The following is a 40,848-nucleotide window of genomic DNA, read 5'->3' as shown; positions in this document are numbered from 1 at the left end:
GTGTTACTGTTTTTTCAACTTGAGACTCCAAAAAGTTTTCTGCACCACTAAGATCTATATCAATTATTTCCTCGATTTCAATGTTAGTGGCATCAATTGGACGTTGACCATCTATATTGATTGTTTTATTTGTTTGTATCAGTTCGTTAGATGATAACTCTGAAGACATATCAGTTTCGGTGACTATTATTTGCTGATCTAAGTTATTAGTGTTATTATCAGATTTTCTGATGTTATCCATATTTTGTATTGTTATCCTATAAATATTTATTTGCTAGCAACAGTATATGAAAAGTGATTAATTTATTGAATTTAATAAATTATCTTACTGATATAAAATCAAAAAGTCTTCTACCACAATCAATATTTAATCTCTAACTTGAGAGTGATTTCTTAGCTCACAAGTAAGTCGGCGAGAAAAAATCAAACTATGTTAAGCAATGTAAGATAATTAAAATTCATTTCGTAGTCAGGGGTACCCTACTGGTTCTGCGAAGCAGTACAGCCCTTATTTGAGGACTAAAGTCCTCACTACAAACCTTTAATTATTTACTGCTTTCCAGTCTTCACCATCTAGCACGGAAAACTCTGTTAATTCTGGGTCATTTAAAAAATCTTCGGCTGTAGCATCAATAAAAGGTTCTAGTATTTTGTGCCTTTCTGCCACAGGTAGTTTAGCAATTTCTTGCAGAGATAGCCGTTTTTGCTGTGGAGGGCTGGATTTAGTATGTAATTCAGAATTTTTTCTGTATAACTCCTGATTATTTTCCGTTTTTTGGACGAGAAATTCCACAAAATCTAGAACTTCTTGTTGTTTTTCAAAAGAAAGTATTCGTAAATTATGTAAGACTTCTTGTTCAAGGTTTCTAGTTTTTGACATTTGATTTATATTCCTGATTGTCAAATAATTTTGTTTGAGTTTTTATCAGAACGCTTGTAATTTAAAATGCCTCAAATTCACCTGCTTGCATCAATGTCTGAAAACGTTCATCTTCTCGAATACCATCAAAATCCGAGTCAGTTCTTGCCATTTCAATATATCTATCATGACTCAGATCAATTGCTTTTTGCAAGTTTTCTAATGCCTGTTCAATATTACCTAATTTGGCATAAGAACAAGCTTTGTTGTACCAAGCTTGGTAGAAATCAGGTTGAATCGCCAAAGCTTTGTCGTAGGCAGCAATCGCTTCTTCGTTGCGTTTTAATTGTCTGAGCGCATTTCCCCGAATGTACCAAGCGTAGTGGTCATCAGGTTGAATCGCCAAAACTCTGTCGTAGGCAGCAATCGCTTCTTCATTGCGTCCTAATTGTCTGAACGCATTTCCCCGGAAGAACCAAGCGTAGTGGTCATTAGGTTGAATCACCAAAGCTCTTTCGTAGGCGGCGATCGCTTCTTCATTGCGTCCTAAAATAGAAAGCGCATACCCCTGTAAGTTCCAAGCATAGTGGTCATCAGGTTGAATCGCCAAAGCTCTTTCGTAAGCGGCAATTGCTTCTTCATTGCATCCTAATTGTCTGACAGCATTACCCCGGTTGTACAAAGCTTTATGGTCATCTAGTTGAATTTCTAAGGCTTTGTCAAAACATACGCTCGCTTCTTCATAGCGTCCTAAATCAGAGAGCGCATTCCCCCGTTTGTTCCAAGCTTCATGTTTATCAGGTTGAATCGCTAAAGCTTTGTCATAAGATGCAAGGGCTTGTATATAATCTTTTCCAGCAGACTGCAACCTCCCCAAGCTAATTAATAAACTGCATCGTTGATCAGGTGTTTGATGATATTCTACTATTAGTTCTTGAATTTCTATAATTTTTTGAGTTCTTTCTTCTGGAGTTAGTTTAAGATAAATTTCATAATCATCTACCAAAGAATGACGTAATGATTCTTGTTCTAAAGTTTCTTGATCTAGAGGAAACTCAAATAAACCAGAACGCCAATCAAAGAAATCTGGAGCGCGTTGAATAAAATATTTAATTGCAAATTGAGGTAGTAAGAACACAAAACACATATTAAAATTATCTCTAAAACGTTCTCGCTGTTGGTTGAGATTAATTAAAACAGGCGGTACACCCTTCCAACTGTATGAATAAATATCTCTACTATTCCACCCTGCTAATGCTTTACATTCTTCATATTTATAAAAAGAATGCTCTAAACCTGTAATAAATAAAATTTCTATTTTTTCTCGATTATCTAATTTTTCAATTATTTCATATAAATTATTAACTGCTTCATCCAGCCGCAATACGTGAATATTTTTATTGGCAACATCTACTTTTATTTTAGTAATTATCTGCTCACTTTCTGCTGGAGAACAACGAACAAAGAATAAGCCAAAGCCTTCTGTAAATTTTAGAGTACGCACTAAGGCTTGATATTCTTCATCTGTTTCTGATGGTAAATCATTATCCCAATCAGTTAATTCCAGTGTCATAAACTTAGCCAATAAATCCTAATTGTTAATGGGTTATATCAAAACTATTAATTTTTTGATGACCTAAATTTACACGTCATATGGAAAAGTCCACGGAAAATATAACTTCCCAACCAGTAATTCAAAGTCTCTCTCCTCGCAGGAGAGAGATTTAGAGAGAGGTTTTCCAGATATCGTGAAAAGTTAGTTTGATGACGACGGGTATAATTCATTAAAAACAGCCTGAAATTGTTTAATTCCTTTAATTAAAGGATGAATATCATACCAAACTTGGCTTTCTCCCTCTTGATCAAAATATCGATATTCCAAAATACAGCGATTAAATAACAAACCCCGATACAGTTGATCATTTTCTATTTCTTTATCATGATGCACTTTTGCCAGTGCTTCCCATTCATTAACGAAAACCGTATTGCGGTAGGTATTTCGCAACTCGCTAATTGAGCGCTGTATGGCTCTAGTAGGAATAGGCAAAGCGTTAGTGTATTTCATGGCTTCCTTCGTTAATAATAATAAATTTCGCACATGACCCCCACTCATTAAGCATATAGCCTCTAATGCTTGACGTTCTTCAAATATATCAACAATAGATCGATTAGAGTCTATCAAACTCAGGCGTTTTTGTAATAATTCTGTAACTTTATTAATTCCCCGTTCATATTTTTCATTTTCGGGAGTTTGCACCATAATCATGGGTAATACCTGAGTATTTCCATAAATATTGGTTAAATCGGCAGCACGCTGAGAATACAGTAAAGAAATTGGTACTGTGTAAATCAAATGGCAATCTAAAGCTTGGAGTTGTTCGCTGCGGTCTAGAAAAATTTGCTCATGATTGCTGCGTCCATCTTCTTGAGGTATGGGTACAATCCGGTCTAGGTTGTCAGCAATTAATACCAGTTGAGAATAACCTTCAGGTAAGTTATTTTTGGCATCTTTAATAAACTGATTTAACGCCTCAATTAACGTGATTGTATGAGGATTAACTTTCTCACGAATTTTTTGGCGTTGGCTAGGTTCAGTTTTCAAATTGGCGGTAATTTTGGCAAATTGGGAAATTTGCGACTCTATACTTAAACTATCTAAAGCTACCTCAGTTAATGCTAAATCCTTTAAGTCTTGCCAACGGTCTTTTAACCAGTTCAATAAACTGTCTGGAGAAGCATTATCTTTTAACGCCCTTAATAAATGACGTGTACAAGCTAAGAGAATATCTGTATATTGGGCATCTTCTGGATCAATATCTTCTTCGTCAGCGGCAAAATAGACAACAAAGCAACCGTTGTCATTTAAATATTTTTGCAGCCGCAATAATTCCGTTGATTTACCAGCACCGCGATGTCCTGCATAAAGTTGAGAGGTCATTCTATCAGATAACAAAATCTCTCTCCCCACCTCAACCAAAATGTCCCCATCTCCCCGCACTTCTGAACAATCAACATAAGCGGGATCTCCAGCCGGTAAGGGGCGAAATGGGTCGAAGGTGTTGTATATCCGCTTTAATATGGCAAAATCTTGGGTCATAAGTTCTAATTTCCCAGTTCAGCGCCATATTAACTTAATTTTACGGATATTTTTGCTGTTTTTATGAAAAATAATACATCGGCAATCGCCTGTTTATTCAGCACTGGCTCTAGTTTGGGGTGTATACACGGTTCTCCATGCTGCAAAGGTTCCTTGACCAATTTCAGTATTTACCGTTTCTCCATTTTCTGTCAGCAACCGAATACTGACATTACCCTCTGGCGCAGTCTGTAATGCTTGGGCGAGTTCGTTACTAATGGGAAACTGACTATTTTGTCCGGAAACTTGATACACTTGGTCATTCAGCTTGACATACAGTTGAGTCAAATTCCGTGAATTAGTAACTACTGAACAACCTAAATTAGTGGGAATACCGTAACGAATTGAACCAGTACGACAATTGCGATCGCTTGTGATCAACAAAAAACGAACTGATTGTGGACTCCAAAGGCTCTGTACTTCAATTCGACTATTGGTATTCAACAGGCGATCGTAAAAATAGTTGCGGTCAAATACCCCAATAAAATTGCCTTCAAATGGGTCATTAATCTGAACAGGTTCAGACCAAGGATGATTGCGGCTGATGCCCAGTGCAGCAGAGTTCACACTGCGAAGGTCGTTTGCAGCGCTTACCGATACAGCACTCGCAGCCAAAATACTTAGTGTTGCTGCTAAACCAATTACTTGCCTAACCATAGGCACCTCGAATTGATAAAACCTTATCTTGAAGATAGCACAAAGAATTGGAGCGGTTTACTTAGGACTTACGCACTCGCTACGAAAATCAAGGCTTTGAGATTGCCTCCCTACGATATCTTCTCTGCGAGACGCTACGCGAACGATGGGCTTCGCCTACGCAATGACGAAAATACGTGGTTGGTTACGTAAGTCCTGTTACTGATAAGATTTTGCACCAATCAAAAGGAAAATTGCTGGTTTTAGCTGTGTTTGACTCATAATCTTCAATTTTTATACATATTTAGATTTACACTTCATAGGGTTGGAATATAAGACATTACGCCAGTGTTTCACAGCAGTCTGCAATTTCCCCGTCAACCAATTATCAAACTGCGGATATATAGGTAAACGTGGCACCAATTCCCACCCCGCAGGTTGTAAAATTTTGCTCAACGCTTGTTCCTGAATATGAGGATAATCAGGATTCACTTCATCTTTGGGGCCAATTCCGCCTAAATCTCGCGCACCAGCTTCAATACAAGCCAGCAACCATTGGTCATCTTGAACCAAATTCGGCGGAATTTGAATTGTAATATCTGGCGGTAAAATCTCACGCGCTTTAGCAATGACTTTCGGTAATTGATGGGGGTCAAAAGCTGCTGCATCAAAGGTTTGCTGATGTCCGGGGCTGTGGGGTTGCAATATGACTTCTTGTATATGGTGGTAACGCTGATGTAAGTCAGATATGGCGTTTAATGTTTCCCAGCAATCTTTCTCAGTTTCCCCAATTCCTAAAAGTAACCCCGTGGTAAAGGGAATCTGCAACTCTCCCGCCCATGTTAATTGTTGCAACCTAGTTGCTGGTAATTTACTCGGTGCGTGTCGATGAACAGTATTTAACAATGTTGGGGTTAACTGTTCCAACATTAAACCCATCGAAACATTGACATTCTTTAGCTGTTGCATCTCCGCAAAACTCAGTGGGCCAGCATTAGTATGTGGCAAAAATTCCATCGCCAAAGCTAACTCACACAAAGCATAAATCCGCTGAAACCACTCCTGACGCTTGGGTGAATGGGGATGTACTTCACCACTAAGAATGAGGATTTCACAAACTTTCTGGCTTTGTAGTTGTAGCAAAATGCTTTCGGCTGCTGATAAAGTCATCCAGGGGCTTTGACCGGGTTCGCTGCGAAAGTTGCAGTAGGTACAGCGGTTAAAGCACTCGTAAGTGGGAACGATTGTATAAGCAGGGCTATATGTAACACTGCGACTATGAGGGATGAGCATAAAACACCTTAATCTCAATTAATCTCAAGTAGTACATATATATGATTGTTACGCCAATTTACGAAAACAATGTTACAGATGCGTAGGTTGGTTAGAACGAAGTGAAACCCAACAAAATCGGAGGTTTTAGCGTTGGACTGACGCGAACAACCCAACCTTGTACCTGAGAAAAACTGGTACATATATATGATTGTTACGTTAGGCGATAGCGATCGCACTGCATAATATTTATCTCTTAACACTTCACTTCCCTTGTAAACAGTGCATTTCAGGGTTTTCTTCAGAGATAATAAAAATTTTTTTCTCAAAATACTTTACAAATCGCAACAAAGCTCGTAATATAAGTTCATAGGCGAACACAAAAACGCCTAATTTATACTCAAATAACCGCAATTATCACATCATGACTACAACCTTACAACAGCGCCAAAGCGCCAACGTATGGGATCGCTTCTGCGATTGGATCACCAGCACCAATAACCGTCTATACATCGGTTGGTTCGGTGTATTAATGATCCCCACCCTGCTAGCTGCAACCACCTGCTTCATCATCGCCTTCATCGCCGCACCTCCAGTAGATATCGACGGTATCCGCGAACCTGTAGCTGGTTCTTTGCTCTACGGAAACAACATTATTTCCGGTGCAGTTGTTCCTTCCTCTAACGCTATCGGCTTACACTTCTACCCCATTTGGGAAGCAGCTTCCTTAGATGAGTGGTTGTACAACGGCGGCCCTTACCAATTGGTAATTTTCCACTTCTTAACTGGCGTATTCTGCTACTTAGGACGTGAATGGGAATTGTCTTACCGCTTAGGTATGCGTCCTTGGATTTGCCTAGCATTCTCCGCACCTGTAGCTGCTGCTACCGCAGTCTTCTTAATCTACCCCATCGGTCAAGGTTCCTTCTCTGATGGTATGCCTTTAGGTATCTCAGGTACATTCAACTTCATGATCGTGTTCCAAGCAGAACACAACATCTTGATGCACCCCTTCCACATGTTAGGTGTAGCTGGTGTCTTCGGTGGTAGCTTGTTCTCTGCAATGCACGGTTCACTAGTTACTTCTTCCTTGGTACGTGAAACCACAGAAAGCGAATCACAAAACTACGGTTACAAGTTCGGTCAAGAAGAAGAAACCTACAACATCGTTGCAGCACACGGTTACTTCGGTCGCTTAATCTTCCAATACGCATCATTCAACAACAGCCGTTCCTTGCACTTCTTCCTAGCTGCATGGCCTGTAATCGGTATCTGGTTCACCGCACTGGGTGTTAGCACAATGGCTTTCAACTTGAACGGTTTCAACTTCAACCAATCCGTAATCGATTCTCAAGGTCGCGTCATCGCTACCTGGGCTGATGTCATCAACCGCGCTAACTTAGGTATGGAAGTAATGCACGAGCGTAACGCTCACAACTTCCCTCTAGACTTGGCTGCTGGTGAAGTTGCTCCTGTTGCTTTAACTGCACCTGCAATCAACGGTTAATCACAAAACTTAACTGAATAGAAAACGCCTCCTGGAAACAGGGGGCGTTTTTTGTTAGTCATTAAATAAAACTAAGCTTCGACTTTTACACCTTTCCAGAAAGCAACATAACCTTCAATATTTTTAGCCTTTTCCTTGGCGCTGGGATAGTACCATGCGGCATCTTTGTTGACTTGCCCATCAACTTCGATACTGTAGTAACTAGCAACACCTTTCCACGGACAAGTCGTGTGGGTGTTACTTTCTTGAAAGTATTCCTTGTTAATAGCATCAACAGGGAAGTAATGGTTCCCTTCCACAACCACAGTGTTATCACTTTCGGCTAAGACAGCGCCATTCCAACTAGCTTTCGGCATAAGTAATTTTGTGAATATTACACATAACATTATGATCCGTAAAGCCAATTAGTAGTTATACATTCTTAATTTATGAAAGCTCTCGTCTTTTGTCTTGTTCTATTGGGACTGGTTAGTTGTGCCAATAATGACAATAACCAAGCATCTGCCGACACTAACAATAATCTGGTCGCGGTGGATACTTCCAATACTCCCGTACGTACAGAATTTATCGCTAGCGGTACTGAACCATTTTGGAGTGTTGATGTTAGCAAAAAAGAAATTGTCTATTCCTCATTGTTAAATGACCAAAAGCAAACATTTCCTTATGTTGAACCATTGGCAGCTTCTGGGCGACCCGCAGACTTGGTGCGAGTCTATCGATTTAGCGGCAAAGATGGAGATAACAACATGTTAATTATCAGAAAAGTCGATGTCTGTAGCGATGGGATGTCAGACAATCAATATCCTTACTCGGCTCTTTTCATTCAGGGTGATATGGTTTTAGAAGGTTGCGCCAGGTAACTAACAGTTTTAAATTCCACCTGATTCGTCCCCGGATGGTAGAGCGTATAAGTTGCTTGTCCTGGTGTGCGTCCCACATTACCTACGCCAATGACCTGACGGGGAGTGATTTGCACAGTTTGAGGAGATGCTGGATTATCTAAAGTTGTTACTTCTGTGGTAATTGAACCTGCTTGTAGCTGATATTGAAAAGCCAAGCCAGAACGACCACAAAATAAGTTATTGGCTTGCATTCGAGAGAGGCGGTCTAGCATTTGAATTGGGGGTGTGTCTGGGGTAAGTTCCTCGTCTACTCCTACTGTTGTCCCATGAATTAACAAACAATCCAGTTCAAAAAACCCAAAATCTAGAGTTCTTAACCATTGGGCTATTGGGCGCGAAACACACTCCCACAGCAATTTAGTTGTTTCGCTGCCATATTTTTCTATTAATTCAATAGGTTCACCACTTCCCCCCAGTCCGTGGAGAATCAAACACTGTTCTTCCCACCAACCTTTACAAATCAGGGGTTCTAGTTCTCCTGGTTGGGGGTTAAACACCCGTTTTACTAACTGTTCAGTTTCTTGTCTGGGGCCCACTAAATCGCCCAAAATATACAAAGCATCTACATGAGACTGGCACTTAATATCAGCGATTACAGCCTCATAAGCCGCCAGATTTCCTTCAATTCCGCTTAAAATCGCCCATTTACTCATAAAAATTTTAGATTATTAATTAAGCAATATTTTTACCTAGTACAAACATGAGTCGGGTCATCAGCCCTTTCCGCAAATTCCAAACCTTGCGCTAAACGCCAGGCAAAAATTTTCGGTAAACCCTTTTCAATAATTGCTGCACAGGTTTTCTGATAGTCGTAAGCTACTTCCCGCAGATTTACGGCTTGGGTTTCTGTGTCATAAATAACATAAGTCGCATTGGGTCGCCCATGTCTGGGTTCTCCTACTGAACCGACATTGATAATGCGCTTGAGGGAAGCTGTAAAATTCTTTTCTTGTGCTGCTGCTTGTTGACTTTTAACAAGAACTTGCAAACTACCTGCATCTAAGTTGCGTACATAAGGTATATGGGTATGACCACAAAAAAGCACATCTGCTTCTGTGGAAAGTACCCTCTCTAGCGCTGCAAATGCGTCAAGTTCTGGTAATAAGTACTCATGGTTACTGTGGGGACTACCGTGAACAAAAGCTAAATTTTCTTCGCGTAAACTATGAGGTAATTGGGCGAGAAATTTGCGGTTTTCGGGATTAATTTGGTTATTTGTCCACTCATGAGCGATTTTGCCGCGTTTTTCTGCTAATAATGACGGATAACTACAATCACAAGCATTCAATCCTTCCACAATATCTTCATCCCAACAGCCCACACAGGTGGGTATATCGAGGGAACGAATTTGTGTAACTACTGCATTGGGATGGGGCCCATATCCCACTAAATCGCCTAAACAAAAAATTTTCTCGGCTTTTTGCTGGTCGATGTCTAGCAACACCGCATCTAATGCTTCATAATTGCCATGAATACATGACATGACCGCTATTTTCACTGTATAGTCTCCTCATTGAGAATCTGTTTTACTTGTTCTTGATATTGTGCGATCGCACCATCCGACAAATAGCAATCTTGTAAGGTTTGTTTTATCGCCGACTCATCCAACTTTTGTCCCCATACTTCCAACCCACTAAAACGCTGGGGTCTACCTTCTAAGTGGCGTGGTAAATCTAACTCCAGAAAATCTATGGTGGGTACACCTAAGACAAAATCTGCATATAATGACCTACCATCTGCAACATCAAAAATTCCCTTGGCACGGCTCACTTTACCATACGCACCGTGGGATAGTTCATACCAAAATTCATTTAAACTCTCCTCATCGATGACTTGACCAATGGTAGGGGCGCGCCAAATCTGGTTTTGGGTAATGTTTGTATCAATATTTATACCTTTAACAATTTTTTCTGCCCAGACGTGATATTCAGAATCTTCGAGGTGTGGTGGTAAGACTGCCACAGACTGGTATGATAAATTTCCTAATATTTGCTCAATTGCTTTTAATTCCAAGTAAAAACCTAATTCTATATAAACCATCTCTGAGCCTGTTAGCTGGCTGAGAAATTCTAATTCTTGTTGTTCACTAACAACCTTCACCTCTGGAAACTCCGCATTTAAGCGGATCTGGTCAATGGGGACATTTCCCGTCCCCGGACTAAAATAAATCACGTTTTCCGCAGCAGAAGTCTTGCGTAGCTGTTGGCAAATCCAATGAGTTTTGCCACAGCCAGAAACACCAGCAACAACGGTAATCATCGGTACATTCATAATTTAATGATAATCATTTTCATAGCATTTGCAAGTATAAAGGGAGTGGGGAATAGAGGGAAGACAACAAATATTATTTGCGTAAATTGGATCATTTATTCTTTGGAAGCCCCTAAATCACACTTAAGTAATCGCACAGAATTATTTACACATGAGTTTCCAGTCTGGATAAGGGTTTCATACCTTAATTTTGTGTAATTAATTTTGTTTAACTACTTATCAAGATTCCGGGACTATGGGTACCCCATCTTTAAGATTTAGTAATCCAGAAGTAACTATAATATCTTCAGGTTGTAATCCGGCAATAATTTGGTAATAATCATCTCTGCTATTGCCTAACTTTACCTGTCTTTGCCGAGCTATGAATTGAGATGAGCCTTGTGAAGAATTTTCTTTTTCTAAGACATAGACAACAGTTTCCCCTTCTAGACGAGACACCGCTTTGGTGGGGATTAATACCCCAGAACGCTGATTCCAAATTACTCTGGCCCGAACTAATTGATTCGGTCGTAGCTGCCCTTCAGTATTATTAAAAAGTGCTTTGATGAGAATTGATGACCGCTCACTGTTGGTATCAGGAGCAATTGAAGATATTTCACTAGTACTCAAAACTTGATTTTGGGGATTTAACAATTCTACAGGCATTCCCTGACGTATTTGGGAAGCTTGTTCTGGTGGCACAGTGATGTGAACTTCTAAGGGTTGATTCTGAGAAACTGTTACCAATGGTGTAGAAGTATTGACTAAATTACCTACTTTCACTGGCATTTCACCAATAGTGCCACTAAAGGGGGCTGTAATTCTGTAACTCTGGGGCTGGATTTGTTGTTGTTGAATATTTGCTTGGGCTTGTTGCATGGCTTGTTCTGCCTGCAATATGGTGGCTTGCTGGCCTTGAATTTGGGAATTAATAGCGCCAATATTAGCATTAGCTGTTGAGAGCCTGTTAGCATATTCATCCCTAGTTTGTCGAGAGACAGCGCCTTGGGCTGCTAGATCAGCATATTTTTCATATTCCTGTTGCTGCGATCTCAAATCAGCCATTTGAGATTGTCGAGCAGCTTCTAGGGACTGGAGTCTAGCACGGGCATTTTCCCTTTGTGCTACAGCAGCCTGATTGGCAGCATTAATTTCATTGATTGTAGATGCTCTTAGGTCTACCTGCATCAATGCAGTTCCGGCGGCTACAGCATCACCCATTTTGACGAATACCTGGGTAACTTGACCGGGAATTTTTGATGGTATCTGCACTGAACGCTGGGACTTTAAGCTAGCCACAAAATCTGAACTATCTTCAACTGTACCGCTTTGAACTGTCGCCACCTTAACTCGTACCCCTGGAGTTTGGATATCAGCAGATGGTGTTTGATTTATGGGAGCTAGGACACGCCAAACTATAGCTGTTCCACCCCCGAAGATCAGCACTAAAGCTAACAAGAATCGCAGCCACAGACGTTGTTCAGGGGTTTGCTCGTCTAAGGTTGGGGAAACATTTTCTTCAAAATCAGTTTGAGGCTCAGGAGATGTCATAGCTTACAGGGAACCGAAGAACAAATTAACTATATTTAATCAGGATTTGCGATTTTCACATGAAAAGCACTATTTTGGGATGATGCTTTGTGATTCCTAATGTGTTATTGCATCCCTCCCAATATACTGTCTGGTAGATGATGCTAACTCTACCCAAAGGTTAATGACACGAAGATACCGCAATTTTGGCAGATGGGACAAAAACAAGCGATCGCGTCAGCAATAAACCCCAAGTTTTGACAGCACAAATTGTGCGGAAAATAACTAAATTCAGTTAAAAGTTTAGTAAAATGCGCTTAGTTATTATTAGTAGATAACCCAGAATCCCCGCAATTCAATTGCGGGGAGTGCGTCAAAAACTACTAATTGCTTCCACAAATCGCTGAGAAATAAATGGTAAAATTTCTCGGCTTTTGGCGTTGGCTTTACCTTCAGTAAATGCTACTAAAATGTAAGGTCGCTGATCCGGTAATTCAATATACGCGGCATCATGACGCACTTGACTTGTCCAACCAGCTTTTGACCAAAGTTGAGCATCTGGTGTCAGTCCACTACCCAAGAAACCTGTAACTTGATCTTCTTCTACATCTGTGGGTAAATCATCAGGATTGATACTGCGTTTGAGCAAACTCATCATGGCTTGCGATCGCCCACTGGAAACTGCCACCCCACCAACGATACTATGAAGTAACCTAGCAATGGCATTGGTGGTGACCATGTTACGATTTTCTAACATTTCTCCATAAAATGCCCTTTCCCGTCCATAAGGGCCGTCACCCCAAGTTTTTTGACAGACGTTAATTGTCTGCATTTCTTCCCAGCCCAAAGACTGATAATAGCGGTTAACAATGTGACGCTGATATTTCCAGGTTTCAAAGGGCCCGGTGGGTAACTCTGGCCCCGAAGTCGTGCCACTAAGAATATCGACAATTAAACTGGTAGCATCATTGCTAGAATCAACAATCATATCCCGCAAGGCTCGTGTCAATTCCTGAGAATTGTTGCTCATGCCTTTTTCTAGCCATTCGTTGACTGCTACCAAATAAAATAGTTTAACTACACTTGCGGGATAAATTCGTTCAACGCCACGATACGTAAAACCACGTACACTATGGTTCCAAAAAGCATCAGGTGTCAACGCACCACCAGTGTTTACTGGTACTGGCGGATCATAAACAATCCAAGTTAAAGCGACTTGGTTACGGGCTAAGGTGGGAAATGTTGCCCACGTGGCCTCTAAAATGCCATTACCAAGATTTTCGAGTTGTTCGTCTTTTTGAAAGAAAATCATTGCAGAATGCTCTCTAATCCAGAATCCCAAATCCTAAATTGGACATCGGCAGAATACCACTGTATCGCTGACCTGAATTTATATGATTCTCCTGAATGTACGCGTTTGGCAACTCAAGCTGCTGCTGGGCGACATTTGCGGATCACATCAAATCATCAGGAATCGGCGGTTGAGGTGTGTTTGTGTGAGGATGATTATCCAGGGTGGGTATCTTTTGTTGATTTGGGTATCTTACAACCTGCTACTGTACTTTATCAGGCTAAATCATTTTCTGAGTCTGAGATTAAAAAGTGCATCCCAGATGTGATTGCTTTTACCCAAGCGGCGATGCAACAGTCTAATTATTACCTTTGGGGTGGTACGGTGGGGCCAAATTACGACTGTTCGGGGTTAATGCAAGCAGCATTTGTTTCAATGGGTGTTTGGTTACCGAGGGATGCTTATCAGCAGGAAGCTTTTACCCAGAAAATTACTATAGCTGAGTTAGCGCCAGGCGATTTGGTGTTTTTTGGCACACCCCAAAAAGCTACTCATGTGGGGCTGTATTTGGGTGATAATTCTTACATCCATAGTTCGGGGAAGGAACAGGGCCGTAATGGTATAGGTATTGATGTTCTCTCGGAACAGGGAGATGGGGTGAGTCGGTCATACTATCAGCAGCTGCGAGGTGCTGGTAGGGTTTTGCAGAGTTATCAACCACAGAGACGCTGAGGACGCTGAGGAATTATGAGGGGTGGAGTAATTTCCGGGAAGTTGAATGAGGATAATGGGGCAATTTCGGTGATTGTCCCGGATGTTTCGGTGGTGGTACCAGTGCGTGATGAGGTGGAAAGTTTACCGCTTTTGTTGGAGGCGATCGCTTCTAGTGTTGGTGGTAATTTTAGTTATGAAATTATCTGTGTGGATGATGGTTCTACCGATGGTTCGGCTGAGTATCTTAAGGAACAAGCGCAAATTCGTCCTGATTTAAAGGCGGTGCTGTTGCGGCGGAATTACGGTCAAACTGCGGCGATGTCGGCTGGGTTTAATTATGCCATTGGTCAGGCGATCGTTACTTTGGATGCTGACTTACAAAATGACCCGGCTGATATTCCCATGTTATTGGCTAAGTTGGCAGAAGGTTACGATTTGGTCAGTGGTTGGCGACATAAACGTCAAGATGCTGTGGTGTCGCGCTTGATTCCTTCTAAAGTTGCCAATTGGTTGATTGGTAAGGTGACTGAGGTGAAACTGCATGATTACGGTTGTTCTCTCAAGGCTTATCGGTCGGAAGTGGTGGCGGATATGAATCTCTATGGAGAACTGCACCGCTTTTTACCAGCCTTGGCTTTCATTGAAGGGGCGAGAATTACCGAAGTTCCTGTGCGTCACCATGCGCGGCGGTTTGGCCGCAGTAAGTATGGCATTTGGCGGACGTTTCGCGTGATGATGGATTTGTTAACTATTTACTTTATGAAGAAGTTCCTCACCCGCCCAATGCACGTTTTTGGGTTGTTGGGTTTGGTTTCCATAGTTACAGGTACATTGATCGGTATGTATTTGACTTTCATCAAGTTAGCTTTGGGTGAAACTATTGGTAGCCGTCCGTTGTTGATTTTGGCGGTTCTACTGTTAGTGACCGGCGTACAGTTGTTTTGCTTTGGTTTGTTGGCTGAATTACTCATGCGTACTTACCATGAATCTCAAGGTCGCCCCATCTATCGGGTGCGGGAAGTAGTAGCGCAAAATGTTAAGTAACGTAACAATGTGAGAAACACATACACAATAAACTGATATCTGTTTTGAAAGTTCTTCACACATTAGACGCTGAATTGCGACGTAACCTGCTGGTGTTATTTACGGCAGGTTTATTATTCTGGTCTAGTATTGCTTCGTTATTGCCCACCTTACCTTTGTATATTGAGGAGATCGGCGCTACCAGTCAACAAATTGGCATTGTCATGGGCAGTTTTGCTATTGGGATGTTGCTGTTTCGCCCTTGGTGTAGCAACTTAGCAGACCGGCGGGGTAGGAAAATTGTCCTACTAATTGGCATGGCAGCAGTAGCGATCGCTCCTCTGGGTTATTTACTGGCGACATCGCTGGGGCCATTAATGGTGTTGCGTGCCTTTCATGGACTGAGTATTGCGGCTTTTGGTACCGCTTTTATGGCCTTGGTGGGAGATTTAGCCCCAGTGCAAAATCGCGGTGAAGTCATTGGCTACATGAGTTTAGTTAATCCTTTGGGTGTGGCTATTGGGCCAGCCTTGGGGGGATATGTACAAGCTGGGGCTGGTTACACTCCTTTATTTCTCTTATCGGCGGCTTTGGGTTTTGCCGGTTTATTATGTATCGTGCCTATTGTTAATCCCACTGTGCATGAGATATCAGAGACTAAAAACTCTGAAAATCAATTTTGGCAACTACTATTTACGCCCCGTGTGCGGATTCCCGCTGTCGTCATGTTGTTGATTGGTGTGGTTTTAGGGACTTTGCATACCTTTGTGCCGTTATTTATTAAATCCACTAATGTCGATTTAAATCCAGGGTTATTTTACACAGTCGCGGCGATCGCTAGTTTTAATGTCAGGTTATTTATCGGTCGGGCTTCTGATGTCTATGGACGGGGTTTGTTTATTACTATGAGCTTGATTGCCTACACTTTAGCAATGGTAGGCATATGGCAAGCCAACAGCGTTGCTGTGTTCTTAATATCAGCCTTTATTCAAGGCGCTGCTTCCGGGACAGCAATTCCCATGATGGCAGCTATGATGACAGACCGCGCCCGGCCCCATGAACGAGGGCGGATATTTGGCGTTTCTCTGGTAGGCTTGGATATTGGCATTGCCATCGCTGGGCCGATTCTCGGTTCTGTGGCCGCCCAAGTAGGCTACCGCAATATGTTTGCTTCTAGTGCTGGTTTAACTTTTCTGGCATTAATCATTTTTCTTACCTTGTCTAGTCATGACCTCCGCCATTCCCTGGACTTTGCTTTAGGTCGTGCTGAAGATTCCTATTCGTTCAACAATAGTAACTAAACCTTGTCTATACATCAAAAGTGGAGTTTTATATCATTGCGACCTCAGGCAGCAATTCCATAATCTTGACGGCAAACTACAGTTTTTAAAGTAGACAAGATTTAAGCAAAAAAGAAGGCAGAATAGAAAATTTTCTACTTTGCCTTCTTCTTTAACGGGCGAGGAGGGATTCGAACCCCCGACACCGTGGTCCGTAGCCACGTGCTCTAGTCCACTGAGCTACACGCCCTTAACCCCTACAAGAAAATTATCTTAACATGGACTCACAAAATAATGCAAGACAATTTTTTATTTAATTCTACTGACTTAACTCACTTAGATCATCAAGGCGAAGCCCAGATGGTGGATGTGTCTGATAAAGTGCCTACTGTCCGTCAGGCGATCGCTGCTGCTAAAGTGAGAATGCTGCCTACAACCTTTGCGGCCATTCAAGCCGGCAATGCCCCCAAAGGCGATGTTTTGGCAACTGCTAGGATAGCGGGAATTATGGCAGCCAAACAAACAGCTAATTTAATTCCTTTGTGTCATCCTTTGTCACTACAAAAAATTACAGTTGAAGTGACACCAGATCCGCAACTTCCCGGTTATGAAATTCATGCCACAGTCAAAACCAAAGCGGAAACAGGTGTAGAAATGGAAGCTTTAACTGCCGTTTCTGTTGCAGCTTTGACTCTATACGATATGGCAAAAGCATTAGAAAAGTCGATTAAAATTGAATCGATTCAATTAATCAGTAAAACTGGCGGAAAATCAGGAGACTATTTGCCGCCAGAACCATAACCTAGACAATATCGCCTATAGCTTTGTTCAGATCTGTGGGGTTATCGTACTCCTCATTTTCTGGTAATTGCTCTAAAATTGAGAGTAATTCACGGTCAGCCCCTTGTTTTTTAGCGTGCTTAATTAGGGTTTGCTTATCAGCAGGATAATCAACGCCTTTCAAGTGCTTTTGGATTTCCACTGGGTTTGCTTTAGCCATCTTGATCCACCTCTAACGGTTGGTTATTTACATCTTCACTAGTGGATTCATTAGCTCCCTCTATCAAAAAGATGAATCATTTTTAACAGCAGGAAATTGAAAGGTCACCCCATTGGTTGATGAAGCAATATTTTTCCTTTAATAGCTTTTCTTTTTGCTAGATTGGCGTTGGTTAATAAATTTCCGATATTCTAGTTTGCATTAGGAAAAACATCAATTGGGATTTTATGGGCTTGCAAGTTACGTAATTTTTGGCGCGTTGTCACAATAGACCCCAAAAACCTTAAAATAAGTAAATACACAGCCACAAACTGTGTTGCTACTATGTTCCAGTCTGTAAAAAATCCTTATGCCTCCTCGTTGGCCTCGCAAACCCGATCGCAAAGACCCAGATTTCCGCAAGTTAGACGACCGGATGAATTTTGCTGTGCATGTAGCAGCGGCTTCGGCAATTAATTCCGGTTTATGGTTTGTCCAGACTTTAAAAGCAACTACCTGGGAGTGGCTACCTTGGTTAACGGCCAGTTGGGCAGTAGTATTGTTGGTGCATCTGATTTATATTAGTGCGATCGCTAACTACTCTGAAACTCCACCAAAATCCACCTGAAGATGGACTGTTGAGGTTGGGGCGTTGTAACCTGTGGTAGTAGAATCCAATTGAATAATTGCGCGATAATGCTAAATATCTTGAGAGTTCGCACTCTTTATTTGATATAAGGTGATTTTTATGGCTACGACAAATACCACAGAATTACTGGAAGCCCTAGCATCGGAAATTGGCGAAGGCGTCTATATGGACATTGCTAAATGGCATCTTTACTTATCTGATGCCAAACTGCATACTATCGTTGCAGAACAGTTATATCCCTTAATTACTGCTAATACCGTTAACGAAGACCAAGTTCTAGCAGTTTTAAAATCCATTCCAGTGAAAATTGGCGGTGGTAGAGGAGAACTGCCCTTAATTGATTTACTCCCACTACAATGTCAAGTAAATTTAGTAGATATTTTAGAGAAATACCAACGAGAAATGTAAGTTTTGGGCTTTGATTGTCCATAATTTGCTATTTAAGCAATCCTCTTTCAGGAGGTTAGCGACATGAATACATCTGGTTTTCATGATGAGTATTCTTTGGCAGAAACAGCAGAAGAACTTGGAAAAAAGGCTTTGAAGTTGGGTTTAATACCTAGTTTTCTGGTGCGTCATTTTCCTGATAGTAGGCAATACTACATTCCTAACGAACAAGAATCGGAACCGCTGACACCAGAACAAGCATATCTGCGGTTTAAGAAACTAGTTGAACAATCCAGTTCAGTCAATATTTAGGAGTTAATAGGTAGGCAAGTTGTCCTGTAATTTGCATAATTTTTTGGTGTAAACTTAGTGAGGCTAATTATATGTTTTTACAAATTAAAGACAGTGGTGATCTCATCAAAATTCTGGATCTTCAAGAATTAATTGACCCTAATAATCATATCGTTCATGCACAAGAGCAAGAAGGAGAAGAAGAACAAGAACCTGATTCCTTTAAAAAGGAAAATTTAGTTTTTCCTTCGGGAGAAAGTTTACCCCGCTGTTGGTGGGATGCTGATTATAGAGATGCTAAAAACTAGTAATTTTTTCATTTCTAAAGGCTAGGGGCTAATGTTTTTACTCAAAACTCAGCCTTTTAAATTTTTGTAGTGGACTGACATACATCAAGCAGTGCATTATTTTAGATGTCAGAAACCGCCGATTATCGGGACATTTGCTAATGCACAAAATTAGCTATGTCAGTCCAGTATGTTCTCCACTCCATATTTATCTCTGTACACTGTACAGGTAATACTTTGGGTCATTAAAACCTGCTCCCCAATGCAAATTACAATATTCAGGAGCGATACAATTAATACTTTAATAGTCATTATCAGCCACACAAATCCCTTTACATTTAATACCGTTTGTAGCGGTGCGCTGACAATGAGAGCATAGAACTTTTTCGTTTTCTGTTTGTTTATTAGTGCTTCCCTGTAATTGATCTTTTTTAGCCTGGATTTTGACAGTCATAAGAATAGAGAATTTTTTGCTGTTTACATTTTACAAGTCAAAATCTCATACTGCCATTGCACACGTGACATACGCCTAACTCACCGATATAACCCGACAATTGCAGCAAAACCTGTGGTTAGCAGCGTGACAGGAGAGGGTTACTTCGGCGGTTTTTTGTGTTGTGAAATCGAGAGGGTATAGTTATGCTGCTGTGGCAATAAATTACCCACATATAGTGAATATTCTCCTTCCTGCCAATAACCAGATAATTCCGGTTTACTACCAGAGTAATCATCGGCTAACACACAGAAACGTCCTCCAGGCCCATTAATGAGCAATGTTGGCTGTCCAGGACCGTCAACTGTTAATCGTAAGTAAGGCTGTGGCTTGGTTAACTGAATGATGTGATTAGGTTCTTGAGCAATGTTGCCACAATTACTAGAAACTGTCCCACCAGATGTGCCATTTAAAACCAGTGGATTTGAAGGTAACTTGGGATTAATTTGGAGCCGTGGGACTTCGGCCAAATTAGCTTCAGTAAGCGCCAAAGTCATTGCCAAAGCCATAGGAACAACCGTAAGTAGCCTCAGCTTATTCATAATTATTTATGCTCCTGACTATTTTGAAAGCAAGATAGAAATAAATAGTCTGATATAAAAAGACGATAACAATTTGCCTATGTTCCTCAGTAATTAGTTATTGGGGACTAGATCCCGCTTATCCCCAGAGGGATATTCCAACATCCCCCAACCGGATTTGGTAGATTTATTGATGAACTAATGTTCTAGTATGAAGGATAAAATTATGAATCCTCAACCCGAAGAAGACTTGCAACGTCGCCTGCAAAACTTAGAGGCAGAAATCAACTCTAAATCTTTAAACGTGGGGAAACAAGCAGAAAAATCCCAAGCATCGCCGTCTGATTTTCTCAATGTTAAATCGCACTTTGTAAAACTGCGGCTTTGGTTTAATAACTTGTCTGGCACAACAAAACTGATAGTGGCAGGTGTGGGGGCGCTATTGGGCCTAGCAATGCTACAAACAGTGCTGAAACTAGTTAGTTCTGTAGTTAGTCTGGCACTAATAGGTTTCTTAGTGTATCTTGGATACAAATTTTTTGTATCTGGTAACTTTCAAAATAAGCAATAGTCTATTTTAACTGTGCCGAGAGCAACGTAAAAATAAATACAAAGGAATTATGCAATGGCGACCCCAATTGTGAGGAGAAAGACTACTCAATCTAGCCAGCCAAAAGACCCGGAAACAGCCCATTCGTTGCCCTTAAATACTAGGCGTCTTGCTGCTTGGGCAACTGAAATTACACTGGTGGTGGTCAGTGGGTTAGTTCCTTTTGGACTAGGTGTGTATGCCAATTCCAGAAGCGATGTCAATCGAGTGCCTCTGCATCCAGTGCTAGTAGTCACAGAAAGAGCGATCGCCCGACCTTTAGCATTACCTGTGACTCACAGCATTCGCAACGTAGCAGCCCCGACGAATTTTTTGTGGCTCATCGCTTTATTAGCGCCTGTAACGCTTTCATGGTGGCAATTATACTTACTAGCTAAATCAGGGAGTACTATTCCCAAGCGCAAGTTTGGTGTCCGAGTGGTCAACGAGCAAGGCCAGTCTCCCGGTTTAGCGGCGGCTGTAGCGCGGGAAGGAATTGGTCGCTGGACTGTACCTGTTTCCATTGCCTATATTCTTTGGCGCTACAGCTTTGCTTTTCCCAATTTAGGACTATTCACATTTTTGGCTGTCTTGATGGTGCTAGGAGAAGGAATAGCTTTGCCATCACGTCGGGGTCGTCGCGCACTCCATGATTGGTTGGCAGGAACTTATACTATAGATACCAGTCAGGCTTTACCATCGCCAACTACAGCTAATGCTGAGGGTCAACAGCAGCCAGAGCAATTAAACCCAGTATCTATGGCCATGCTCACAGGGGAAACTACAAATACCCCGAACCTGTGGCGACGAATGCGGCAAAATCCCAGCCTGACGCTGTTTGCTGTAGCTCTGAGCAGTATGATTGCTGTGCTGGGGACTTTGGTTGCTACCCAAGTTTATATCCAAACACAGCAGACCCGCCGAGAAGTCAAGCAAATTAATAGCCAAAAGTTTCTCGCATTCGTAGAAAAATTAAGTCCCAGTTCTGGCGCTACCATCGAGGAACGTCAAGGTTTAATTCTAGCTATGGGTAGTCTCAATGACACTCAGTCCATCCAATTTCTGACGGATCTTCTGGTTAAAGAAACTAACCCCATCCTCATCAATACAATTCAACAAGCATTAACAAGTGTCGGCCCCAAAGCCATCCCCGAATTAAACAACAAAAATCAGTTTTTAGCAGGTGAACTAGATTCTGTGGGTAGCAATGCATCCCCAGAGAGGGAATTGCGACAACAGCGATTACACATGAACCAGCAGACAATTAACAAAATTCTCAGCGTTCACAGTGGTCAAACCGCAGGACTGGATCTCAGTCGCATCCAATTAGGTCAAAGTGGTACCCCAGGGACTTCCTTTTTCAACTTGGTTTTAGACAACGTTGATTTGTCGGGAATTAACTTCAAGTCAGCCAACCTTAACCAAGCCAGCTTTAAGAACAGTCGCTTCCGGGGTGCTGGTGCAGATGGACGGTGGGATACCTATGATGATGAAATAGCTGATTTGAGTCAAGCTCAAATGAAACAAGCCAACTTTACTGATGCTAATCTCAGTCGAGTTGTCATGAATCGGAGCGATTTAAGCCGCGCTACCCTCAATAGGGCCAACTTATCCCATGCGCGACTAATTGGCACTGATCTCAGCAGCACCCAGCTAGTAGGGGCTGATTTTCGCAGTGCAGTTTTAGAGAATGCTAGCTTAACTGGCGCTGATTTAGGTGATGCAAAATTCAACGAAGCTAATTTGTCCGCCGCTCGTTTGACTCGGGCGATCGCCATCGGCACACAATTATCTTATGCCAATTTAACTAGTACTGATTGGCGAGGGGCCGATTTATCTGGAGCTTATTTAGATCGGGCAAATCTTAGTAATGCCAACCTAAGTGCAACTCGTTTAACTGGCGCTGTATTACGCTCCGCTAGATTGGAAAATACCAACTTACAAAATGCTGACCTGAGTTTTGTTGATTTACGTGGGGCCAATGTCGCAGGTGCTGATTTTCAAGGAGCAATAATTGCTCCTGCTAGACAAAACCCAGAAGATCAATTTGTACAAATGCCAGACATCGGCTCAATATCTGCTGTCGTCAGAGGAGTTGATTTTTCTCAAGCCAAAAATTTAGATACTAGGCAACTAGCTTACATCTGTACTCAAGGCGGGATTCATCCTCGTTGTCCGTAGAATAGGGGCTAGAGTACTGGGGATTGAGAAGTATCTTCCGCTCTTGCTTCTTCCCCTCTACTCTCCTGCAATAATTTCCTTGCCATTACCCATTACTTATTTATCAGTAATAGCGATAATATAAGTATTCAAACGAACCGTTAACTTCAAGATGGTGTGAGGCATGTGGCAATGAAACATATTCTATGTTTGGTTTCGTTTTTGACAGCTGGCTCAGTCTTGAGTGTGGCTATTAGTTCTCAACCAGCACAGGCTCAAGTCGCCTACGGTAGCTATGTTGGTGTCGGGCCAACTGTTGGTCTTACTGATGGGGTTCAAGTCGGTGGAGTTGTAGCGGCTCGTTATAAGCTTTTAGAATCGCCCCTCTCTTTCCGCGCTCAAGCTTTGGTTGGCAGAAATACAGCTATTGTACCCACGGTTTCTTACGATGTCCCGATAAATTGGCAAACTGATGCCTACTTAGGGGCTGGTTTAGTTTTGGCTGGTGGTGACAGAGATAATTCTTCTCCTGTGGGAAATAAAATCAGTTTTGCTTTACAACCAGGTATTGATTACATTGTCCCCAATAGTAATACTGTGATTTTTGGTAACGCCATTATTGCTTTTGATGCCTATCGTGGAGGTGGTGGCGGTGCCGCTATTTCTGTACAAGGCGGTGTGGGTTATAGATTTTGAGAATTTAAAGCATGTAAGTTTATTTTTAAGAGCCTAGAAACTGAAAGAATATTTCCTTTTAGGGGCTAATTTTTACAACTTAAAATTACAGCTTCTCAAGCTAGGAGTTAGATATTTCTTGAGCAGACGACCGAGAATTTCAATTCCTTGTTCGATATTTTTTGGTGTGTGGGAAAATTTCAACCGCATCGCTGGATAGCTTCGTCTTGGAAAAAATACTGCTCCATTGGCAATTAGGATATTGTGAGCTATCGATTTTATGCAAAAATAATGATAATCAATATCATTCAGCGTTGAGTATGACCTCTATAAATCCTTCAGTTGCAACCGATATCCTGCGTTATCGCCCTCGTCGTCTACGCCGGACAGAAACTTTACGGCGCATGGTGCGGGAAACAATTCTCAGTGTCAACGACTTGATTTATCCGATGTTTGTCACTGAAGGTGAGGGGAAAAAATTTGAAATTGCTTCTATGCCTGATTGCTATCGCTATTCCCTAGATTTATTGTTAAACGAAGTTCAGCAAGTTGCGGGTTTAGGAATTAAGGCGATCGCTCTGTTTCCAGTAATTCCCGCAAAACTCAAAAATGACCATGCGACAGAAAGCTACAACCCAGATGGTTTAGTCCAGCGGACTGTCAAAGCTATTAAAAAAGCAGTTCCAGGCATGATCGTCATAACTGATGTGGCGCTGGATCCCTTCACTACTCATGGTCACGATGGTTTAATCGATGACAAGGGTACTATCGTCAATGATCCTACCGTGGAAGTGTTGGTGAAAATGGCCATTTCCCAAGCAGCAGCTGGGGCAAATTTCGTCGCACCTTCCGACATGATGGATGGTAGAGTCGGTGCTATTCGTCGAGCGCTGGATGCAGAAGGTTATATTGATGTGGGAATTTTGGCATACTCTGCTAAATACGCTTCTGCTTATTATGGCCCGTTCCGCGATGCTTTAGATTCTGCTCCCAAATTTGGTGATAAAAAGACTTACCAAATGGATGCGGCTAATGCCAAAGAAGCTTTAAAAGAAGTGGAATTAGATATTGCTGAGGGAGCAGATATTGTCATGGTAAAACCTGCTTTAGCTTACCTCGATATCATTCATCAAGTCCGTAACGCCACAAACCTACCTGTAGCAGCGTATAACGTTAGTGGTGAATATGCCATGATTAAAGCCGCTGCACGCATGGGTTGGATTGATGAAAAAAAGATAATTTTGGAAACTTTAACTAGTATGAAAAGAGCGGGTGCAGATTTAATTTTGACTTACTTTGCCAAAGAAGTAGCTTTAATTTTGGCTTAAGTAATTTTGTTTTTTGCCAGTTTTAAATAGTACAAATTTTGTAACGTGTACTGAAACGATTATTGGCATTAGTGATAAGATAAATAAAACATTCGGTTCTAGTAGAGGTCAGCTACTAGAGGTAAAGGGGAAAGCTCGGTGCAAATCCGGCACTGTCCCGCAGCTGTGAAGGTAAAGCAAAAGATCAAACACCTTTTGAGTTTCCCAGTCAGAACGCCCGCCGAACTCAGTATACTGTTAAATTCTACACATCTGCGAGGTACAGATGACTGCTGCTCATACTGCCAATACTAATTCTTTGGGTGTAGCCACCCATACTTTATTTGTTTGCAAAACCTGCGCTAGCGTTTGGGAAAATGGAAAACGTCTAGGTGAAAGCGGGGGTGAAAAATTACTCAAAAATCTTCAAGATTTAGCACAAAATTGGGAATTACGAGATGAATTTCCCATTCAAGAAGTTGAATGTATGAGTGCTTGTAATCGTTCTTGTGTTGTCGCCTTTGCTAGTAATGGCAAATTAACATATTTATTTGGTGATTTAGCCGTTGATGGCACTGCATCTGCTGTATTAGACTGTGCCAGTCAATATTACGCTAAACCTGATGGTTTGTTACCTTGGTCAGAAAGACCAGAACCACTGAAAAAAGGAGTTTTAGCGAAAATTCCCCCATTCTAGATATTGGATAAAACTGTCCCCAGAAAAACGACCCCAGAGAAGAGTATGGTGATGCGTGTTTTAATTCTGGGTGGAACCAGCGATGCTACAGAATTAGCTGCTAGAGTAGCGACGATGCCAGGAATTGAGGCAATTACTTCTTTAGCTGGTCGTACCCGTGAACCATCAGTTCCCTTGGGTGATTGGCGAATTGGGGGTTTTGGTGGTGTGGCTGGACTAGCTAAGTATCTGCGGCAAATGAAGATTGATTTGTTGATTGATGCTACTCATCCCTTTGCTCATCAAATTGCCTTCAATGCAGCGGAGGCCGCCACAGAAGCTAATGTACCCCGGTTGAAACTGATTCGCCGACCTTGGGAAAAGGTAAGTGGCGATCGCTGGCTCGAAGTGGAAGATATTCAAGCCGCAGCCGCAGCTTTAGTAAATCAGGCAAACCGGGTATTTTTAACTATTGGTAGGCAAGAAATTCCGGCTTTTGCTCACCTGCAAGAAATTTGGTTTTTGATGCGAATGATTGACCCTCCCCAAGCAAATGCCTTAGTACCACCGGGGATAATTTTGTGCGATCGCGGGCCTTTTTACTTGCATAATGAGCGGGAAATTTTGATTCACCACAACATTGACACCATCGTTAGCAAAAATAGCGGTGGTGATGCTACCTATGCCAAAATTGTGGCAGCACGGGAATTGGGACTGAAAGTAGTCATGGTAAATCGTCCCGTGACACCGCCAGGAGAGCAACTTACAGATGTTGATGATGTTCTAGTATGGCTTTCTCAGAAGTTACAGGAATTTGGTGGGACTACCCAAACCAATCAGATGCTATCAAACTGGGATTAGCTACCTCTGGAATATGCCGATTAACCTCTTGTGCTTGCTCACACAAAACTTTCTCAATTCCTTGGTGAATTATGGCTTCGATGTGCAACTTGTGTTCGATTGAGTGCCACAAATCATTTAAGTTAGTGAATACTTTGTCTTTTGCTTCTTGATCAACTGTGATGTAATGGTTAGGGATTCTATTGAGAATATAAGCAATGAGACATTGCCTGATGTCAGGGTGTGAAAAAGCTTCCTGATGTGGATGATTAGGATAAGTTTCTAGAATGGTTTCTAGCTCTTGATTTACCATGATTAGGGTAACATTTACAAGAGTTTTAGTCATTTTTAGCACCTTTTATTTTTTGCTGGCTTATGATTTTATGTTGCTAAATTTAGGGTTTTTTAATAAATAAAGCAAGTAATATAACTTATCTAAAAAAGCTAATTTCAATTTAAATTACTTCACTTATTTAAACTCTAGCAAACCTAAATCAAGCGCCCTTTGCCATGCTGTTTCAAAATCAATTCCTTGTTTGTTAGCAATATATAAAAATACGATAGCTGCTGACCGAATGGCATTATCACAATGTATAAGCATGGGTTTCGGTAGTTCTTTAATTATCTGAAATATCTCAAAGGCAGCTTGATGGGTAATTTCTTCAACTTTAGTCGGATAATTAATGTATATTAATCCGAAAAATTCCATTTTTTCTTGTTCATGATCGAGTAAGTCTATTTCATCTGGCGACCGGAGATTAATTACAGACTTATAACCATCATCAACTATTAATTGGAATTGTTGTGGTGTAATTTGTCCCGCGATCGCTAACTCATGATTAATTTTCCTAACTACAGTCATTGTACTAACCTTTTCAGTAATAGATAAAGTCGCCAAGTCACTGAAAATCCAGCACATGTGAATTATTACCCAACTAACAAAGACCTTTTAATGGTGCTTTTTATCAGATGGATCTCCCTCAAATGGTTGTACTCCTGTTTCTGGATAATCATCATCTCTAGGGCTGAAAATTTTATTAACTGCTTCTGAGATGTAAGTAATTAACTGCTGAAAAATATTTATTATTGATTGCATTTTTTACAGTTCTATTCTAGGAATAGACATAAAATGGTTTTCTTAAAAGCATCTAGCCCTGGCGATTATAAATCGCGGCTATACAAACTAAGTCGGCGGCTCGTCTGAGTTTCGCCGAACTTCCTGGGCAGAAAGCACAGAAAATCAAGGTTTTACCTCAATACGGTTCACTTAAGAGGAAAAGTAGGTTGGGTTAAGCGATAGCGAAACCCAACAAATCCCCGGAAATGTTGGGTTTCGTTCCATTGCTCCGCAACGCTAGCGCGAACAACCCAACCTACTCTATTTAAGGTTTTTGGCTCTAACTGAACCGTATTGGGTTTTACCTGTGTAGTAGCCGTTACTTCCAGTCGCCTGGTGCAAGATGTAAGTTAAATGTACGACAAGAATTTGAGGAACTTGTGAAGAAAGAATCTAATTTGCAGATTTATAGTTCTATTAATGGGCAAAGTTTTACAGGGTAACATTAGTCAACTGAGCTTGCAGATCTGCCCACTTGATATTTGCTAGGTTGGGCAAAACAATATGAGCCGCACCTATGCGTTCAGTGGGGCCTAAGCCTACTGTCCACATACCAGCAGCTAACGCAGCTTCAACACCAGCGGCGGCATCTTCAATCACCAGACATTGCTCTGGGGGCAGTTTTAGCTGCTTGGCAGCATACAGAAATAAATCGGGTGCTGGCTTAGGTTGCTTAACACTATAACCATCTGCGATCGCATCGACTAAATCAATAATCTCCAATCGCTCTAAAACCATGTGGGCATTTTTACTAGCCGAACCAATAGCCGTCTTAATTCCAATTTGCCGCAGTTCCTTTAATAAAGCGATCGCACCTGGTAATAAATCCTTGGGTGTGATGTTTTGAATCATTTCTACGTAGTAGCGGTTTTTACGCTCCAACATTTCTTGAATTTCGGTTTCTGAGTATTCTATATCTTTGATGATCAGCATCAAGGAAGCCCGACGAGATATGCCCCGCAACGGTTCATTAGCTTCCCGATTAAAAGGTATACCTTCTTCATCTGCGAGCTTTTGCCAAGCTAAATAATGGTATTCTGCTGTATCAGTCAATACTCCATCTAGGTCAAAAATCACTCCCCGGATATTGGGGGATATTTGTTGGGGACGTAAATCGAATTCATGCCATTTACCGCGCCAGTGCAGTTTAAACTTGAGGCGTGTCCAACCTGGAGGTAGATGGGGGTTGGCTATGGGACCGTTATCTGTGAACTGAATACCACCAAACCCGAAAATTACCGTCTGCCAAATGCCACCAGCACTAGCGCCATGAATGCCATCGGCAGTATTACCGCGAGTATCTTCGAGATCTACCATAGCGGCTTGCATAAATCTTTCATAGGCTCTTACTGATTTACCCAAATCTGAGGCGATGATGGCATGAATTGCTGGCCCCAAAGATGAACCATAAGTAATATCAGTGCGGGGTGCATAGTAATCCCAATTAGCCTGTAAGGCTTTTTCGTTGTAAGGAAAATCTGCGGATTCCCTCATTAAATACAACAACATCAATACATCTGGCTGTTTGAGAACCTGCCGTTTATTAGCGCCTTCGATGCCCAAAATAGCTTGCATCGATTTTTGGCGAGGTTCGTAATCTGCCAAGTTAATATCTTCTAACTGAAAAAATCCTTCAAACTGCTCAATTAATCCGGTTGATGGGTCGTAGGGAATCCAGATTTTATTGATGATATCTTGCCAGTGCGATCGCACTTCGGTATTAAGTTGTAGTTTTTCCGCTAATTGTGCGGTTCGTCCTGGGAAGGTGCGACTTAACCAATCATCAACTATCAGGGCTTTTTCTAAATGCCATTGTACTATGCGGTTGGTAAAGGTATTGTTGTGAGCAAACTCATGATATTCATCTGCACCAATTACCCCACGAATTTCATAACGGTCTTGTTGCGAGTTGAACTCCACTCGGCTAGCCCAGAACACCGCAGTATCTAAAATAATCTCTGCACCATAATCACGCATCCACTCATCATCACCAGTAGCTTGCCAGTAGTACCAAACAGCATAGGCAATATCTGCACTGATGTGAATTTCGTGATCACGACACCATATCCGTATATCTTCACCGTAGAAATCATTAGGAAGCGCCCAACGTGGTGTAACTTCATCACCTGTAACCGCACTCTCCCAGGCAAACATTGCCCCCTGATAACCATAGTGAGATGCTTTGCGTCTAGCTCCATCTAAGGTATGGTAGCGGTAACTCAGCAAGTTGCGAGCTAAAGTCGGTTGGGTAAAAGTAAAAAAGGGCAGAATAAAAATTTCTGTATCCCAAAAAACATGACCGCGATAACCAAAACCCGAAAGAGTTTTAGCGGGAATACTCACCTTCTCATCATGTCTAGAAGCAGCAATCAGTAATTGAAAAAGATTGTAACGAACAGCAAAAGCAGCTGTTATGTCTCCCTCAATTACAATGTCGCTATTTTCCCACACCTCATCCCAAGCCTGTTTATGGGCATGAAGTAGAGTCTTATAGTTTGGTAAGTGGGCGAGTTTTTCCTGAGCTGCTAATACTGGTGCCTCAACATCCCGTGAAGTAAAAACCGTCACCCACTTTTCCACAGTCACAGTTTGTTGAGCTGTGGCCATAAAAGTTGCACTCAAGGTAGGATAGCCAGGTACAGTACTGACTTGCATAGAAGAATCAACCCCCACAACTGTCATCTTAGCTCCCATCCCAATATCTATATGAGAACCACGAGTGCGGCTGTGTAGCCAAATTCCTTGGTCGATTTTACCTTGGTCTAAATCTTCCCAGTGATTAAAACCTTGATTTTCTGGGTAGCCATTAATACTAGCCTGGACTTCAATTAAGCCATTAAAATCCACAGGCGTTAACTGACACCGTTGTCCTAACACATGCTCATCTGCTAGACTAGCAAAGCGTTCCCAATGGATATCTATAGTTTTGCCAGAGGGACTGCGCCAACGCAAAAAACGGCCGAGAATCCCGTAACGCACATCCAGCTGGCGCTCATACTCTAATATCTCACCTTGATCGAGCCGGAAGCGATCGCCATTGATCATTAATACTAACGGTAACCAGTCAGGACAGTTGGCTAGTTCTGTGTAAACTACAGGCACATCATCGTAAACACCGTGGATGAAAGTAGCAGGTAACGAACGAGGATAGCCTTCCTCAAAACTACCCCGTGTCCCCAAATAGCCATTACCAATAGTAAAAATGGTTTCTCTGGAGTGCGACTGGTTGGGGTCAAACTGGGTTTCAATTAATCTCCAGTCTGTATAGATAAAGTGGTGATTAGAGGCTTTGGTATCCATGATATGTTGCCTGAAAATAAGTACTAGAGATGAGCTGTTAAGAGCTAGAAACTGAATTTATTTGGCTACCTAAGTAGAATGACTTGAAAAAACCAACCTATGTAAAGTAATGTAAATTTACCTAAAATCAGTTCGTAGTCAGGACTTTAGTCCTGATTTGAGAACTAAAGTTCTCACTACAAACCTTTAATTATTTACCCTGTTCTACCTAAGGCTTAATTACTCATCCCCAATTTCCCAACAGCGCGATGCATATGCTGTTCTAGAATTTTTTCGGCTCTGGGTTTATAAATTAGATGAAATAAAGTTTCCATATAGCGATCCCTGGCTTCATTATTTTCTGGTGCAGCAAAATTCCAAAAACTAAACATTTTCGCCAGCAATAACAGTTGATTAGTATGTAACTGCCAATTGTATTTATTCCGAATGCGCTGGCTCATTGATTCAGAAACTTCTTGCCAATATTCAGGATGACTATCACATTGCTGGAGGAAATTTAAAATTTTATTAGCTGCATCTTCTAAATCTGTGGGGTTAAGATGAAATTTATTTTCCTCATCTGCAATAATTTCCAAAGCACCGCCAAATTTAGTAGCAAAAGTTGGTAAACCGGAAATCATTGCTTCTAAAATGCTCCGTCCGAATGCTTCAAAACGGGCAAAGTGGACATAAATTCCTTGAGCATCAGCAATGACTCGGTAGGCTTCGCCAATATTACAAGTAGGAAGACGCATCCCTATCCAGCGAATATGACTATGGAGATGATATTGATCAATTATGTTATGCAATTTTTCAATTTCCCCAGCTTCTTCTGAATTGGCGGCTGCTTCTGGATGCAGTTTACTAGTTAGTAAAATTAAGTTACAACGCTCTTGTAATGCTTGACTTTTACCAAAACATTCAGCCAATCCAGTAAGATTTTTGATGGAAGTAATGGGAGTAATGGCAAAGATTGGTTGTTTTTGCGGGTTTTCTAAGTGACCTAATATTTGAGCATCTTCGCGGTGAAAAAGTAGGTCATAAATTTGTTGACGCAGGTTGGTATCTCGATTTTGGGTGTAGGGAAAGAAATTATTTTCGTCTACTCCTGGCGGTACCATGTTGAACTTAGGACTACACAAATCAATGCCATCAACTACGTGATATAACTGTGGCATAGTAAAACACTTGTAGGACTCGTATTGCCCCATAGTGTCTGGTGTCCCCACAATTTCTTGATAGGAAGAAGTAATAATAAAGTCGGCGGTATTCATGCTGATTAAATCAGCGGTGAATTGGGCGGAAAAGTGGTACTGTTCTTCTAGGTCTTGCCAATATAAATTACTAAATAAATGTTTAGGTTTTTCCAGGGAATGGGCAATATTACATTGGGTGACCTTTAAGCTACGAGACAATAACGATGCTACTAAATTCCCATCACTGTAGTTGCCAATAATCAGATTTGGGCGACCGTGAAATTGAGCTAGTAATTCTGTTTCTGCATCTGAGGCAAATGTTTCCAAATAAGGCCAAATCTCAAACTTAGAAATCCAATTATTGGTAATTTCCGGATTAAATTCCCCAAAGGGAACACGCAATATCCAAGCATTTTCTGTATTTTGAACTTTTTCGAGTTTCAAATTACATTCTGTACCTTCACAGTTAGGAATCAGCCTGGTGAGAATAATTACATGGGGTTGAATACCTAATAAATCAAGACCGGCGAGTTTGATTTCTGCTTGTAATTTATTTTCTAAGCTGCGGGCTTGTTCGAGGACATAAATTACTTGACCTAAAGTTTCATCTCGTCCCAAAACATCTTGTTGAGCAACCCAACCATGTATGGAGACGAGGGCGACACGAAAAATAGCAGGGATACGGGCTACAAAGGCTTCTAAAATAGCAGGTTGAGGACTGTCAATTAGTCGTGTCAGCAATTCTAGAGTTTCCCGGACGCGTCCTGCTGTATTCCCCCACCCTGGTTCAAAGCCGAGTTCTTGCAATTCCCCACGAAAATTTTTGTAGGGTTCATCAGGATGACGCTGATGCAATAATTTCAGGGCTTGCTTGATTTGTTTAGTTAAGTGTAGACCCGAAGGAATGCGATCGCTGATTAATAGAGGTTTTTCATCATAGGTTAGGCGATATAATGCCTGAAATATCACTTCTAGCCAATAATGGGTGTCCGTCAATAGTTGATTGCACAGATAACGGTTGAGAAAGGCTAGGCCTTGACCAATGTTTCTGGGGTCACTGATGGAGGGAGAACTTTGGTAAAACGGTTGCAGGTCAATTTCCAGAATGTGGGGTTGGTAGCGGTTGACCAGGCGATCGCTTACCTCTAATAATGACTGTGGTGTCATCAAATCAAATCCAGACAAATCAGATTTCAGTCGCCATACTTCTTGGCTAGCAATCTTTGGTCGGACAACAAACCAAGTGCTATCCTCTGCCAAAATCAATTCATGGGTATAGTGAATCAGTTGTCCAATAGAAGAAGAGTGATAAAAGTAAGCAGGCTGATGAGATTGGTGACAGTAGTCTGAAAATGCCTGGAGAATCTCATTTCTTAGGAAATAGCGTTTACCAGAGGCACTTAATTCATCAATTAATTGATGCAGTGTAGTCTTTTCATCACCGTTTAAAACAGTTTCTAGCAAATCATGCATGACCAATTTTCCAAATCTAGCAGGTCATGACCTCATTGTTCTTTCCTCAACAACCGTGATCCTATATTACGGGTATATAGAGGTACATTTCCTTTTGTGCATTTGTATGATAGGCAACCATGTAAGCTTCTGCTTCTAGCTGTGGTATGAAATGCTTCAATTCACTTTTTTTCGATAAAAGCTAATCTAGAAATTAAATCCGCGTATACTCACCCTGGAAGGTTGAAATATGGTTGCTTCTCCGGAAATCTATATCACCCCTGAAGAATACCTACAGATGGAAGAACAGAGTGCCATCAAACACGAATACATTGATGGCTATATCTACGCAATGGCGGGGGCTACAGACCCTCATGTGACTATTGCGCTGAATCTGGCTTCGCTTCTCCGTAATCATGTCCGCGGTTCAGGCTGTCGTGTTTACATTGCGGATATGAAAGCCCGCATTGAATCACTGAATCGATTCTACTATCCCGATGTTATGGTAACTTGCGATCAAAGAGACAAAGAAACACCGACTTATAAAAGATTTCCTTGTTTGATTGTGGAAGTTTTATCTGATTCTACTGAAGCTTTTGATAGGGGCGATAAATTTGCCGATTATCAGGTATTAGAAAGCTTAAAGGAGTATGTTTTAATTAACACAAAACGTCAGCGAATCGACTGTTTTCGTCGTAATGATCAAGGTCTATGGGTTTTGCAATTCTACACAGAAAAAGAAGAGTCATTTCACTTAAATAGTGTGAATTTTGACATCACAATGGCAGAGCTTTATGAAGATGTCGTGTTTGCAATTACCTCGGAGTCAGGACTTTAGCCCTGTTTTGTGCATAGCAAGGTGGAGAAATTCCGGCGGTAAACGTAGCCCCGCGGTAGCGTGCCGGAGGCTCTAGCTATGCCCCAGGTCATGGCTCTCACAGCATTTACCGTCTCAACTACTGTACTAAACTGTTACGCAAAGTGCTGTATCTAATTAGCTAACTCTAGAATTAAACACCAATATTTTACTGATAGGCTGTTGATTTTTGTAAAGTGAATTTCATTTTTAGTTGTAGAATTTGTTAAATTATAACTATCTAAAAAATGACTTGTTTTCACTAAAATTTTGAGATCAAGGCTGTAAATAGACTAGAAATACAAAAACTTTATTTTCTTTAGAACTTACATAATCCTAAAGCATTCCCGTCATTGCGACTGTAGGAAGCAATCTCAAAGCCTCGATTTTCGTGGCGAGTGCGTAAGTCCTAATTCTTACTGAAAGTCTCTCAATGCAAGATTTTTAGGTTTACTCTGCAAATTTACAAAATTAAAACAATAGTGAATAACCGCCAAACACCAAATTAACAAATTATTTAACATCAGAAGTTTAGAAGTTTTTAATTTAAAGCAGTTTCTCTCGTCAACACTACCAAAGAATTTTCATAGAAATGCATGTGATGGTTTGATCTAATGTAGTAATTTTGCTTTGACCTTAACATCACAAAAGTCATTGCCGACAGTAAAAAAAGCACAATAATTTTAGATTTAGCATCTCCCCCACACCCAAAATATACCAATGACCTCTACCACTGATCGTCGTAAATCCAACACATTCTATGTAATCTTAATTGCTGGTGCTGCTGCCCTCGGCGGCTTTTTGTTCGGTTTTGACACCGCAGTCATTAACGGTGCAGTTGCCGCCCTATCTAAAAACTTTAATACCAACAGTGTACTGACAGGACTGGCAGTATCCCTGGCTTTGTTGGGGTCGGCAGTAGGAGCCTTTTCTGCCGGCAAGATTGCAGACCGATATGGTCGAGTTAAAGCAATGATAGTAGCTTCAGTGTTGTTTACCATCAGTGCTATTGGCTCTGGAATTGCCTTTACTATTTGGGATTTTATCTTTTGGCGGATATTGGGTGGGCTGGCAGTTGGTACAGCTAGTGTCATTGCCCCAGCTTACATTGCAGAATGTTCTCCTACCCATTTGCGGGGAAGGTTAGGTTCTCTCCAGCAATTAGCAATTGTCGTGGGTATTTTCATTGCCTTACTAAGCAGCTACTTTATTGCTGTATCCGCAGGTTCTGCTGAGTCGCCGTCTTTATTTGGTATAAGTGCTTGGCGGTTGATGTTTTGGACGGAAGTTCCTCCAGCAGTGCTTTATGGAATGGCAGCTTTAATGATTCCCGAATCCCCCCGCTACTTAGTTGCTCAAGGACGGGAAACAGAAGCTGCTAACGTTCTCACCAAAATTTTGGGGGGTAACGTCCTGCCAAAAATTGAAGAAATTCGCCAGACAGTGCTGCGAGAACGTGAGCCTAGATTTTCTGACCTTTTGCGAAGAAGTGGTGGACTCATCCCGATTGTTTGGGTTGGTATTGGTTTATCTCTACTTCAGCAATTTGTGGGCATTAATGTCATCTTCTACTACAGCAGCGTTTTGTGGCGAGCAGTGGGATTTTCCGAACAAGATTCCCTCACCATCACAGTGATTACTGGCGCTGTAAATATTATTACCACACTGATTGCGATCGCCTTCGTGGATAAATTTGGCCGTAAACCCTTGCTAATTCTAGGCTCAATCGGCATGACTGTGACCTTGGGAACGATGGCGGCAATTTTTGGCAACGCTCCCACTGATGCTGCTGGCAATCCCACATTGATTGGTTCGGCAGGTATGATAGCTCTCATAGCAGCTAACCTCTATGTCTTCTGCTTCGGTTTTTCCTGGGGGCCAGTCACCTGGGTACTGTTGGGAGAAATGTTTAATAACCAAATTCGAGGTGCTGCACTTTCAGTCGCGGCTGCTATGCAATGGGTAGCGAACTTCTTCATTTCCACAACATTCCCTCCTATTCTGCAATATTTTGGCTTGGGTTCTGCCTATGGCCTCTATACAACTGCGGCGGCTATTTCTATCTTTTTCGTTTGGTTCTTTATTAAGGAAACCAAAGGTATTGAGTTAGAAGATATGTAATTTGTAACTACTACAAATCAGGCATTTAACTGCACAAGTTATATCCTTTATCCCATAATTCCAGCGTCTTTAGACCTGATAGTGTCAAGATAATTGGTGATGAATAATTCTTTACCTTTAGCAGCATTACTTTGTTTATAATTATTCATTCCATACTGTAATTCCCACTCGAAAACATTAGATGCTGGAAAATTTTCTCTAATTTTAGGGGAGTCATCATAAGTTATGAGCCAACGGTGATGACATTGTGTTACTAATTCGGCAAACCTTTGATGCTCAAAAGATGTGTGTAAATTACCATCTTTACCATATAATCTAGATTTAGTCGCAGTAAAATAAGGGGGATCTAAAAATATGAAGACATTTTTACCGTCTGCGTGTAATAGTTCACCGTAATCTAAATTAGTAATTTTGACATCACTTGTTAAAATATTTTCTAATTTCTCTAGGCGTTCTATTGACGAGTAGGTAAAGCGTTTATGAAAAGCTTGATCAGAAAATCCCCCAGATTCCACAGTCCCAGAAAAAGTAATTCTATTGAGAATAAAAAAGCGTACTGCTCTATCAAAATCAGATAAATTGTTGGTATCTATATTTGTTAATTCTGTAAATAGTAATTTACCATCTGTATGTTTATCTTTAACACGACGGATTTCTTGCACTAATTTTGTTAAATGAGATTGAGAGTATTTCCAAAACAAAAATAGTTCCCGATTTAAATCGTTAATCCAAATTTTTATGTGAGGAAATTCTTGTTTTAAATAAATAAATACAGAACCTCCGCCCACAAAAGGCTCTCGAAACTCCGAAAAGCTATCTGGTAAGTAATCGGCTATTTGTTTAATAGCTTTTGACTTACCACCTGGGTAACGTAGTGGACTTTTGATCATTATTTTAAATCTGGATTAAGTTATTATTTAGTTGGCGAATTGAAACCAAATATAGATAGAATCCAGTGATACCATTCTGGATGGGTGATTAAAACGTTTAATGCTGATTCCAACTCTACATTATCTAAATCTTTATTATAAATACTGACAATTAGATCATAAATTAAGTCTAGAAAAATCCTATCTTGTTTATTTAATAAGATAAAATTTCCGTTATGACTATTTTGCAATTGCAATTGTCTAATATGTTCTTTACCTACCTTACCTGTAATTTCTGGTAATCGTTCATCTCGAAAAAGTTCAAATTTACTTTGGGGATAAATATTAACTAATTCATTAAAATTGCCAATGCGACTTGTAAAAAAATTACCATTTATTTGCAGAAAACCAATTACATAATTTCGCACACCGTTTTCTATAACAATATGTTCTGGTAACTGTTTTTTACCTAAGCGATATTGTGTTAATTTTACGGGCTTAATCTTATTGAAAGCATCAGCAATAGTTTTTAATTTACCAATATCATCGGAATCCGTAATAATAGCAGAATTACTATATTTTTGCTCTAGTTCATTTTTATGTTGAGTTAGATACTCAATAACAGGATTTTCGAGAATAGACTCAATTTCTTCACCTACTAATAAATCTGATAATTTCTGATGCAGATTGCTAACATCAATAGCATTAGGTTGTTGAATACTCTGTATAACCTGCATTAATACTTCGATTGATACCTGTTGCTGGTGTTGCAAAATTCTTAACTGCTGTTCTACTTTTTCTTCTTTATCTGGTTCATGTATGACTTTTTTCTCAATCCTTAAGGGGATTCCATGCACTTTATAGTTATAGTAGTCAGCAGAACGTTTTAACGCGGATCTAATGGGTTTGTGTCCTAAAATATCATCTAATTCTTTTGGAGAAAATAACTGCTCTAAAGTTATGCTTGTAGATTGAAGCTTAATTTGTAGAATTGCTTTGATTTCGCTTTCGGTAGGCTGACGTAAATAAACTTGATACTGTGAGATTCGCCCAATAATAGAATTATCAAAAATTGTTTGAAACTGTTCCCATCTGTCAGGAAACAAATTAAGAATAATTAAGCTATTGGGAACATGGGTAAAAATTTCTTTGACAGCTTCCCCAAAGTTTAACAAGATTTCTTTATTATGAGATTGGCCTAATGCTTCTAATTGATCAAAAATAATAATTAACGGTTCATCTAATATAGAAAGTTTACCTAAAACTGAAATAACTTCCAAAGAAAAAGCTTCTTGGCTAACCTCTTCTCCCCAATTAGGTAAACCAATTTTTTCGGCTTCTTCGTCAGTTAGAACATTCCCTGCTAACCAACGAGTAGTAATATTTTTGTATCCATAATCTGTATAGCTACAATACTTAACCATTCCTTTGATGATAGATAAAGCATAACGACCCGCAGCATAATTGCTCATCCACCAATCATTAATAGTTTTTTCGATATACTGCCATGAATCTCGCTTAATTTGGGTATTTTCGCCTAATAAATTATTAATATTATTTGCTGATAAATCATTTAAATTATTGACAAATTCTTTATATTTTTGTGGAACATTTATATTACCTAGATTAATAATCGTCCGAAAAGAATTAATAATTAAATACTCTAACTGAGAAAGACGACCAACTTTTTCAACTAAAGATTCTAAAATTCGGCTATAAATATGATAAAGTATCGCTTGAGCATTATTAGGCTGACGAATAAATAATAATCTGTTACTGGGTAATCGATTTTGAGCCAGTCGCATCATCAAGTGGGTTTTACTGGAACCCGGTTCACCAATAACAACTATACCTTTACTTTGATAATTTATATCTTGTTTGACATCTTCTAAACCTCTGGTCAAAATGAGAAATTCTTTATAGTAAGTATCAAGGTAATCTGGATGATTTTGGAAAGGAGTATCAACTCTGCTGCTACTAAACGGGTTAGCTTGATATTTCAAATTTTCTATCATGATTTTTTTATAAAGTTGGTATGTAAATTCAGCATCATATCTGGCTGTATGTGCCATGCCAGAGTTGAAATATTGATTATTGGCTCGTAAATTTAAATACTTACTCAAGTAATCTAAAGAATAACTTTCTAATCCTTGCCAATAACTTTTAGCTAAGTTGTAAGTACACTTAAATTGTAAATTGGGGCAAGTTAGACCAACTTTGCAGAAACTATATTTAAGGACATCAATATCATGCTCGGCATAATGGCAAATTATTGTTTTACCCTGAACAATAGTGAGAAATTCTGTTAGTAGAGTTTTCAAACTTTTGAGGTTAGGAAATTTTGGGGATATACGAGGATGTTCATTAGATAAACCCTCATAAATCACTACACCGTGACTGTCTATAATTGCTAATTCGCTTAATTCCGGTTTGCCTTCCGTATCTACAACAACAAAATTCATATTTAAGTAAATTCACTTAAATGAAAGTAATATTTATCAAGATTATAAACTATTTATTTAAAATGGCGAATTACCTCAGCCACAGACCAAGCTTGAGCGATCGCACCTTGAGGTTGATGAGGCCAATCACCATCAAAAATTTCCGAAATCGAGTTCAGACAAGCATCAAATAAAAAGTGATCCAATAAAGGTTGCCAATCAAAAGGTAATGGCTCTTCTGGGTAAGAACGCTGCCAAGCTCGAATAAAAGGGCCAATCAGCCAACCCCAAACTGTACCCTGGTGGTAGGAGCGATCGCGCTGTGTTGAGTCGCCTATATATTGACCTATATAATCTGGATCAGCTGGATCAAGACTGCGAAGTCCATAGGGGGTAAGTAAACGAGCCAGTGCCAAATCAACTATTGCGCGCCCTTGCTGCTGCGAAAACCCACAATGATGCAGCGATAATGCCAAAATCGCATTGGGACGAATCTGGGAATTGCGGCCATCATCCGGATCAATTGAGTCGTACAAATAGCCGATCTGGGGATTCCAAAACTTTTGTAGGGAAACTGTCACTTGTTGCGCTTGTTGTGCGTAACGCTGTGCCTGTTTTGCGAGACGCGCAGGTTCGCCCAATTCAAGTTGACTCAAACGTTCTGCCCACTGGCTCATCCAACATAAAGCGGAATACCACAGGGCATTAATTTCCACGGCTTTCCCATTTCGGGGGGTTACAGGCTGCCCCTCAATCACCACATCCATCCAAGTAAGAGCTACACCTGGCACATCCCAACTCAGTAGCCCATCGGTAGCGTCAACTTGGATGTTGTAACGTGTCCCACCGATAAAGGCTTTATGAATTTGCTGTACTACAGGAAATTGTTCTGCCAAAAACTGCCAGTCTTGTGTGGCTTCTAAGTAAAGTCCTAAAGTTTCAATCCACCATAAAGCAGCATCAATACTGTTATAAGACGGTTCATCATCGACATCAGGAAAAACATTAGGAATTAAACCGTGGCGACAGTAACGCCCAAAAGTTCGCAATAGTCCTTTTGCCAACTCAAAGCGCTTTGTGACTAGGGCTAAACCAGGTAAAGCAATTAAGGTATCACGTCCCCAGTCATTGAACCAATGATAACCAGCAATCACTGTGGGGCCAGCGATGGAAGCTCTATAAACGATAAATTGATCACTGGCTTTTAGTAGTTGCTGCCTGATAGAAGAGGCAGGGGGGCAGGGGGAAGAGGCAGGGGGGCAG

Annotated in this window: 39 protein-coding genes, 1 tRNA gene, 1 pseudogene and 1 riboswitch; of the genes and pseudogenes, 18 read left to right on the top strand and 23 right to left on the bottom strand. The window is 40.8% G+C overall.

What is annotated here, in order from left to right:
• From ACM0OS_RS16820 to cofG, 6 genes and pseudogenes are all read right to left on the bottom strand, one after another.
• Nucleotides 1-241: pseudogene (locus tag ACM0OS_RS16820) on the bottom strand (hypothetical protein); the annotation flags it as partial.
• Between the two features lie 300 nt (nt 242-541).
• On the bottom strand, nt 542-880 hold the full coding sequence (locus ACM0OS_RS16815; RefSeq protein ID WP_414544341.1) for a hypothetical protein: 339 nt from the start codon (nt 878-880) through the stop codon (nt 542-544).
• Nucleotides 881-941: 61 nt separating this feature from the next.
• On the bottom strand, nt 942-2,432 hold the full coding sequence (locus tag ACM0OS_RS16810; protein WP_414544340.1) for a tetratricopeptide repeat protein: 1,491 nt from the start codon (nt 2,430-2,432) through the stop codon (nt 942-944).
• Between the two features lie 183 nt (nt 2,433-2,615).
• Nucleotides 2,616-3,956, bottom strand: coding sequence for an ATP-binding protein (locus ACM0OS_RS16805; protein ID WP_414544339.1), 1,341 nt, complete (start codon nt 3,954-3,956; stop codon nt 2,616-2,618).
• Between the two features lie 93 nt (nt 3,957-4,049).
• Nucleotides 4,050-4,652 carry a hypothetical protein gene (locus ACM0OS_RS16800; RefSeq protein WP_414544338.1) on the bottom strand — a complete coding sequence of 201 codons (603 nt, stop codon included), beginning with the start codon at nt 4,650-4,652 and terminating at the stop codon, nt 4,050-4,052.
• A 273-nt stretch (nt 4,653-4,925) separates the two neighbouring features.
• The gene (cofG, locus tag ACM0OS_RS16795; protein WP_414544337.1) at nt 4,926-5,924 is read right to left on the bottom strand and encodes a 7,8-didemethyl-8-hydroxy-5-deazariboflavin synthase subunit CofG; all 999 of its coding nucleotides are present in this window, start codon (nt 5,922-5,924) and stop codon (nt 4,926-4,928) included.
• 403 nt (nt 5,925-6,327) lie between these two features.
• Here cofG and psbA point away from each other — a divergent pair, with 403 nt between their 5' ends.
• Nucleotides 6,328-7,410, top strand: coding sequence for a photosystem II q(b) protein (psbA, locus tag ACM0OS_RS16790; protein WP_414544336.1), 1,083 nt, complete (start codon nt 6,328-6,330; stop codon nt 7,408-7,410).
• Between the two features lie 71 nt (nt 7,411-7,481).
• Here psbA and ACM0OS_RS16785 read toward each other — a convergent pair whose 3' ends face one another.
• The gene (locus tag ACM0OS_RS16785; protein ID WP_414544335.1) at nt 7,482-7,766 is read right to left on the bottom strand and encodes a DUF427 domain-containing protein; all 285 of its coding nucleotides are present in this window, start codon (nt 7,764-7,766) and stop codon (nt 7,482-7,484) included.
• Nucleotides 7,767-7,838: 72 nt separating this feature from the next.
• Here ACM0OS_RS16785 and ACM0OS_RS16780 point away from each other — a divergent pair, with 72 nt between their 5' ends.
• Nucleotides 7,839-8,270, top strand: coding sequence for a COG3650 family protein (locus ACM0OS_RS16780; RefSeq protein WP_414544334.1), 432 nt, complete (start codon nt 7,839-7,841; stop codon nt 8,268-8,270).
• Here ACM0OS_RS16780 and ACM0OS_RS16775 read toward each other — a convergent pair.
• From ACM0OS_RS16775 to ACM0OS_RS16755, 5 genes are all read right to left on the bottom strand, one after another.
• Nucleotides 8,234-8,965, bottom strand: coding sequence for a metallophosphoesterase family protein (locus ACM0OS_RS16775; RefSeq protein ID WP_414544333.1), 732 nt, complete (start codon nt 8,963-8,965; stop codon nt 8,234-8,236). The two genes, ACM0OS_RS16780 and ACM0OS_RS16775, sit on opposite strands and share 37 nt — an antisense overlap.
• Before the next feature lie 32 nt (nt 8,966-8,997).
• Entirely contained in the window at nt 8,998-9,810 is an 813-nt protein-coding gene (locus tag ACM0OS_RS16770) for a metallophosphoesterase family protein (RefSeq protein WP_414544332.1), read from the bottom strand.
• The gene (locus ACM0OS_RS16765) at nt 9,807-10,583 is read right to left on the bottom strand and encodes a GTP-binding protein (RefSeq protein ID WP_414544331.1); all 777 of its coding nucleotides are present in this window, start codon (nt 10,581-10,583) and stop codon (nt 9,807-9,809) included. The genes ACM0OS_RS16770 and ACM0OS_RS16765 overlap by 4 nt, the downstream gene beginning before the upstream one ends.
• A 219-nt stretch (nt 10,584-10,802) precedes the next feature.
• On the bottom strand, nt 10,803-12,113 hold the full coding sequence (locus ACM0OS_RS16760; protein ID WP_414544330.1) for an efflux RND transporter periplasmic adaptor subunit: 1,311 nt from the start codon (nt 12,111-12,113) through the stop codon (nt 10,803-10,805).
• A gap of 352 nt (nt 12,114-12,465) precedes the next feature.
• On the bottom strand, nt 12,466-13,404 hold the full coding sequence (locus ACM0OS_RS16755; RefSeq protein ID WP_414544329.1) for a serine hydrolase: 939 nt from the start codon (nt 13,402-13,404) through the stop codon (nt 12,466-12,468).
• A gap of 6 nt (nt 13,405-13,410) precedes the next feature.
• Here ACM0OS_RS16755 and ACM0OS_RS16750 point away from each other — a divergent pair, with 6 nt between their 5' ends.
• The 3 genes from ACM0OS_RS16750 to ACM0OS_RS16740 are packed head-to-tail and all read left to right on the top strand — an operon-like array spanning nt 13,411 to nt 16,421.
• Complete coding sequence (locus ACM0OS_RS16750) at nt 13,411-14,115, top strand: NlpC/P60 family protein (RefSeq protein ID WP_414544328.1); 705 nt, start codon at nt 13,411-13,413, stop codon at nt 14,113-14,115.
• A gap of 15 nt (nt 14,116-14,130) precedes the next feature.
• Entirely contained in the window at nt 14,131-15,141 is a 1,011-nt protein-coding gene (locus tag ACM0OS_RS16745) for a glycosyltransferase family 2 protein (protein ID WP_414544327.1), read from the top strand.
• Nucleotides 15,142-15,185: 44 nt separating this feature from the next.
• A complete protein-coding gene (locus tag ACM0OS_RS16740) occupies nt 15,186-16,421 on the top strand; it encodes an MFS transporter (protein ID WP_414544326.1) in 1,236 nt (411 codons plus the stop codon).
• A 155-nt stretch (nt 16,422-16,576) separates the two neighbouring features.
• Here the strand turns inward: ACM0OS_RS16740 and ACM0OS_RS16735 are convergent.
• Nucleotides 16,577-16,650, bottom strand: a tRNA-Arg gene (locus ACM0OS_RS16735).
• 44 nt (nt 16,651-16,694) lie between these two features.
• Here ACM0OS_RS16735 and moaC point away from each other — a divergent pair.
• Complete coding sequence (gene moaC / locus ACM0OS_RS16730; protein WP_414544325.1) at nt 16,695-17,201, top strand: cyclic pyranopterin monophosphate synthase MoaC; 507 nt, start codon at nt 16,695-16,697, stop codon at nt 17,199-17,201.
• Nucleotide 17,202: 1 nt separating this feature from the next.
• Here moaC and ACM0OS_RS16725 read toward each other — a convergent pair whose 3' ends face one another.
• Nucleotides 17,203-17,400: a DUF2795 domain-containing protein gene (locus tag ACM0OS_RS16725; protein ID WP_414544324.1), complete on the bottom strand. Its 198-nt coding sequence runs from the start codon at nt 17,398-17,400 to the stop codon at nt 17,203-17,205.
• 349 nt (nt 17,401-17,749) lie between these two features.
• Between ACM0OS_RS16725 and ACM0OS_RS16720 the strand changes: the two genes are divergently transcribed.
• The 4 genes from ACM0OS_RS16720 (at nt 17,750) to ACM0OS_RS16705 (ending at nt 19,014) form a co-directional block, all read left to right on the top strand.
• Complete coding sequence (locus ACM0OS_RS16720) at nt 17,750-18,007, top strand: hypothetical protein (RefSeq protein ID WP_414544323.1); 258 nt, start codon at nt 17,750-17,752, stop codon at nt 18,005-18,007.
• A gap of 120 nt (nt 18,008-18,127) precedes the next feature.
• Nucleotides 18,128-18,436: a DUF3181 family protein gene (locus ACM0OS_RS16715; protein ID WP_414544322.1), complete on the top strand. Its 309-nt coding sequence runs from the start codon at nt 18,128-18,130 to the stop codon at nt 18,434-18,436.
• A gap of 63 nt (nt 18,437-18,499) precedes the next feature.
• Entirely contained in the window at nt 18,500-18,727 is a 228-nt protein-coding gene (locus ACM0OS_RS16710; protein WP_414544321.1) for a hypothetical protein, read from the top strand.
• Nucleotides 18,728-18,798: 71 nt separating this feature from the next.
• Entirely contained in the window at nt 18,799-19,014 is a 216-nt protein-coding gene (locus ACM0OS_RS16705) for an acetyltransferase (RefSeq protein ID WP_414544320.1), read from the top strand.
• Nucleotides 19,015-19,587: 573 nt separating this feature from the next.
• Here ACM0OS_RS16705 and ACM0OS_RS16700 read toward each other — a convergent pair.
• Nucleotides 19,588-20,028: a hypothetical protein gene (locus tag ACM0OS_RS16700; RefSeq protein ID WP_414544319.1), complete on the bottom strand. Its 441-nt coding sequence runs from the start codon at nt 20,026-20,028 to the stop codon at nt 19,588-19,590.
• A 205-nt stretch (nt 20,029-20,233) separates the two neighbouring features.
• Here ACM0OS_RS16700 and ACM0OS_RS16695 point away from each other — a divergent pair, with 205 nt between their 5' ends.
• The 6 genes from ACM0OS_RS16695 to ACM0OS_RS16670 all read left to right on the top strand — a co-directional run bounded on the left by ACM0OS_RS16695 (nt 20,234) and on the right by ACM0OS_RS16670 (nt 26,275).
• The gene (locus ACM0OS_RS16695) at nt 20,234-20,578 is read left to right on the top strand and encodes a hypothetical protein (RefSeq protein WP_414544318.1); all 345 of its coding nucleotides are present in this window, start codon (nt 20,234-20,236) and stop codon (nt 20,576-20,578) included.
• Nucleotides 20,579-20,632: 54 nt separating this feature from the next.
• Nucleotides 20,633-22,777: a pentapeptide repeat-containing protein gene (locus ACM0OS_RS16690; protein ID WP_414544317.1), complete on the top strand. Its 2,145-nt coding sequence runs from the start codon at nt 20,633-20,635 to the stop codon at nt 22,775-22,777.
• Between the two features lie 171 nt (nt 22,778-22,948).
• Nucleotides 22,949-23,452 carry a hypothetical protein gene (locus ACM0OS_RS16685; protein WP_414544316.1) on the top strand — a complete coding sequence of 168 codons (504 nt, stop codon included), beginning with the start codon at nt 22,949-22,951 and terminating at the stop codon, nt 23,450-23,452.
• Nucleotides 23,453-23,751: 299 nt separating this feature from the next.
• A complete protein-coding gene (hemB, locus tag ACM0OS_RS16680; protein WP_414544315.1) occupies nt 23,752-24,759 on the top strand; it encodes a porphobilinogen synthase in 1,008 nt (335 codons plus the stop codon).
• Nucleotides 24,760-24,835: 76 nt separating this feature from the next.
• A riboswitch (cobalamin riboswitch) is annotated at nt 24,836-24,999 on the top strand.
• A gap of 25 nt (nt 25,000-25,024) precedes the next feature.
• The gene (locus ACM0OS_RS16675) at nt 25,025-25,435 is read left to right on the top strand and encodes a DUF1636 domain-containing protein (protein ID WP_414544314.1); all 411 of its coding nucleotides are present in this window, start codon (nt 25,025-25,027) and stop codon (nt 25,433-25,435) included.
• Nucleotides 25,436-25,486: 51 nt separating this feature from the next.
• A complete protein-coding gene (locus ACM0OS_RS16670) occupies nt 25,487-26,275 on the top strand; it encodes a cobalt-precorrin-6A reductase (protein ID WP_414544342.1) in 789 nt (262 codons plus the stop codon).
• Here the strand turns inward: ACM0OS_RS16670 and ACM0OS_RS16665 are convergent.
• The 5 genes from ACM0OS_RS16665 to ACM0OS_RS16645 all read right to left on the bottom strand — a co-directional run bounded on the left by ACM0OS_RS16665 (nt 26,238) and on the right by ACM0OS_RS16645 (nt 33,319).
• On the bottom strand, nt 26,238-26,600 hold the full coding sequence (locus ACM0OS_RS16665; protein WP_414544313.1) for a late competence development ComFB family protein: 363 nt from the start codon (nt 26,598-26,600) through the stop codon (nt 26,238-26,240). The genes ACM0OS_RS16670 and ACM0OS_RS16665 overlap by 38 nt on opposite strands.
• Before the next feature lie 123 nt (nt 26,601-26,723).
• The gene (locus tag ACM0OS_RS16660; RefSeq protein WP_414544312.1) at nt 26,724-27,116 is read right to left on the bottom strand and encodes a hypothetical protein; all 393 of its coding nucleotides are present in this window, start codon (nt 27,114-27,116) and stop codon (nt 26,724-26,726) included.
• An 87-nt stretch (nt 27,117-27,203) separates the two neighbouring features.
• On the bottom strand, nt 27,204-27,350 hold the full coding sequence (locus ACM0OS_RS16655) for a hypothetical protein (protein ID WP_414544311.1): 147 nt from the start codon (nt 27,348-27,350) through the stop codon (nt 27,204-27,206).
• A gap of 453 nt (nt 27,351-27,803) precedes the next feature.
• Complete coding sequence (gene pgmB / locus ACM0OS_RS16650; RefSeq protein ID WP_414544310.1) at nt 27,804-30,671, bottom strand: beta-phosphoglucomutase; 2,868 nt, start codon at nt 30,669-30,671, stop codon at nt 27,804-27,806.
• A 215-nt stretch (nt 30,672-30,886) separates the two neighbouring features.
• Nucleotides 30,887-33,319 carry a sucrose synthase gene (locus tag ACM0OS_RS16645; RefSeq protein ID WP_414544309.1) on the bottom strand — a complete coding sequence of 811 codons (2,433 nt, stop codon included), beginning with the start codon at nt 33,317-33,319 and terminating at the stop codon, nt 30,887-30,889.
• A gap of 229 nt (nt 33,320-33,548) precedes the next feature.
• On the opposite strand from ACM0OS_RS16645, the gene ACM0OS_RS16640 reads away from it, so the two are divergent.
• A complete protein-coding gene (locus tag ACM0OS_RS16640; protein WP_414544308.1) occupies nt 33,549-34,136 on the top strand; it encodes a Uma2 family endonuclease in 588 nt (195 codons plus the stop codon).
• A gap of 738 nt (nt 34,137-34,874) precedes the next feature.
• Entirely contained in the window at nt 34,875-36,275 is a 1,401-nt protein-coding gene (locus tag ACM0OS_RS16635) for a sugar porter family MFS transporter (RefSeq protein WP_414544307.1), read from the top strand.
• A gap of 47 nt (nt 36,276-36,322) precedes the next feature.
• On the opposite strand, the gene ACM0OS_RS16630 is transcribed toward ACM0OS_RS16635, so the two are convergent.
• The 3 genes from ACM0OS_RS16630 to ACM0OS_RS16620 form a co-directional block, all read right to left on the bottom strand.
• A complete protein-coding gene (locus ACM0OS_RS16630; protein ID WP_414544306.1) occupies nt 36,323-37,165 on the bottom strand; it encodes a DNA adenine methylase in 843 nt (280 codons plus the stop codon).
• 23 nt (nt 37,166-37,188) lie between these two features.
• A complete protein-coding gene (locus tag ACM0OS_RS16625; RefSeq protein ID WP_414544305.1) occupies nt 37,189-39,606 on the bottom strand; it encodes an exonuclease domain-containing protein in 2,418 nt (805 codons plus the stop codon).
• A gap of 53 nt (nt 39,607-39,659) precedes the next feature.
• On the bottom strand, nt 39,660-40,848 hold a 1,189-nt coding region (locus ACM0OS_RS16620; protein ID WP_414544304.1), incomplete at its 5' end, for an amylo-alpha-1,6-glucosidase.

Source organism: Nostoc sp. CCY0012 (genome assembly GCF_963920855.1).
In the GTDB taxonomy this organism is placed as follows: Bacteria; Cyanobacteriota; Cyanobacteriia; order Cyanobacteriales; family Nostocaceae; genus Cyanocohniella.
The sequence above is the reverse complement of the archived record's forward strand: the minus strand, read 5'-3'. Positions and strand labels throughout refer to the sequence as shown.

Excerpts from the sequence above, each read along its gene's own strand:
- ACM0OS_RS16725 (WP_414544324.1), bottom strand. The coding sequence starts at position 17,400 with ATGGCTAAAGCAAACCCAGTGGAAATCCAAAAGCACTTGAAAGGCGTT.
- ACM0OS_RS16660 (WP_414544312.1), bottom strand. The coding sequence starts at position 27,116 with ATGACTGTAGTTAGGAAAATTAATCATGAGTTAGCGATCGCGGGACAA.
- ACM0OS_RS16690 (WP_414544317.1), top strand. The coding sequence starts at position 20,633 with ATGGCGACCCCAATTGTGAGGAGAAAGACTACTCAATCTAGCCAGCCA.
- ACM0OS_RS16805 (WP_414544339.1), bottom strand. The coding sequence starts at position 3,956 with ATGACCCAAGATTTTGCCATATTAAAGCGGATATACAACACCTTCGAC.
- hemB (WP_414544315.1), top strand. The coding sequence starts at position 23,752 with ATGACCTCTATAAATCCTTCAGTTGCAACCGATATCCTGCGTTATCGC.
- cofG (WP_414544337.1), bottom strand. The coding sequence starts at position 5,924 with ATGCTCATCCCTCATAGTCGCAGTGTTACATATAGCCCTGCTTATACA.
- ACM0OS_RS16630 (WP_414544306.1), bottom strand. The coding sequence starts at position 37,165 with ATGATCAAAAGTCCACTACGTTACCCAGGTGGTAAGTCAAAAGCTATT.
- ACM0OS_RS16685 (WP_414544316.1), top strand. The coding sequence starts at position 22,949 with ATGAAACATATTCTATGTTTGGTTTCGTTTTTGACAGCTGGCTCAGTC.
- ACM0OS_RS16720 (WP_414544323.1), top strand. The coding sequence starts at position 17,750 with ATGCCTCCTCGTTGGCCTCGCAAACCCGATCGCAAAGACCCAGATTTC.
- psbA (WP_414544336.1), top strand. The coding sequence starts at position 6,328 with ATGACTACAACCTTACAACAGCGCCAAAGCGCCAACGTATGGGATCGC.
- ACM0OS_RS16710 (WP_414544321.1), top strand. The coding sequence starts at position 18,500 with ATGAATACATCTGGTTTTCATGATGAGTATTCTTTGGCAGAAACAGCA.
- ACM0OS_RS16640 (WP_414544308.1), top strand. The coding sequence starts at position 33,549 with ATGGTTGCTTCTCCGGAAATCTATATCACCCCTGAAGAATACCTACAG.
- ACM0OS_RS16745 (WP_414544327.1), top strand. The coding sequence starts at position 14,131 with ATGAGGGGTGGAGTAATTTCCGGGAAGTTGAATGAGGATAATGGGGCA.
- ACM0OS_RS16645 (WP_414544309.1), bottom strand. The coding sequence starts at position 33,319 with ATGCATGATTTGCTAGAAACTGTTTTAAACGGTGATGAAAAGACTACA.
- ACM0OS_RS16780 (WP_414544334.1), top strand. The coding sequence starts at position 7,839 with ATGAAAGCTCTCGTCTTTTGTCTTGTTCTATTGGGACTGGTTAGTTGT.
- ACM0OS_RS16700 (WP_414544319.1), bottom strand. The coding sequence starts at position 20,028 with ATGAATAAGCTGAGGCTACTTACGGTTGTTCCTATGGCTTTGGCAATG.
- ACM0OS_RS16810 (WP_414544340.1), bottom strand. The coding sequence starts at position 2,432 with ATGACACTGGAATTAACTGATTGGGATAATGATTTACCATCAGAAACA.
- ACM0OS_RS16675 (WP_414544314.1), top strand. The coding sequence starts at position 25,025 with ATGACTGCTGCTCATACTGCCAATACTAATTCTTTGGGTGTAGCCACC.
- ACM0OS_RS16815 (WP_414544341.1), bottom strand. The coding sequence starts at position 880 with ATGTCAAAAACTAGAAACCTTGAACAAGAAGTCTTACATAATTTACGA.
- ACM0OS_RS16715 (WP_414544322.1), top strand. The coding sequence starts at position 18,128 with ATGGCTACGACAAATACCACAGAATTACTGGAAGCCCTAGCATCGGAA.
- pgmB (WP_414544310.1), bottom strand. The coding sequence starts at position 30,671 with ATGGATACCAAAGCCTCTAATCACCACTTTATCTATACAGACTGGAGA.
- moaC (WP_414544325.1), top strand. The coding sequence starts at position 16,695 with ATGCAAGACAATTTTTTATTTAATTCTACTGACTTAACTCACTTAGAT.
- ACM0OS_RS16635 (WP_414544307.1), top strand. The coding sequence starts at position 34,875 with ATGACCTCTACCACTGATCGTCGTAAATCCAACACATTCTATGTAATC.
- ACM0OS_RS16765 (WP_414544331.1), bottom strand. The coding sequence starts at position 10,583 with ATGAATGTACCGATGATTACCGTTGTTGCTGGTGTTTCTGGCTGTGGC.
- ACM0OS_RS16760 (WP_414544330.1), bottom strand. The coding sequence starts at position 12,113 with ATGACATCTCCTGAGCCTCAAACTGATTTTGAAGAAAATGTTTCCCCA.
- ACM0OS_RS16705 (WP_414544320.1), top strand. The coding sequence starts at position 18,799 with ATGTTTTTACAAATTAAAGACAGTGGTGATCTCATCAAAATTCTGGAT.
- ACM0OS_RS16695 (WP_414544318.1), top strand. The coding sequence starts at position 20,234 with ATGAATCCTCAACCCGAAGAAGACTTGCAACGTCGCCTGCAAAACTTA.
- ACM0OS_RS16775 (WP_414544333.1), bottom strand. The coding sequence starts at position 8,965 with ATGAGTAAATGGGCGATTTTAAGCGGAATTGAAGGAAATCTGGCGGCT.
- ACM0OS_RS16655 (WP_414544311.1), bottom strand. The coding sequence starts at position 27,350 with ATGCAATCAATAATAAATATTTTTCAGCAGTTAATTACTTACATCTCA.
- ACM0OS_RS16785 (WP_414544335.1), bottom strand. The coding sequence starts at position 7,766 with ATGCCGAAAGCTAGTTGGAATGGCGCTGTCTTAGCCGAAAGTGATAAC.
- ACM0OS_RS16750 (WP_414544328.1), top strand. The coding sequence starts at position 13,411 with ATGCTCTCTAATCCAGAATCCCAAATCCTAAATTGGACATCGGCAGAA.
- ACM0OS_RS16755 (WP_414544329.1), bottom strand. The coding sequence starts at position 13,404 with ATGATTTTCTTTCAAAAAGACGAACAACTCGAAAATCTTGGTAATGGC.
- ACM0OS_RS16665 (WP_414544313.1), bottom strand. The coding sequence starts at position 26,600 with ATGACTAAAACTCTTGTAAATGTTACCCTAATCATGGTAAATCAAGAG.
- ACM0OS_RS16670 (WP_414544342.1), top strand. The coding sequence starts at position 25,487 with ATGCGTGTTTTAATTCTGGGTGGAACCAGCGATGCTACAGAATTAGCT.
- ACM0OS_RS16800 (WP_414544338.1), bottom strand. The coding sequence starts at position 4,652 with ATGGTTAGGCAAGTAATTGGTTTAGCAGCAACACTAAGTATTTTGGCT.
- ACM0OS_RS16625 (WP_414544305.1), bottom strand. The coding sequence starts at position 39,606 with ATGAATTTTGTTGTTGTAGATACGGAAGGCAAACCGGAATTAAGCGAA.